This window comes from Pedobacter sp. NEAU-ZC8, from assembly GCF_059278965.1.
This window is the reverse complement of the sequence record NZ_JCAJXC010000002.1, coordinates 173015-230685: the sequence shown is the minus strand read 5'-3', so window position 1 is coordinate 230685 and position 57671 is coordinate 173015. Positions and strand designations below refer to the sequence as shown.

At 44.0% G+C, this 57671-nt stretch carries 44 protein-coding genes (2 of these 44 running past the window's edge); 16 read left to right on the top strand and 28 right to left on the bottom strand.

Translation table 11 applies throughout. The annotated features are described in order from the left end of the window. Positions 1 to 392: the 5' end (the start) of a methionine--tRNA ligase gene (gene metG, locus AC5WJX_RS02720; protein ID WP_494483253.1), read on the bottom strand. 1717 nt of this gene lie to the left of the window's left edge; only the first 392 of its 2109 coding nucleotides appear in the window; it begins with the start codon at positions 390 to 392; its stop codon lies beyond the left edge, outside the window. 40 nt (positions 393 to 432) lie between these two features. Between metG and AC5WJX_RS02715 the strand changes: the two genes are divergently transcribed. Further along, entirely contained in the window at positions 433 to 1332 is a 900-nt protein-coding gene (locus AC5WJX_RS02715) for a S66 peptidase family protein (protein WP_494483252.1), read from the top strand. Between the two features lie 68 nt (positions 1333 to 1400). Here the strand turns inward: AC5WJX_RS02715 and AC5WJX_RS02710 are convergent, their stop codons facing one another. The 10 genes from AC5WJX_RS02710 to AC5WJX_RS02665 all read right to left on the bottom strand — a co-directional run bounded on the left by AC5WJX_RS02710 (position 1401) and on the right by AC5WJX_RS02665 (position 22550). Then, positions 1401 to 2762 (bottom strand): RagB/SusD family nutrient uptake outer membrane protein, encoded by a 1362-nt coding sequence (locus tag AC5WJX_RS02710; RefSeq protein WP_494483251.1) that lies wholly within the window; start codon positions 2760 to 2762, stop codon positions 1401 to 1403. A 10-nt stretch (positions 2763 to 2772) separates the two neighbouring features. Further along, the gene (locus AC5WJX_RS02705) at positions 2773 to 5787 is read right to left on the bottom strand and encodes a SusC/RagA family TonB-linked outer membrane protein (RefSeq protein WP_494483250.1); all 3015 of its coding nucleotides are present in this window, start codon (positions 5785 to 5787) and stop codon (positions 2773 to 2775) included. Positions 5788 to 6000: 213 nt separating this feature from the next. Continuing rightward, entirely contained in the window at positions 6001 to 6690 is a 690-nt protein-coding gene (locus tag AC5WJX_RS02700) for a hypothetical protein (protein WP_494483249.1), read from the bottom strand. A gap of 90 nt (positions 6691 to 6780) precedes the next feature. Beyond that, on the bottom strand, positions 6781 to 7728 hold the full coding sequence (locus AC5WJX_RS02695; RefSeq protein ID WP_494483248.1) for a BT_3987 domain-containing protein: 948 nt from the start codon (positions 7726 to 7728) through the stop codon (positions 6781 to 6783). Positions 7729 to 7744: 16 nt separating this feature from the next. Continuing rightward, a complete protein-coding gene (locus AC5WJX_RS02690; protein WP_494483247.1) occupies positions 7745 to 9325 on the bottom strand; it encodes a SusD/RagB family nutrient-binding outer membrane lipoprotein in 1581 nt (526 codons plus the stop codon). 11 nt (positions 9326 to 9336) lie between these two features. Further along, positions 9337 to 12459 (bottom strand): SusC/RagA family TonB-linked outer membrane protein, encoded by a 3123-nt coding sequence (locus AC5WJX_RS02685; RefSeq protein ID WP_494483246.1) that lies wholly within the window; start codon positions 12457 to 12459, stop codon positions 9337 to 9339. Between the two features lie 445 nt (positions 12460 to 12904). After that, complete coding sequence (locus tag AC5WJX_RS02680) at positions 12905 to 14329, bottom strand: SusD/RagB family nutrient-binding outer membrane lipoprotein (RefSeq protein ID WP_494483245.1); 1425 nt, start codon at positions 14327 to 14329, stop codon at positions 12905 to 12907. A gap of 23 nt (positions 14330 to 14352) precedes the next feature. After that, complete coding sequence (locus tag AC5WJX_RS02675; RefSeq protein WP_494483244.1) at positions 14353 to 17595, bottom strand: SusC/RagA family TonB-linked outer membrane protein; 3243 nt, start codon at positions 17593 to 17595, stop codon at positions 14353 to 14355. Between the two features lie 225 nt (positions 17596 to 17820). Next, positions 17821 to 19296: a SusD/RagB family nutrient-binding outer membrane lipoprotein gene (locus tag AC5WJX_RS02670; RefSeq protein WP_494483243.1), complete on the bottom strand. Its 1476-nt coding sequence runs from the start codon at positions 19294 to 19296 to the stop codon at positions 17821 to 17823. 11 nt (positions 19297 to 19307) lie between these two features. Next, positions 19308 to 22550 carry a SusC/RagA family TonB-linked outer membrane protein gene (locus AC5WJX_RS02665; protein WP_494483242.1) on the bottom strand — a complete coding sequence of 1081 codons (3243 nt, stop codon included), beginning with the start codon at positions 22548 to 22550 and terminating at the stop codon, positions 19308 to 19310. A gap of 306 nt (positions 22551 to 22856) precedes the next feature. Between AC5WJX_RS02665 and AC5WJX_RS02660 the strand changes: the two genes are divergently transcribed. Beyond that, positions 22857 to 24158 carry a UDP-N-acetylmuramoyl-tripeptide--D-alanyl-D-alanine ligase gene (locus AC5WJX_RS02660; protein WP_494483241.1) on the top strand — a complete coding sequence of 434 codons (1302 nt, stop codon included), beginning with the start codon at positions 22857 to 22859 and terminating at the stop codon, positions 24156 to 24158. Position 24159: 1 nt separating this feature from the next. On the opposite strand, the gene AC5WJX_RS02655 is transcribed toward AC5WJX_RS02660, so the two are convergent. The 10 genes from AC5WJX_RS02655 to AC5WJX_RS02610 form a co-directional block, all read right to left on the bottom strand. Next, a complete protein-coding gene (locus AC5WJX_RS02655; protein WP_494483240.1) occupies positions 24160 to 25056 on the bottom strand; it encodes an Rpn family recombination-promoting nuclease/putative transposase in 897 nt (298 codons plus the stop codon). Between the two features lie 57 nt (positions 25057 to 25113). Then, a complete protein-coding gene (locus AC5WJX_RS02650; RefSeq protein ID WP_494483239.1) occupies positions 25114 to 25578 on the bottom strand; it encodes a gliding motility lipoprotein GldH in 465 nt (154 codons plus the stop codon). Continuing rightward, positions 25571 to 27049 (bottom strand): PSP1 domain-containing protein, encoded by a 1479-nt coding sequence (locus AC5WJX_RS02645; RefSeq protein ID WP_494483238.1) that lies wholly within the window; start codon positions 27047 to 27049, stop codon positions 25571 to 25573. Before AC5WJX_RS02645 ends, AC5WJX_RS02650 begins: the two co-directional genes overlap by 8 nt. A gap of 2 nt (positions 27050 to 27051) precedes the next feature. Continuing rightward, entirely contained in the window at positions 27052 to 28200 is a 1149-nt protein-coding gene (locus tag AC5WJX_RS02640; protein ID WP_494483237.1) for a DNA polymerase III subunit, read from the bottom strand. Between the two features lie 218 nt (positions 28201 to 28418). Further along, a complete protein-coding gene (locus AC5WJX_RS02635) occupies positions 28419 to 30830 on the bottom strand; it encodes a TonB-dependent siderophore receptor (RefSeq protein ID WP_494483318.1) in 2412 nt (803 codons plus the stop codon). Positions 30831 to 30905: 75 nt separating this feature from the next. Beyond that, positions 30906 to 31967: a succinylglutamate desuccinylase/aspartoacylase family protein gene (locus AC5WJX_RS02630; RefSeq protein WP_494483236.1), complete on the bottom strand. Its 1062-nt coding sequence runs from the start codon at positions 31965 to 31967 to the stop codon at positions 30906 to 30908. A 1-nt stretch (position 31968) separates the two neighbouring features. Further along, a complete protein-coding gene (locus AC5WJX_RS02625; protein WP_494483235.1) occupies positions 31969 to 33351 on the bottom strand; it encodes an ABC transporter permease in 1383 nt (460 codons plus the stop codon). After that, entirely contained in the window at positions 33348 to 34772 is a 1425-nt protein-coding gene (locus AC5WJX_RS02620) for an ABC transporter permease (RefSeq protein ID WP_494483234.1), read from the bottom strand. Before AC5WJX_RS02620 ends, AC5WJX_RS02625 begins: the two co-directional genes overlap by 4 nt. Before the next feature lie 3 nt (positions 34773 to 34775). Then, positions 34776 to 35486, bottom strand: coding sequence for an ABC transporter ATP-binding protein (locus tag AC5WJX_RS02615; RefSeq protein ID WP_494483233.1), 711 nt, complete (start codon positions 35484 to 35486; stop codon positions 34776 to 34778). A gap of 107 nt (positions 35487 to 35593) precedes the next feature. Further along, complete coding sequence (locus AC5WJX_RS02610; RefSeq protein WP_494483232.1) at positions 35594 to 35944, bottom strand: hypothetical protein; 351 nt, start codon at positions 35942 to 35944, stop codon at positions 35594 to 35596. 188 nt (positions 35945 to 36132) lie between these two features. On the opposite strand from AC5WJX_RS02610, the gene ruvX reads away from it, so the two are divergent. Genes ruvX through AC5WJX_RS02580 form a run of 6 tightly spaced genes read left to right on the top strand, consistent with a single transcriptional unit; the run spans position 36133 to position 40554 of the window. After that, on the top strand, positions 36133 to 36546 hold the full coding sequence (ruvX, locus tag AC5WJX_RS02605) for a Holliday junction resolvase RuvX (RefSeq protein WP_494483231.1): 414 nt from the start codon (positions 36133 to 36135) through the stop codon (positions 36544 to 36546). 19 nt (positions 36547 to 36565) lie between these two features. Further along, complete coding sequence (locus AC5WJX_RS02600) at positions 36566 to 37195, top strand: O-methyltransferase (RefSeq protein WP_440428658.1); 630 nt, start codon at positions 36566 to 36568, stop codon at positions 37193 to 37195. A gap of 2 nt (positions 37196 to 37197) precedes the next feature. Next, positions 37198 to 37773, top strand: coding sequence for a glucosaminidase domain-containing protein (locus tag AC5WJX_RS02595; protein WP_494483230.1), 576 nt, complete (start codon positions 37198 to 37200; stop codon positions 37771 to 37773). After that, positions 37763 to 38689, top strand: a complete 927-nt coding sequence (locus AC5WJX_RS02590) for a glucosaminidase domain-containing protein (RefSeq protein WP_494483229.1) — start codon at positions 37763 to 37765, stop codon at positions 38687 to 38689. The genes AC5WJX_RS02595 and AC5WJX_RS02590 overlap by 11 nt, the downstream gene beginning before the upstream one ends. A gap of 46 nt (positions 38690 to 38735) precedes the next feature. After that, positions 38736 to 39488: a hypothetical protein gene (locus AC5WJX_RS02585; protein WP_440428662.1), complete on the top strand. Its 753-nt coding sequence runs from the start codon at positions 38736 to 38738 to the stop codon at positions 39486 to 39488. 52 nt (positions 39489 to 39540) lie between these two features. Next, complete coding sequence (locus tag AC5WJX_RS02580) at positions 39541 to 40554, top strand: DUF3078 domain-containing protein (RefSeq protein ID WP_494483228.1); 1014 nt, start codon at positions 39541 to 39543, stop codon at positions 40552 to 40554. Here AC5WJX_RS02580 and AC5WJX_RS02575 read toward each other — a convergent pair whose 3' ends face one another. Next, entirely contained in the window at positions 40555 to 42993 is a 2439-nt protein-coding gene (locus AC5WJX_RS02575; RefSeq protein WP_494483227.1) for a DUF5916 domain-containing protein, read from the bottom strand. A gap of 271 nt (positions 42994 to 43264) precedes the next feature. Between AC5WJX_RS02575 and ffh the strand changes: the two genes are divergently transcribed. Next, positions 43265 to 44605 (top strand): signal recognition particle protein, encoded by a 1341-nt coding sequence (gene ffh / locus AC5WJX_RS02570; protein WP_494483226.1) that lies wholly within the window; start codon positions 43265 to 43267, stop codon positions 44603 to 44605. Between the two features lie 67 nt (positions 44606 to 44672). After that, the gene (locus AC5WJX_RS02565; protein ID WP_494483225.1) at positions 44673 to 46211 is read left to right on the top strand and encodes a YifB family Mg chelatase-like AAA ATPase; all 1539 of its coding nucleotides are present in this window, start codon (positions 44673 to 44675) and stop codon (positions 46209 to 46211) included. 15 nt (positions 46212 to 46226) lie between these two features. Here AC5WJX_RS02565 and AC5WJX_RS02560 read toward each other — a convergent pair whose 3' ends face one another. Both AC5WJX_RS02560 and AC5WJX_RS02555 read right to left on the bottom strand, forming a co-directional pair. Continuing rightward, entirely contained in the window at positions 46227 to 46502 is a 276-nt protein-coding gene (locus tag AC5WJX_RS02560; protein WP_494483224.1) for a hypothetical protein, read from the bottom strand. 17 nt (positions 46503 to 46519) lie between these two features. Further along, positions 46520 to 47119: a TlpA family protein disulfide reductase gene (locus tag AC5WJX_RS02555; protein ID WP_494483223.1), complete on the bottom strand. Its 600-nt coding sequence runs from the start codon at positions 47117 to 47119 to the stop codon at positions 46520 to 46522. 149 nt (positions 47120 to 47268) lie between these two features. On the opposite strand from AC5WJX_RS02555, the gene AC5WJX_RS02550 reads away from it, so the two are divergent. Next, entirely contained in the window at positions 47269 to 48192 is a 924-nt protein-coding gene (locus AC5WJX_RS02550) for an MBL fold metallo-hydrolase (protein ID WP_494483222.1), read from the top strand. 130 nt (positions 48193 to 48322) lie between these two features. On the opposite strand, the gene htpG is transcribed toward AC5WJX_RS02550, so the two are convergent. Then, positions 48323 to 50212, bottom strand: coding sequence for a molecular chaperone HtpG (gene htpG, locus AC5WJX_RS02545; protein ID WP_494483221.1), 1890 nt, complete (start codon positions 50210 to 50212; stop codon positions 48323 to 48325). A gap of 128 nt (positions 50213 to 50340) precedes the next feature. Between htpG and AC5WJX_RS02540 the strand changes: the two genes are divergently transcribed. Then, entirely contained in the window at positions 50341 to 51570 is a 1230-nt protein-coding gene (locus AC5WJX_RS02540) for a M16 family metallopeptidase (protein ID WP_494483220.1), read from the top strand. Between the two features lie 88 nt (positions 51571 to 51658). Then, positions 51659 to 52219: a peptide deformylase gene (def, locus tag AC5WJX_RS02535; protein ID WP_494483219.1), complete on the top strand. Its 561-nt coding sequence runs from the start codon at positions 51659 to 51661 to the stop codon at positions 52217 to 52219. A gap of 34 nt (positions 52220 to 52253) precedes the next feature. Here def and AC5WJX_RS02530 read toward each other — a convergent pair whose 3' ends face one another. Genes AC5WJX_RS02530 through AC5WJX_RS02520 form a run of 3 tightly spaced genes read right to left on the bottom strand, consistent with a single transcriptional unit; the run spans position 52254 to position 54303 of the window. Beyond that, the gene (locus tag AC5WJX_RS02530; RefSeq protein WP_494483218.1) at positions 52254 to 52892 is read right to left on the bottom strand and encodes a peptidase associated/transthyretin-like domain-containing protein; all 639 of its coding nucleotides are present in this window, start codon (positions 52890 to 52892) and stop codon (positions 52254 to 52256) included. Between the two features lie 53 nt (positions 52893 to 52945). Next, entirely contained in the window at positions 52946 to 53191 is a 246-nt protein-coding gene (locus AC5WJX_RS02525) for a NifU family protein (protein WP_440428684.1), read from the bottom strand. Positions 53192 to 53226: 35 nt separating this feature from the next. Further along, positions 53227 to 54303 (bottom strand): Mrp/NBP35 family ATP-binding protein, encoded by a 1077-nt coding sequence (locus AC5WJX_RS02520; protein ID WP_494483217.1) that lies wholly within the window; start codon positions 54301 to 54303, stop codon positions 53227 to 53229. Between the two features lie 117 nt (positions 54304 to 54420). On the opposite strand from AC5WJX_RS02520, the gene AC5WJX_RS02515 reads away from it, so the two are divergent. The 3 genes in view from AC5WJX_RS02515 to AC5WJX_RS02505 are tightly spaced (at most 38 nt apart) and all read left to right on the top strand, a layout consistent with a single transcriptional unit that may run on beyond the window. Continuing rightward, positions 54421 to 56580 (top strand): transglycosylase domain-containing protein, encoded by a 2160-nt coding sequence (locus AC5WJX_RS02515; protein ID WP_494483216.1) that lies wholly within the window; start codon positions 54421 to 54423, stop codon positions 56578 to 56580. Positions 56581 to 56591: 11 nt separating this feature from the next. Further along, on the top strand, positions 56592 to 57155 hold the full coding sequence (gene hpt, locus AC5WJX_RS02510) for a hypoxanthine phosphoribosyltransferase (RefSeq protein WP_494483215.1): 564 nt from the start codon (positions 56592 to 56594) through the stop codon (positions 57153 to 57155). A 38-nt stretch (positions 57156 to 57193) separates the two neighbouring features. Further along, on the top strand, positions 57194 to 57671 hold the 5' portion of the coding sequence (locus AC5WJX_RS02505; RefSeq protein ID WP_440428689.1) for a phosphatidylserine decarboxylase family protein. It continues 182 nt past the right edge of the window; only the first 478 of its 660 coding nucleotides appear in the window; its start codon is at positions 57194 to 57196; the stop codon falls past the right edge of the window.

The following is a 57671-nucleotide window of genomic DNA, read 5'->3' as shown; positions in this document are numbered from 1 at the left end:
TAGTACTGTTCAGTAATTTCTTCCGTAAACACGCCCTTGTTGTACAGACTTTCAAAGAAACCTGAAGCCGTTTGGTGGTGTGTTAGTGAAGAAGTTCTATGGTAGATATCGAAGGAGATTCCAAACTCCTGAAAGGAATCGCCAATGATTTTATGGTATTTATCGACAACCTGCTGCGGCGTTATGCCTTCCTTTTTTGCTTTTAAAGTAATAGGAACGCCGTTCTCATCCGATCCGCAAACGAATTTCACATCACGCTTATTAGAGCGGAGGAAACGTACATAAGTATCCGCCGGCAGGTAAACACCCGCAAGGTGACCAATATGTACAGGACCGTTCGTATAAGGCAAAGCAGCCGTTACTGTATATCTCTTAATTTTACTGTTATCCAAAACTATTTTTATTAATTTGTCAAAGATAAGTGTTTTACCAATGATTAAACAGCCGCCCTATTTAAAAAAAGGTGACAAGATTGCTATAGTAAGTCCTGCGAAAAAACTACCTGGAAAGATAGACGAAGGAATCAGAATTCTCGAAAGCTGGGGCTTGCAGGTGCTGCTCGGTTCTAGTGTTTACGCTGCCGAGAACCAGTTTGCCGGTAGCGATGAACTTCGTGCAGGAGATCTGCAGCAGTTCCTGGATGATCAGGAAGTAAAAGCAATTATCGCCGCACGGGGCGGATACGGCACGATCCGGATCATTGACGAGCTCGATTTCACGAATTTTAAGGAGCACCCGAAATGGATCATTGGTTTCAGCGACGTCACCGTGTTGCTCTCGCACTTACTGGCAAAGCATAATACCATGAGCATCCATGCGCAAATGCCATATACCTTTCCCGATGCCACTCCAGAATCCCTGGAATCTTTAAGGAAATCGCTGTTAGGCGAACCGATAACCTACGAATACAACAGCAAACACCCAAATATCCCGGGCCAAGCAGAAGGTATACTGATTGGAGGTAACCTGATGCTTTTAGTAATGCTCAGTGGCTCGGAATCTGAAATGGATTATACCGATAAGATCCTCTTTCTTGAGGATGTGGGTGAGCAGGAGTATTCCATTGATCGCATGATGCGGATGCTTAAGCGCAGCGGAAAACTTGCTCAACTGAAAGGGCTGATCGTAGGTGCTTTCAACGAGATCGAAGAAGAACAGGTGCCATTCGGGCAAACGCCTGAAGCACTTATTTACGACCTGGTGAAGGAATATAATTACCCGGTATGCTTTAACTTCCCTACAGGGCACATTGAAGATAATAAAGCGCTAATTGTGGGCAAGCAAGTACAACTAATCGTCTTCAAAAATCAAGTAAAACTAAGAATGCAGTAGCTATTAACTACTGCATTCTTTGTACAAACTTTGACAGCTTTAAAAACCGCCTTGCTTAAATTTATGAATTAATAACCCGGGTTATTTGGCTTCAATAACTCGTTTACATCCATCGCTGACTGAGGAATAGGGTAAATTTCATCATTAACAGATCTACCTTTAGCCTCCAGATAAACTGTTGCCATAGATTTTGATGGGTTAGTAGGTGAAGGTGTTCTTCTCAAATCCATCCATCTAGTACCCTCAAATGCAAGTTCTACTCTTCTTTCTTTGATTATATCCTGCACATTTAAGCTTGTTAAAGCAGACAGACCTCTTTTAGTTCTAACACTATTGATTGCGGCTAAAGCAACTGCATCTGTTGGGTTGTTAGAAAGGGCTAGTTGAGCTTCTGCCGAAATCAGGTACATCTCAGATATCCTTAAAATGTAGTATGGATGAGCGCCTGAGCCTTCTGGATCCTTATACTTCTGACTGTACCAGCCGGCGTTAGCCAAAGGAGCCTGCACCTGGGTAATTGATGCAGCTTTGCGTTGGTCTCCTGGCTCGTAGGCTGCAACTAAAGAAGCATCGACAGGGAGTTCAGCTCTACCACCTCCGGGCATTGAAGGATGTTGAAGGAAATAATATAAGGAATTTGACCCCTCGGTAGCAGTAAACACCAATTTAAAGATGTGTTCTGTAGATACATAAGGAGGCGCAAAGATCGAATTGTAATCATTTGCTAGAGCGAACCGGCTTGAAGCGATAACTTCATCCGCATTTTTCTTCGCATTGGCATAATCCTTTCTAATCAGATAAACTCTCGCAAGTAAGCCTTTGGAAGCTTCAATTGAAGCAAATTTGCTGTCGGTTATCACACCACCAGCCTGAATGCTCAGATTTAAGTCTTCGATAATCTTGGCATAAACCTCATCAACGGAATTCCTAGGAACTTTAACAACATCGCGATTGTTCACAATCGGAACTGCTCCGAACATAGTAACTAGCTTATAGTAAGCATATGCCCTAAGGAAATGTGTTTGCGTCAATAATGACTTTTTAACTGGCTCCGTTAATGTGGTGGAGTTATTAATAATTTCCAACAAGTCGTTCGCACGTTGAATTACAACATATGGCGCATTGAAATAGCGCTGAGTTAGAACGTTGTTAGGCAATATAGCATTGTTGTCAATCTCTCCATTTTGAAAGAAAGTCGCACGATATGCAAGGTTATCTGCGGATAAATCTTCAACAGCGAAACTAAGGTAAAAGTAACTTGTATTTCCTTCTTGTAAACCATCATAAACACCGTTCATCAGCTTTTGTACGTCTGCTGAACCTACCGTTTCTGGAGACAAGGAAGATGTTGGTTCAATATCCAACTGCTTCTGGCACGACGTCATTAAAGAAGCTAAGACAATCGCGGATAAAATTATTTTGTTTTTCATTTTTTTCTTTTTACAAGCTAATATTTACACCGAACATTAGCGTTTTAAACTGTGGAATAGCACCTTGGTCAACCCCCGTATTTGCCACGGTAAATTCAGAAGACACCTCTGGATCAAATCCACTGTACTTGGTGAAAGTAAGTAGGTTCTGACCTGAAACATATACCCTTGCACTAGAAAGTTTGGCCTTTTCAATCAAACCTTTTGGCAAGGAATAACCTAATGAAATGTTTTTCAATCTGATGTAACTTGCATCCTCCAGGTACCTGGATGAGCGTTGAGTATTGTATGTACCTCTTGCACCACCTACAGCTCGTGGATATTTGGAATCGGTATTTGATGGCGTCCATCTGTCATCAAAAACTTCTTGTGCTACGTTTGTCGCGATTGCAGTTGCTGAAGCAGCTGCACCTAAGCTTCCATAGCCTCCGGTTCCTTCAGCAGATAAATTATAAAGGTAGTTTCCAGACGAATACTGAAACAACACATTTAGATCAAAACCTTTGTAAGAAACAGTGTTATTTAATCCACCATAGAATTTTGGAAGTGGACTTGCAAGGTATTGTCTATCATCACTGTTAATTAAGCCATCTTTGTTTAAATCCTCATAGGTCATGTCACCTGTTGCTGGGTCTACACCTAATGATTTGATCACGAAGAACGCACCAAGCGGATGCCCTACCGCTGAACGGGTCACGAATGATCCATCGATAGGCTGATCATTGTATAGCTGTGTGATTTTGTTTTTGTAAGTAGAAATGTTGAATGATGTACTCCATTTTACTGCGCCAACTAGATTATCGCTGTTGATATTGAAATCCCAGCCTTTTCCATTCATAGAACCAACGTTTTCAAGAATGGTAGAAAACCCTGTAGTGGTCGGGATTGGTCTGTTGATCAATAGGTCTGTAGTTTTCTTATTGTAGTAATCCGCGCTGAAAGTAAGTCTGTTTTTAAATAAAGAAAGATCTAAACCAATATCAAACTGTGCTGTAGTTTCCCATTTAAGATCTGGGCTACCAATGGCATTCAAAGCAAATCCCGGCTGATCATCATAGTTGTAACCTGTACCGATTAGACGGCGTGAAGCAAAGTTACCGATACCTTCCTGATTACCAGTTAAGCCATAACTGGACCGGATTTTCAAGTTTGAAACAACATTATTGTTTTTAAGAAATTCCTCTTCACTGACTACCCATCCACCTGAAACAGATGGAAAGTAACCGTATCTTCCTTTAGTAGGGAATTTTGAAGAACCATCCCTTCTGAGTGACGCACCTAATAAATATTTGTTTTCCCAAGCTAAGTTCAAACGACCTAAGTAAGATTCAACTCGGTAATTTGTAAATGCAGATGTTCCACCTACAATCTTAGCAGCAGAAGTTAAGTAAGGTGTCTGGTTTGAAGGAAAGTTTTGACCATCGACACGGTTGTTATCGCGATTGTTCCATTGGAATTCATAAACTAATGTCGCGTCTACCGTAAACTTGTTATCTATAAAGTTTTTCAAGTAAGATAAGGTCTGTGTAGTCAGGTAATTTTGGGTTTGAACATATCCGCTACTTGCAGCTCCGTTTGATCCCATTCCTGATAAAGAAGTTGAGGGATCAAATGTTCTTTGATCAAGATAAGAATAGTCAATACCAACAGAAGATCTGAACTTCAATTCAGGTAAGATTCTCACCTCTGCATAGGTTGCATTGAAGATGTTTCCAAGGCCAATATAGTTCTTTGATTCAAACATGTGCACCGGATTGTTGAAATCGTTTGATGCAAACGTACCGTCTGCGTTGAAGATCGGCTGATCTGGACGAGCAATTAAAGCTCTAGGAAATGGGGAAAATATACTGTTGTCTACAGGAGTTTCTGCACGGTCCGATTTCGAAATTGCAATGTTACTTCCAATTTTTAAGAAGTCCGTAACCTGATGATCTACACTTAAACGAATTGCGTATCTTTTGAAAGATCCATTCAAGAGCTTAGAATCCTGATTAAAGTAATTCAGAGAGGAATAAAACTGCGTTTTAGCATTTCCACCAGAAGCAACAGAAAGTTGAACATTCTGAACCAGTGACTTAGAACGTTGAATCTCATCCAGCCAGTTTGTGTTGGCCTCAGGATTGTCAATCTGAGCTTGAGTGAATTTTAGTGGTAAAGCTGGTGTATTATTAGCAAGTGCCTCGTTGTACATCTGTCTGTAAGAAGATGCATTTAAGAAGTCTTTCGAACCAGCAAAATCTTGATAACCGTTGTACGCATTTAAGCTCACAATTGATTTACCTGATGCAGAACCTTTTTTTGTGGTTATTAAAACAACACCGTTTGAACCACGTGAACCATAAATGGCCGCAGCAGAAGCATCCTTCAATACCTGGACGGAAGCGATGTCTTCACTGTTTAAGTTCGCTAACGGCGAGATGCCTGCGCCTGCAGAACTAGGTGTAGTCGTATTGTTAGATGGCAAAATTACACCATCTATAACATACAATGGATCATTTCCAGCTTGAATCGAAGAACGACCACGGACATTAATTTGAATCGGAGATCCTGGACGTCCACCGCCAGATGTCACCTGAACACCAGCTAGTCTACCTTGCAAAGCCTGAGAAACGTTCGCAACAGGTTGGTTCTTGATTTCATCTCCAGAGATACTTGCGATAGAGTTTGTAACTCTTCTCGAACTTTGCGTACCATAACCAACAATTACAACATCACCTAATTGCTGTGCATCAGTTTCAAGTGAAACGTTGATTGTGCCACTATCACTAACCGGTCTTTCCACCGAAGCATATCCCACGGAAGAAAATGTTAATGTCTGGTTTGCAGTTGCAGGAATTACAATCGTGTATCTTCCATTTGCACCTGTGATCGTACCAATCTTGGTACCATTTACCTTCACAGATATACCGGGAAGTGGTTGCCCATCGTCTTTCCCCGTAACTGCTCCAGTCACAGTTCTATCCTGTCCCACAGCCAATGCTGTGATAAAAAACAGAATGAACATACTTAGTAGTAGTCTTTTCATAATAAGAATTTAATATTAATTGAACATCCAAGGTAAAAGTAAATCCTTAGACCCCAAAAAATACTATCTATTTAGAAAGACTATCAGTTATTTATATCATAAAAACACATTAATATTGCAAAATACGGCATCTAATTGCAAAAAATACTCTTCGGTGGCCCAGAGTAATTTCGCTGATGGCACGTCAAATACGCTCCTGAAATGGAATCATCATTAATTTGTCCATCGGAATCGCTGTCTTCCAACATCATTACTGGAAAGATCAACGGACATATTCACCTTGAACAGAGCTTCAACTGGTTTACCCGACATTGTTGCGGGTAACCATTCAATATTAAAAAGCTTAACATCTGGTTTTAATCGCTTCGTCATGGTCACCCCTTCAGCATCATAGTTCCCGGTGTAAGTTGCTTTGCCATTTTTATCAATGTTCGCAATTAGTTCAACAGGTACAACACCTTCGGCATTTTTGTTTTCCACTAATATTAACCTTCGGAATTCGGAACCAAGTAGCGAAACATATTGATCAATTGAACATACGGGAACAGGAATGGAGCCATCGGCGCTTTCCTCTTTAATACCCGGAAATTCCACCATCGCTCGAGCGACTCTCGCTGTGTCAAGTACAACTAATTTCTTCTGATCATAGTTGTATCTCATGTATACACTTCCATCGGGATTGAAACAGTACCAGTTTCCAGACCGTCTATCGTCTTTATAGCTCCCTCTTAATAAAACTTTGTCGTCTCTTGTTATAGCAAAAGGACCATCTAATTTTTTGTCGTCAGACACGTTATAAATCACTTTTGAATTGTCTGATAGAATGCCAGAAATTTCTTTGTTAAACAGAAGGCCCAAGAAGCTTAAACCAACTACTAATACTGATTTTGATATGGCGTACATATTGAGAATGTTTTTATTGTAATATAAAAAAAATCGTAATAAAAAAAAAGGCCATCTAAACTAGATGGCCTTTTTTTAAAGGTTGATAAATTATGGCCGTGGGCCTACATAAACCATCTTCTCTTTAAAGAAAGTACGATCCCCACCTTGCACCATGACGTAACTCACTTCAAGTGTTTTAGTAGCCGGATCGTATTTATTGATCCCGGTCACATCAATTCTTCCAGATCTACCGTTCGAAGAAGGTTGACCATAAAAATTGACAACACTTACTACGTTATTTTGATCATCAAAGTTAAACACAGGGGCGAAGTTTCCGTAATATGATCCTCCATCTGGAGTATTAAACAGGTGGCCATAGTTTCCTAAATTTTCATCATCATAGAAAGCAACAGATTTCGCGTTCTGTGTTACCAAATGAATTTCTATCGGGTACGCTCCAGTAAAATCGGATCTCTGAGTGTCATTGAAAGTACCTGTCAACGTGTAAATTCCGTCATAGATATTTTTCGGGTTAACACTTAGCAAAATAGTACCGAAATTGCCACTCACTATGCCTGATGACGTAGATGTGATCTTCAAAGGTAAAACATAGGACTTATCAAAATCAAACCTTTCTGTTGCGAATAACGCATTGAAGGTGGCCTTTTTTTCACCTTTTTTAATGACAACGCTTTTTGTAGAAAGTGTGAAAATATCTGAAGGCATTAAATCAAACGCTTTCTCTTGATCCTCATTATATGCCGTCACCTCGGCTTGTGTCCCAGCGTCGAAATTAACAACAATATCCTCCGGTGCTCCACTCTCCGGTCCAGAATAACTGATTGTTATTGGAATTGGAACTGCGGAGCCAGATTCCAAAGCAAATGTATAAAGTGGGTGCACGCTGCCAACTACCCCGATTTGTGCTGGATTGGCGAACTCAATTACATTATGACCTTTTTCAGGGTCAAGAACCAAGCTGTCATCTTTCAAACAAGAAGTAAGAAAACTTACTGCTAACATGAAAGAAAGGGTCCTATATATATATTTCTTCATAATCTTTTTTTTAATATTAGTTTATTTCCCAGAAAATTTTTGCAGAAAAGATGTTAACGTTCTGTGGAACATTGCCTTGATTCAAAGTGTACTCCACTTGCGGATAAGGAAGTCTTGTGATTAACTTATCTGGACTTGTAGAGGTAGACAGAAGTGACGCGAATGTAAGTGTTGGATTAGTTGAACCATTCACAATTCGTGGGTAGTTGGTACGTCTGAATTCTGCAAATGCCTCATCACAGTTAATCACGTTCATAGCAATATATTTCTGCGTAATGATGGCTTCGATCCGTTGCTCTGGAGTGGTAGCAAGATCAAAATTCACCAAGAAACTATTATCATTATCATTCAGGTAAGTTGTAAATGCTTGGTCAACATCCCCTACTACCGCACCAGTTTGATCTTCAAATAAATAAGAAATGGAACTTCTGATACCTGCTTCAAATGCCGCTTTTGCATCACCAGCTAAATATCCTCTAGTAAATGCTTCAGCAAGCAAAAACTCCGCCTCTGCTAGGAGCATGATTACCTGGCCTTGAGCCGGTCCCTTAACTGCTCCTAAACCTGGGGTATTGAAATCTTTGCCAGTGTACCAGGCAGTTGAGCCAGCGGGTGGAATAACATCACTTTTAAGATTCTCCTGACCTAATTGGTTTGTTGCAGTATTCGGATAATCTCTGAATACCACAGATCCTCGTGCCGAGTCAATAAGCTTTGTGCCATCATAGAAAGAATAAATCCAATCAGTAGGTAATGCCGAAGTCACTCTGCGGTTGTTATTTTCATCAGCAGCCAGTAGGTTGTACGTAGGGTTCAAACGTCCACCTTGTTTCGTATAACCTGGATTTACCAACGCATCATCATGAATAATGCCGAGCGCGTTGTCGAAGGCTGCAAATTCGGTCGTAGCAAATCCGCTCAATTCAGGAACGGGTGCCATTTTAATCAGAAGACGTAATTTTAATGTATTTGCAAAGCGTTTCCACTCTTCCATATCACCTCCAAACATTGGATCTGCTTCACCTGAAATCGATGCAACACCTTCAGCAGTTTCAGCCGCTTCAATTTGCTCAATTGAAAGATTTAGCTGTGCAACCAAGTCCTTGTAAATATCGGCCGCTTTATCATACTTCGGCGTAAGGAATTCAGCACCTTTTAATGCTTCAAAGTAAGGTACATCATTATATTGATCAACCAGCTTTGAAAACACAAAAGACTTCATAATCCGCGCTATCGAATTGGAATTTACCAGGCTGGCATCTCCTGTAGTATTATCAATTACATACTGGTAATCTTCAGCCACGTCGTAAGCAGATGTCCAAAGCGCTGTAAAATTTGCTGATGAGTAATTTATGGTAACTGTTGCGCCGTAAGCACCGAATCCATACACGTTTGCAAAAAAGCCACCAGGATAGGTTAGTCCATTGTTGTATGTGCTCACCATAGCTCCTGTTCCGACTAATGATTGAGGAAGCACCAGTTCCGGAGTAGAAGAAGTGGGGCTATTTGGATTGTCATTAATATCTAAGGTCTTCTTACAGGCGGTAGCTCCAATTGCAAGCGAACCAATCATTATATATGTTAATATTTTTTTCATGTTCTTTTTAATTATAAGGTAACAGAAATCGTCGCTCCATACAGTCTAGATGGAGGAGTCTGGTTTAAGCTAGACAAACCTACAGCGTTGTTATCTGATCCACCTTCGCTATACTCAGGGTCGGTATAGATGTTGCTCTTAGGTGTCCATAGGAACAAGTTTCTTCCTTGAAGACTAACGCGAACACCTTTCACATATTTACCGTTTCCTAATACAGATTTTGGAATATCATAACCCAAAGATAATTCTCTAAGTTTCCAGAAAGCAGCAGAGTAAACAAAGTTTGTTCCTGCATCAGTATAAGTAGGTCCTTCTGTCCAGAAAGCAGTACCACCGCTTCTGGTTGTAATGTTAGTGTTCTCCACGTAAGTATTCGTAGCAGGATCTAAATAAGAGGAATTTGGAACCACAAAACGCTCACGGTTGAAAGAGGCTGTAGCAGCACCCGCACCAGAGAAAGCAAAACTTCCGGCATTGTTGTACATCATGTAGCCGCCGCGGTATTCAAATAAGGCTGCAAGACGTAAACCTTTGAAAGTTACAGCAGCATCCACCCCAAATTTATGTTTTGGTTCTGTATTGCCTATTTCAATAAGTTCAGTTCCCGCAGTTGGCATACCTGTAATCCGGTCTACGATAACTCTACCTTGATCATCTCTGATATAATCTCTGGCTTTTAATAATGGAAATGATTTACCCTCTTCTGCAAAAATACCTGCTTGTTGATAAGAAAATAAGTTTAGTTGTTTTAAATCCTGGCTGATTGATTCAACCGTGTTGTTGTTGTAAGTGTAGTTTGCACCAAAACTAACCTCAAGATTCCCAGTTCTAACTGGAACAAATCCAATACGAGTCTCGATACCTTCGTTGGTTACTTCTCCAGTGTTGGTTAGGTAAGATGTAAAACCAGTCGTCGGTGAGATGTTTACTGGTACCGTTTGGTCAGTAGTACTTGATTTGTAGTAAGTCGCAGATAATGTTAAACGTGATTTAAACATATCTAAATCAAAACCGCCCTCCATTAATTTTGTCATCTCCGGTTTAATGTTTGGCGAAACAATTCTGTTTCCTAAAGTATATCCAGGATTTCCATTAAACGGATAGCCAAAGGCTTGTCCAAAAGTTGGAAGTAAGCTGTATGCACCAAAGTTTGAGCTTGTACCTAGGTTAACCTGTCCAACTTTAGAGATACCCGCACGAAGCTTTAAACTCTCCACAATGTTTGACTCTTTTAAAAATGGAATCGCATCTGACGCGATGAAAGCAATGTCGGCGGCAGGATAGAAGAACGAGCGGTTTTCAGGCGCCAAGATTGATCTCCAGTCATTTCTTGCAGTAGCATGGAAATACAGGTAATTTCTGAAACCTACCCTTGCATCAGCATAAACACCGATCTGAGTTGCGTGGAAATTATTTTCAGTAGCACTTGGAACGTTAAGGTTATTACTTAAATTGAATAAGTCAGGCTGTACTAAGCCAGAAATACTAGCATTCAAACCTTTGTACTTATTGTCCCTTAAACTTGCACCTAAAATTACGTTAAGGTTGAAGTCCTTAGAAACCTGTTTAATATACTGGGTCTGAAATTCAGGATTCAACTGAGTGTTATATTCCATACCATCCGCCACATTTCCAAGAATATTGTTGAAGTTAGGTGTGATGCCTAAACGATATTCAGAATATGAGAATTTGTTTTGGAAGGCTTTTGTTGAGTTATTCCTGGTTGAAATACCTACCCGGAATAATAAAGATAGTTCTTTGATTGGAAACCATTTCAACTGAGCCGAGCCTGTCAAATAGTCATTACGGGTTGATCTACGACTATTCGCTAAAGCAAAATATGGATTTTGATAATACTCGTTATAATAACCATTTGGATTGGCAAAGGGATCAGTTTCCCAATCTGCATAGTCTAGCAAAGGAATTTGTCCTGGAGTCTGCAAAACATTATCAAAAACCGACGAGATAGCGTTAGATTGGTCATATCTGTTTTGAACGTAGTTTGCAGTAATATTGAAGGTTAAGTTTTCTAGTAAACTTCTTTCGCCATTATACCTGAAGCCAAATCTGTTGTATTTATCACCAGGAATTGTAGCCTCTTGAGTTAAATACTGACCTGATAGGTAAGTCGTGCTTTTCTCATCGCCTGAAGAAATACTGAAATCTGATTGGTTAGTGAAGCCAAGATCCCAAAATTTATCTTTATCGTCCCTGTAAGAATAAGGAACAGTCTGAATAGATCCATCTTCTAAAGGCTTGCCAATTGGTCGTAGGCTGCCATCGAACTCTGGACCATATTGCTGGTTTTCATATTGCGTATATGACGGTACGTCATCGTTACCTGTTCCAGAACCGAATCGCTTCTGAAGTTTAGGCAAAAAGCTTACCTGTTCAATGTTGAAAGTGTTTGAAAAAGTAACACTAGTTGTTCCACGTTTACCTTTTTTGGTAGTTACAATGATCGCACCGTTAGAAGCATCAGAGCCGTATAGCGCAGCCGCACCACCACCGTTTAGTACTTCAATGTTTTCGATATCCTCAGGGTTTAAGTTTCCCAGGATTGAAGTCGGTACAATAACGTTATCTAAAACAACCAATGCCTGGTTGTTTCCTAATAACGACCGGTTTCCTCTTAATACCAAACGAACGTTCGGGTTAACACCAGAACTTACACCATTTATCTGTAAGCCTGGAACCTTACCTGTTAAAGCACTCGCTACGTTGAATGCTTTACCTTGAGTCAATTCTTCCGCTTTAATTGATGTAGCCTGGTTACCTTGCTGACGTCGCTGAATCGCAATACCACCAGCAGAGATAACAACTTCATCTAAACCGGTTGCATTAGATGATAACACAACATTCAGGGTTCCTGAGGCACTTGAAACTTCTCTAGTTTCATAACCAACAAAGGAGAACACTAATGTTTGGGTACCTGCAGGAACTCTGAGGGAGTATTTACCGTCAGCATTTGTCTGCGTACCAACGTTCGACGTTGCTTTTAGCCGGATAGAAACCCCCGGTAAAGGCAAACCGTCATCTTGACCGGTAACTGTACCGGTGATGGTTCTTTCTTGAGCAATTGCAGAGGCTGCAACACACAAGAAAATGAACAAACTTAGTATAAGTTTTTTCATAAATTAATAAAATTTGGGTTAGTTAATGAGTTAATATTTTCTGAAGATACCAAAAGGTGGATAAATGCAAACAAAAAATTTAGGTTTTTTTAACATTTTCGAAACAATTAACATTTTGCGTTGTTAGAACCGCTTTAAAACAGGTTTTCTTCAGAGTTTCAATTCCTTAGGTCGCTTCGAGGATTTGCAGAATCTTATTCTGGTAATGGGCACCGATTAAAAAACAATATAATTCAACACCTGTCTAAATAGATCTTTCTTGATCAAAATTGATCTCCCCTGGCGCCTGTTTATCTTCTTTTTAACAATACAAACTTCAATTCCTTCTAAGTTCTTTTATTATATACGAAAAATCAATCATTAAAGATTGCACCTTAACAAAAAAAACGCAGTAGCTTTTTAGCTACTGCGTTTCAAAGCAGATTACATCTGCCAGATTCAATGTTTAGAATTTATCCCAGAACAATTTCTTTTCCACGTCGTCACCACCAAGGGCAGCTGCCGCAGCGTCAACATTAGCTCTGTTCAAAGTATATTCACTGGTCACATAAGTAATACGCAAAGGAATACCACTTCTTGCTTCATTAGCTGGTTGCAAGGTTGGGTAATCCAGGCGTCTCCACTCCGTCCACGCATCATAGCCTCTGTTATAAAGTGCGATGTACTTTTGCTCGCCAATCTTTTGTTTGAAACCTCCTGCAGCTGTCGCATAGGCAACATCCGGTCTTTCCAGATAAGTAGCCGCGCTCGCAGCTGTACCACCCCATGAGGTGATTGAAGCAGTGATTGCATTGTTATAGTGCGTTGCAGCTGAGCCCGCAATACCCCATCTTTCAGCCGCCTCAGCAAGGATGAACTCAACCTCTGCGTAATCCAAGAGAACAGCAGGAAAATCTGTTTCGGTAATCCGGTCTGCTGGTTTAGATAGATCTGCAAAGCTGTTATTTACACCTTGCGCACCACCAAGATAAGCGCCGCCCACGGTTGTAAAATAGAACGGCCTTCTTGGATCATTTTTAGCATTCATCTTGTCGATGATCGTCTTGCCTGCAACATAATCCTGTCTGCTGGTTAAGATAGGGTTGGTGTTATTTGAAATTGGGTTGTTATTAGGTGTTGAGCCCTGATATTCAAAAATGGCATTATCTGCATTGCTGGTAAACCCTTTATCGAAAGAAGCCTGAATTGCTACACGGGCAGTTGCATCGTCTGCATCAGCTACCGTGATCGCTAGCTTCATTTTCAAGCTATGACCAAATTTTACCCAGGCGGTTGCATCACCACCGTAGATTAAATCCGCACTACCAAAGGTTGCGTTCGCTGGCGTTAACTGCGCAAGCGCTGCATCCAAACGTGTAAACAGGTCTGCATAAATTTCAGCAGCACTATCATACTTTGGCTTATTGATATTGATATCTAAAGCCTCTGAGTAAGGAATGTCACCCCAGGTATTTACCAAAACTGACCAGGTGTAAACCGACATGATTTCAATCTGTGCAATTCTGTTTGCCTTAACTTCTGGTGTCAAAAGAGCATCCGCCTCGGTTAGCTTTTTTGCTTCATTCAAGTCCTGAAGTACTTCACGATAGAAGGGTGTCCAGTAGTTTAAAGGAATGTTTCTCGACGTGATGTCATATCGAGGCTCATCCTGATAAGTGGTTGCAGCCCATTGCTGCGTCCAAAAACGGAAGTTGTTGATGTTAACACTTGGAGTTGCCTGGTTATCAGAAAATGCTTTTAGGGCATTTGAAAACAGGGAACTTGCCGAAACCGCCTGCGGGTTCTTTTGATCTATATTATATTCTTCCAGATTCTTTGCACAGGATGCTAAAAGCAGGACCGGCAACAGGAACATTATTAGTTTTTTCATAATTGTAAATTTGATAAGTAGGATTAAAATCTGAATTTGAAGTTAAATCCAATTGTTCTAACAGCAGGATATGCACCACTTTGATATCCTGAAATGTTACCAGAGCTTAAACCTGCTTCAGGATCTGAATAAGGAACATTTCCATGAATTAACCAAAGGTTACGTCCAACAAGTGAAACATCGATACCCTTAATAGCCTTATCTCCAAGGAACTTTTGTGGAACAGTATAAGTTAACGAAGCTTCACGTAATTTGATAAAACCAGCATCGTAGACAAATGCCTCCTGTGGATTATTGGAATAACCGTATGGCGTTACCGAGTTATCATACGCTTCAACCCTCACGGTGTTTGGCGTTCCGTCAGCTTGCACGCCTGGAAGGATCACACCACCACCGTTTGCAATAGGTACACGTTTTGGATTGCCAAGATCATTCAGGCCTGCACTTTCAGGATATAAACCTGTAGCCTGTCCATAGTATTGGTCAAGCGAGAATACACTTCCACCTTTTTTGATGTCAACCAAGAAGCTCAAACCGAAGTTTTTGTATCTGAAGTTATTCTGAATACCACCTGTCCAGTCTGGGTTGATGTCACCGATAACTTGGTTCGCAGGTCCGAATACATAGTATCCATCTTCACCCACAACCTTCTCGCCATTATTATAAACAAAGCCTCTACCTCTTAGCGTACCGAAAGGCTGTCCTTTCGTTGCATTCAAAGTAACACCACCTTGGAATGATCCTAATTGCAAGTTATCAGCGTCTTCATAAAGGTCAATTACCTTATTTCTGTTTCTAGAGAAATTCAGGTTTAATGTCCAGGAGAAATCTGTTGTTCTTACCGGTAGTACGAATGCCGAAACCTCAAAACCCTGGTTTCTTACTGTACCGGCGTTCACCCATTTGTTTCCATATCCGGTCGCAGTTGAAATGTTAACTGCCATGATCTGGTTTACAGAGTTCGAACGATAGTAACTTAAATCAAATCCAAAGCGACCCTGGAAGAAGTTCGCTTCCAAACCAGCCTCAATACTTTTCGTACGCTCAGGTAATAAATCCGGATTGTTTTTGCTGATCGGCATTGAAGTCAATGGATTGCCATTAAACAAAGGATTGATGTTATAGATATCATAAAGACTTAATGCCGCTGCATCGCTACCTACTTCAGCGTAGTTCAATCTTGCTTTACCATAGCTTAACCAGGTCGATTCTTTCATCAAGTTCGAGAATACAAAACTACCTGCAACTGATGGATACCAATAGGTATTATTATTAACCGGCAAAGTTGTTGATTGGTCACGACGAATAGTACCGTCTACAAAGAAGGTTTCTTTATAACCAAAAGTAGCACTTGCAAAATAACCATCTACAGCTACTCTGGAGAACTGCTCAACTGGCGCATTGATCGGACTTGCAGAATTTGCCAGGGAATATAGTCCTGGAATTACCAAGCCGCCATTGGTTACAGCCGAGATAGAGGAAAGGTCTTGTCTTCTTAAGTTGCTTCCTAATAAACCACGGAAAGTTAAATCTTCAGAAATGTTCTTGTTGAAGTTAACGATCAAATCGTAGTTGGTTTCAGAGAATGATCTGTTGTATCTAAAATATTCAGATACATCTGCACCACCAACTGCAACGCGCTCTTCCTGCATCTCATTTGAACCATCATAAGTAACTCGGCCCATCACGTCTAACCATTCCAATGGTTTCCAGGTTACAGCAACATTACCGAAATATCTATCTCTCGAATCATTCTCTACGTTGTTGTAACGTGTCCAATATGGGTTGTTAGAATAAATTGGACGGTTAGCGTTGATGTTTGCCCAGTTCCAGGTTTGGTTTTTACCTTCTCTTTCAAAGGCAGCTTTTTGTTCTTTGATGTCAACGTTGGTCTGCCACCATTGTCTGAACTGTTGATTCGGGTTATCACCACTATAACCAGTTCCATATCGGCCAAGGCCGGTGATTCCGGTATAGTTGGCTGAGGCACTTACCGTCAGGTTTTTGGTGATGTCGTGGTCACCTGAAACATTAAAGATATTTTTAGTGATCTTACTGTTTGGCAAAACACCAGTTTCATCATTTCTTAAGTAACCGAATTTAAAGGTTGTCGCATCGCTACCACCTGCAACGTTCACACTGTGTGAGGAGTTTACACCAGTTTTGTAAAAATCTGCAGGCCCGTTCTTAGCAGCAACCCAAGGCGTTGCCTGTCCGTAAGTTGGAGAAGCAGGATCAAAAGCATCCCATTGGTAAACTAAAGTATTAGGATTAAATGCCGCACCATAGGAAGCATCTTCAGTAAAAGGCGTAACTAAACTTCTTCCATTGCCAAATACATCATTGTACCAGAAATTTCTGTCTGGTGAGGCATAACCTTCAGGCTCGCCATCAGCATTCAGCGAGTATTCATTCACATAACCCGCTCCGTATTCATTCTGATACTTCGCAAAAGTCTTTTTGTCAATGTTACCAAACTGAACACCCGTATTTACGGTAATACCTAAAGAGTTCTTTTTACCTTTTTTGGTTGTGATCATGATCACACCATTTGCAGCTCTTGAACCATAAAGTGCAGTCGCAGCAGCACCTTTAAGTACGTTCACAGACTCGATATCATCTGGGTTAACGTCAGCCGCCGCACTTCCGTAGTCAAATCCACCTGTACCTTGCTGCTGTCCGCTGCTGTTTGTAATCGCATTACTGATTGGAATACCATCAATAACAAACAAAGCCTGGTTATTACCTGTTAAAGATTTGTAACCACGCATAACCACGTTGGTCGATCCACCCATCGTATTAGATTGTGTAATGTTCAAACCGGCAACTTTACCAGATAAGCCATTCACGAAGTTCGCATCCCTGGTACGGGTAAGATCTTCTGCTTTAACTTCCTGAGCTGCATAAGGCAATTCGTTTTTGTTACGACGAATACCTAAAGCGGTTACAACAACTTCAGATAATGCCTGAGCATCGTTATCCAAAGCTACGTTAATCACATTTCCAGATCCAATGGTTACGGTTTGCGTAACAAATCCAATGGACGAGAATTGAAGTACATTGGCAGTTCCTGAGGTTTTGATCAAGAATTTACCGTCAGAACCGGTACTTGTTCCAACTGATGTACCCTGCAGACGAACAGAGACACCCGGTATAGGTTGTCCGTCTTCTTTGCCTGTTACTGTACCAGTAATCGTCCGTTCCTGAGCCATCGCAGACACTGCGAGGAACATCATTAAGAACAAACTTTGTAGTAGTTTTTTCATAAAGTAGGTTTTTAGTTAGTCAATAATTGCCTAATATATAGGTTTTTACGCCGGGCGACAAGCGTTTTTTAACATATTTTAACAATGACAAGTTTCAAGGACATCTTTCGAAAAGAGAAACTCACCGAAAATATGCTACACACCTCGATATTAGCAATAGATTAACTAACTAAAACCATATTGTTATAAAATTATGTTTTGTGCCAAAATTTATCCTTAAATCTGCTATTTATCCCACCAAACTGGCTCATATATTGGAATAGTTCCAGGATAGTTCAAATTTGTCGTAATCTCCGTATTTGGATACAACATTCTTAAAGGCATCCTGCCCGCACCAATGATTGAAGCGGCAGATGTAACCAGAAATTCCGGATATCCGGTCCTTCGCCATTCCGTCCAAGCTTCAAATCCCTGAAATCCACACATCGCATAATACTTCTGTGTAATGATCGCCCGGATATTACCTGCAGGGGTTCCAGGAAGCTTTGCATCCGGCGAAGCAGCGATATAAGCTGCAGCAGCATCTGGAATACCCACGGCATCAAAACTGGCCTCAATACCAGTGTTAAACAGGCTCGTTAGATTTGCTGCCGATCCGCCCCAACCCCGGGCAACGGCTTCTGCCTGCAGGAAGTAACTCTCCGCAGCGGAGATCAATTTAACCGGACTTACTGCCGATGCAGGATCTACCGCATTTCCACCCACCAGGGCTGAAGGCGAGGAAACATCCTTGCCGCTATTCGCCCGATAACTGCCTTGCGGTATATATGCTACTGTATCCACCGCTGATGAAGGATCTGGAAAGACATCATAATAGCGCTGCAACCTTGGATCATTATTCCGCATAAACTGCCGAACCGCAGTTCCACTTGCCACCAGGTTCTGGGTTCTGCCTAAACCAACCATCTCATTGTAGAGCGGGTTCTCATTACCCCCTGTGGTGGAATATTCGATACTTGCATCTTGGTTCAGAAACGGCGCCCCGGAGTTAAATAATGCCGCAACACCGGCCTGTGCCTTTGGAGCATCCACCTGCGACAACCTCATGTAGGCCCTAAGCTTTAGCGTGTTCGCAAATGCCGTCCAAAGCACCACGTCTCCCTGAAAAAGCAGGTCCTGCTCACCAGGATCGGTTGCATTCGGTGTACCCAGGTCTGCAAGTCCAAGATCAATGTAACGGAAGATACTATCATAAACCACCGCCTGTGCATCGTACTTCGGACTTCCATACTGGCTTGCGTTCAAGGCCTCCGAAAGCGGTATGTCTCCATAGGCATCGGTAGTTAGTTGAACCGTATAGGCTTTAAGTATATAGGCCATGCCTCTGATTCGTTCATTATTTGGCGTGCTACTGTTAATGATGGTCTGTGCGTTCTGCAAAGCATTACGGTAGGTAATCAACCATGGCCGGTCGTATGCTGTATTGGTAACATTATACTGCTCTAATGATCGATACTGAGAGGAAGAAGGACTTTGGGTCCAGTATTGCGCCCAAACGTTGCCATTGATCTGGTAATTATTACCGACCAGTTGTCCTACAGCAGCTTGCACGGTTGGCAACAACAATACCGGCGTAGCAGTACTCGGATTATTTGGATTCTCGTTTACATCCAGGAATTTTTTACATCCACTGAAAGTCAGGAGCCCGATAATGAACAGGGCTAAAATTTCTTTAGGTATATATAGATATCTAGTTTTCATAGGAAGCTGAATTAAAATGAGACTCTTACGTTAAGTCCAAAATTGCGCACCGAAGGCAAAGCGGTATAATCGAAGCCCTGTGCATTTCCCGCACCTGCCGAGTTTACTTCAGGATCTGCGAATTGGTTTTGCTTTGGTGTCCAGATAAACAGGTTATTGCCGAACACGCCAACAGTCAACTCCCCGAAAGGACTCTTCTGCAGCTGTGCTTTGCTAAAGGTATAGGCTAACCCTAGTGAACGGAGTTTCACAAACGAGGCATCCACCATGTGTTGACCTGCAACCAGGTCAGAATAATAATCCTGCTTGTTATACCCAATATCGGTATTAACCACACTATTGCCATTCTCATCAAGATAAACCGAGTTTGGATAGATTACACCGATACGATCACCCCCCGTTTCTGCGGAAGTTCCGGTAAAGCCCATGATGTCTCGTGTCCTGGAGTAAAATACACCACCTTGTTTGGTATCAAAAAGGAAGTTCATCGAAAAGTTTTTGTAACGCACATTTCCGCCCAAGGACGCTTGATATTTAGGATTGTAACTGCCCAGATACTCCGCTGCTGAACTCGGCAATGGGATACCGGTTTCTGGATCTACAATCGTCCTGCCCTGATCATCGGTAGCATTGGTTACCGCGTAAAACATACCGTAGGGCATGCCTTTAGCAGCAACGATCGACATACCCGAGTAACCGCCCACGGTTACCTGTTCAATGCCGGGCAACAAGTCAACGACCTTACTCTTATTTCTGGTATAAGTAGCAAATAACTCTACGGACAGACCTGTACTTGTGCGCAGCGGTGTTCCTCTTAAACTGAGCTCGATACCTTTATTCTGTATCTCACCGGCATTAACCACACTAAAGCTGTATCCGGTAGAGTTCGGGATCGGGATACTCAGGATCTGGTTCTTGGAATTGTTAGCATAATAACTCACGTCTACTGACAAGCGGTTCTTTAAGAACCCCAATTCTGCACCGACTTCAAAGGATGTTGTTTTTTCAGGTTTAAGGTTTGGATTTCCGATCGTGGTGCTGGACATCAATCCGGCCACGTTTCCAAAGGGAAAAGTTGTGCTGCCGAAGCCACCAAGGATTTCCGCCCTTGAAAACGTAGTCATGAGTTGATATGGCTCCGGATCGTTACCTACCTGCGCATAGCTGGACCTGATCTTTCCGTAATCTAAGAAGTTGGCGATTGAACTTTCTTTTAAAAGTTCAGAGAATAGGAAGGATCCGCTTACACTTGGATAAAAGAACGAGTTGTTGGCATCTGGCAAGGTAGAAGACCAATCATTACGTGCGGTGGCCTCAAAAAATAACATGTTTTTGTAAGCCAAGTTTAAATCTGCATAAAGGCCTATTAAACGTCTGGTAGTAAGATTATCTACCTGAACATTGACCGGGCCATTACTATTTGCCAGGTTGTAGTAGCCAGGAACCACCAACCCGCCGCTGGCATTTGTGGAAGTCAGGTTACGGTTGGTGTTGCGGATACGAATGTTATTACCCACCATCAATGAGCCTTCCAGATCATCACTAAACTTGTGACTTCCGGTGATCATCAAATCATGAATAACTTCGTTAACATTCATTAGGTCAATTTCATAGGCACCATTACTGTTTTGTAAGTTACCGGCATTGTAATTCCCCGCTTCATCTGCCGGGAAAAAGTTGTACTTAGGGGTGATGGATCGCCTCCGGTCACTGTAAGTGTCTACCCCTAGACGTTCTTTAATGTCCAGCCAGCCGTTCGGCTTATAGCCGATATTGAAATTACCGGTTAAACGGTTTACATCATTGAAGTTGTCGTAGTTCTCCAGGATCCAGTACGGGTTCATGTTGTAAGCACCATAGAACCCATATAGGTCATCATGCTTAATGCCATCAGCGGTTGTAATGCCATAACCATAATACTTATTGTTCAGATCCTTCATGTCACTCAATGGGATGTCCCTTGGTGTCTGCAACACGTTGTTATATACCGAGCCACCACCTTGTCCGCCACCAACCTGATTGCTGTTGATCTTGAAATAGTTGAAGGAAATACCCGCATAGAACTTATTGTTAAACTCTGTGTTACCATTAAAACGTACACTGTAGCGGTTATAAACGTCTTTGTTGCCAGGAAATATGCCATCTGAGTTCACCGCATTCAAGCCCAGATAAAAGCTTGTTTTTTCACTGCCACCAGAGAAGCTTAAGTTATTATCTGTAGAGAAACCTGTGTTGAAGAAATCCTTGATGTTGTTTTCTACGGCTGAATATGGTTTCATCTGCCTTACCCCATCAATCATCTGACCCCACTCCTGCATCTCACCGGTAAATGGCGCACCCCAGCTCCAGTTCTCTTTAGGATCATTGATATAGGTCGCAGTTTTACCATCAGGTAAGATCTCGTCGTAATAGCCTTGTCCGTATTGATTCTGGAAATCCGGCATCTTCAAGATCGAGGATGCAGAATTTGAGGTACTGAAAGTAATTTCGGTCTTTTGGGCACCTTTGGTACCGCTTTTCGTGGTGATGATCAACGCACCGTTTGATGCTCTTGATCCATAAAGTGCAGCCGCAGCAGGACCTTTCAAAACGGTCACAGAGGCGATATCATCCGGGTTGATGTCATTACCGCGGTTACCGAAGTCTACACTGGCTAAGCTCGAAGGACCTCCAATCACACTGGAGTTGTCGATTGGGATACCATCAATTACAATGAGTGCCTGGTTGTTTCCAGAGATGGAAGATCCACCCCTTAGTACTACACGGGAAGAGGCTCCAGGCGTATTCGAAGTCGTAGTGATGTTCACACCGGCTACACGACCATTGATGGAGTTAATAACACTGGGCTGTTGTCCCTGGTTCAATTCTTCCGTGTTGATCACCGGCGCAGAGTAGCCCAGGGATCTTCGTTCCCGCCTGATGGCATTCGCAGTAACGACCACTTCGCCAAGCGACTGTGCACTGCTGGTAAGTTGCACATTTACTACATTGGAGGCACCTAAGGTTACTGGCTGTGTATTGTATCCGATGGAACTAAAATCCAGGCCGGTGGCTCCAGCAGGAACTGTAATAGAGTATTTACCATCACCTGCGGTTTGTGTTCCGCCTTGTGCGCCTCTGATTCTGATGCTCACCCCTGGAATCGGTGATCCATCCTCGCTATCCGTCACCGTTCCAGTGATTGTTCTTCCTTGCGCGGCAGCACCGACCGCAAATGCAAAGATCAGGAACAAACTAAGTATTAATTTTTTCATAGGGATGTATTTAGGTTGTATGATCAATTGGAAATTCGTCAAAAAACAATCCACAACAGCCCAACCAACACACGTGTAAATACCTGTTTTTCAATATGTTGATGTAATTAAAAAACAGATAACAACAAGAAACTCCTCTTTTGCGAGATCAAAAAGTTGAGCCTAATAGTTAGAAATTTTAAGTATAGTTCTATGGTGTTTTCTGGCGTTTGAGTTGGTGTTTGGTTTTATCGACAGAATTAGGTTAATAATCCAAACCTTTGAATAGATTATTATATATAATTTTACTGCGCAAGTCCTAAGTTTATGAGCAATATCGATTCTATATATACCCGTTTTCTTCAAAACCCTCTTATCTGCACAGATACTAGGGCAATAGAACCTGGATGCCTCTTTTTTGCTTTAAAAGGAGATAAGTTCGATGCAAATACCTTTGCTGCAAGCGCACTGGAGGCTGGTGCCGCTTATGCCATCATTGACAATCCAGAATATGCCACTAGCGACCGCTGCATTCTGGTAGACGACGTCCTTACCACCTTACAGGAACTGGCACGGTATCACCGCAGCCAACTTACCATTCCTGTTATCGGATTAACCGGCAGCAATGGCAAAACCACAACAAAAGAGCTGATCAACGCGGTACTTAGTACTAAATTCAAAACACTTGCAACCAAAGGCAACCTGAACAACCACATCGGGGTACCATTAACCGTACTCGCTATCGGCACTGATGTAGAAATTGCCATTGTCGAGATGGGTGCGAACCATAAAAAAGAAATTGAATTTCTATGCAGCATCGCTCAGCCTACGCATGGCTTGATCACAAACATTGGCCATGCACATCTTGAGGGTTTTGGCGGCTTTGAAGGGGTAAAAATTGGTAAATCAGAGCTCTACAAGTGGCTTGCCGCCGCTCAAGGCTATACCTTTATATATAAGGATAACGCAATACTCCTGGAACTGGTTCAGCAAACAGGACTTAATGAAGTCGTTTTCTACGGTACGGACCCTATGAACCGCGTTTCAGGTAATCTGGAGCAATCCGATCCGTACTTGCAGATTTCCTGGAGCACGGCGGGAAAGCAATATCACACCAAAACAAACCTCACAGGTACCTATAACTTCGAGAATATTCTTGGTGCAATCTGCATCGGCGATTTCTTCGGTGTCTCTGCAGTTGAAATTAATCAGGGACTGATGACCTATCAACCCAACAACAACCGCTCACAGCTTACCAAAACAGCAAGCAACCAGGTGATATGCGACTTCTATAATGCCAATCCAAGCAGTATGGAGGCGGCTTTAAGAAACCTGAAAGCACTAACAGCTGACAAAAAGGTTGCTATAATTGCAGATATGTTTGAGATGGGTGAAGCTTCTGCTGAACAACATCGGAAAGTTGCAGAACTTGCCGAAAGCCTGAACCTCGATGAGCTGATCTTGATCGGAAAAGATTTCTACGCGAATAAAGAAGGTTTAAAAGGCACTTTTTTTGAAAATACTATGGCTGCAAAAAATCATTTGGAGCAGCATCCGGTTAAAGACAGCCTGGTGTTACTTAAAGGTTCCAGGGGAATGGCTTTAGAGCAACTATTACCTTTATTATAGGCTAAAGCTGCTCAATTTCTTCAGTAGACAGGTCGGTGAATTTAGCAATTTGGTCGATCGGGAAACCTTCTTTCTTCATCTTCAAGGCGATGTCCAAAGCTTTTTTGTGCTCACCCTCTGCAAGTCCCTCTGCCATTCCCAGTTCTTTCGCCGTAGACACAGCGTACTCCATCACACTCTCATTATCCCACTTGTATTTCAGACTTTGATCATACATCGTTTTTTCCTCCTTCGTCAGATTTGAATATTCAGCGATCTCGAACAGTTTTTCAAAAATGGGCTTCCGAAAGTAAACCGGAATCTTATGCATTTTACTCATATTCTTGAGTACATAAAACCACTTCTCCAGATCCGTTTCTAAACTGTCTTCTGTTTTATCAAATTTACTTAATTCAATATAAGTATATCCAAGTTTGTTATAAAATACTTTACCGGTATCCCTGTTACACAGGCAAATATCATGCAAGTACTGCAAGCTCGGTACATCCTCTAAGCGGAAGTTCTCCAGCAGCGCAATTAAGTAAACCTCTGAGATGTTATAGCCCCAGGCCGCACGGTCTCCTTTTGGTGCCTGCTCACTAATGAGCCTTGAGGTATAGAATAACGCCCGCTCCTTGAAGCGCGTCTGCCTTGCTCTTTGTACTTCAATCAATATCTGTTCGCCGTTTTCGCCGGTACAAAGCAGATCAAAGATTGCTGAACCCTCATGTTTTAGATCACCTGGATGCTCATTTTTATTAAAAACAAGATCAACAATGTGCTTTCGTCCTCTAAATACTGCATTGAGAAAAGCGAGTAACAAGTCCTTATTAGGTTCCGTACCAAAGATCTTCTTAAATGCAAAATCAACTAAGGGGTCGATGTACTTGCCTACTTTGGGCACAAGAGGTTTGCTCATACTTAAAGATAAGCATTCATCAAACCGAAAACAACTGAAAGGAAATTGTTTTAACTTTTAGTATGAAACTGTAATGCCAGCATCACTGACTTCCTTAAGCGGATTGTCGCGCATATTCTGCTCAATCTCCAACTCGTACTTTCCATTCGCAGGGAAATGGTAATTGGTTAACATGTTCAGCTTGTAAGTAAACAAGTTTCCTGAACCCGAACCCAGCCACTGCCCATCCTTTTCTGCAAGCTTATATTCAAACCTGCGGGTCATTTTCTGCTGTCCCGGCGCCTTGATATGCAGCAACACAAAGATGTTGGAGTAGCGGTAATCTGCGGTATGGCGGAGCTTGAAATACACCGTATAGGGCTTAGTATGATCTGTGATCTCTATGCTTGCTTTGACCTTATTCACGTAACTCCAGTTGCGTTTAGGCATGGACACGTTAAGATCTGCCAGGTTATTTGTATCGCAACCAATGGCTGCGATACAAATAATGGCTATCAATAGAAAATACTTAATCTTATTCATCTTTAGGCTTATCCTGGGCCGGCTTCCTTCTTCGGTTATTCCTGTTTCTGTTGTTCCGGTTGCCTGCAGGTTTTGCTCCAGGCTGCCCTTCAGCAGCTGCAGCGCCCGGTAAGATCACCAGACCAGGCTCTGCCAAAGGCATATCAACCGTGTTCTTTTTCGGATCTGGACGTCTTTGTTCCGGCCGTTTACCCTCAGGTCTTTTCCCGTCCTGCGGTCTGCCTTCACGACGCTTATTTTCAGCTTTAGGAGCATCAGTACGTGCTTGATCAGGCTTTTTCTGCGCATCATTTGCATGACGCTGCTGAACCGCACGTGGAGGACGTTCCTGTTTCTTATTATTGTTATTACGCTGATTCTTATTCCTTGACCGGTCATCCAGGCGGGTTAAACTATCCTGCCCAACAACATTCTCGTAATCCAGCACCTTTTCAACTGGTTTTGAACTCGCCAGTTCAAAGGCTTCCTCTTTAAGGTTAACCGGTTTCTGACCCTTTTTATTCATGGCCATGATCTCTTTCACGCGATCTACCTTCAATGGTATCCAGTCTTCCGCATTTGGATAGCTGAACCACATGATCTTCTTGAAAATATCGGTCTTTTGGTGACGGGCAACGCCAATCTCCGTTTGCAGACTGTCTATACGATCCGGAATATCCTTCAGGGCATCCAAATAGGTATCAAGCTCATAGTTCAGGCAACACTTCAGCTTACCACATTGCCCGGCCAGCTTTAAAGTATTTAAAGACAGGTTTTGATACCTTGCCGCAGCGGTAGATACGGTTTTGAAATTCGTTAGCCAGGTAGAGCAGCAAAGCTCACGGCCACAAGAGCCGATACCGCCTAATCTTCCAGCTTCCTGACGCATACCGATCTGACGCATTTCGATGCGGATCCTGAACGTCTCCGCCATCTTTTTAATCAGTTCACGGAAATCTACCCGTCCTTCTGCAGTATAGAAGAAAGTCGCTTTGGTCTTGTCGCCCTGATAATCTACGTCACTGATCTTCATCGATAAACGCAGATCCAGCGCAAGTGTGCGGGCCTTGTGCATGGTTTCCCATTCTAAGCCTTTGGCAATTTTCCATTTTTCAACGTCTGCTTCTGTAGCCTTACGGTACACTTTTCGCGTTACCTGATCCATGTTGGTCTTACGGCGTTTCATCTGCATTCGTACCAGCTCACCGGTCAAAGACACGTGACCGATATCGTAACCGCCAGTAGGGCCTTCAACAGCCACCAGCTCACCAATTTCCAGATATATGTTCTCGCTGTTTAGAAAAAATTCTTTCCTTGCACCTTTAAATTTGACTTCGATTACTTGAAACGGTATATAATTGGAGGGCATGTCCAGGTTGGACAGCCAATCGTAAACTTCTAATTTCTGACAACCTCCAGTAAGGCAGGAGCCATTACTTTTGCAGCCAGAGGGGGCGCAACCGCCACCTGTAGAACAACTTCCACATCCCATAGTTAATTATATATATATTGAGTCCCTTTCGGGAACGATTTAAATTTTATTGTTTTTACCAACTGCAAAGATACATCTAAAAAGAGTATTTTCGGGTTGGCATTCCGCTCGATGTGGTAGTGCGCCAGCTCCAACTCCGAAATAATGGCATCTGCCATGTTCAGATCGAGCACGTGGGTACTTAGCTTTCGAGCCGTATCCAGGGTACGTGGCGGCAATTTTACCAAGGCGTCCGCACCACTCAGCAGCAGGCTGCATTCCCTCAAAAAACTGATGCCATAGCGTAGAAAATTCTTTTGATTCTCCCGCCCCCAGGACGCAGCTTTATCTACAAAACCCATCATTCCAGGTACATCACCTTTGAAACCCATACGTAACCAATCTGCAAACAGCTCAGCATTGTTGTTGGCCGCATTTTCGACCAGCAAACGCGCTTCAATGAGGTTTCCGTCTGCCAAAAAGCTGTATTCTGCAGCCTGCTCGGCTGGCAGTTGATGCTTTTCCATCAGGTATTCCTGGATATCTTCATCTGAAAGTTTAGGCACCTTGGTGATCTGTGTTCTGGATAAAAGCGTAGAAAGGATCTGGTCCTGATGGTTGGCCACCAGAATAAACAAGGTATTTTCAGGTGGTTCCTCAATGATCTTCAACAGTGCATTTGCACCCCGGTCCAGATACTCCGGAAGCCACATAATCAGTACCTTAGTGTCACCTTCAAAAGCTTTATAACTTAATTTTTTGATGATATCGTGACACTCTGCAATGTTGATGTTCGCTTGCTTATTCTCCGCATTTAACCGGGCCCGCCAGCTATTCATATCCACGTAAGGGTCCTGAAGCAACATTGTCCGCCATTCTTCAAGTACATCTACCGCCACCCGCACATCTTTAGATGCGAAAAACGGGTAGGAGAAATGCAGATCGGGATGAATGTAGCGTTCATATTTCCTGCAGGAAGAACAAGTACCGCAACTATCTGTCGCTGTTTTGCTTAAGCAGTTAATGTATTGCGCATAGGCAATTGCCAATCCCAGCGCACCACTGCCATCACAGCTTAGAAAAAGCTGCGCATGACTGATCCGGTTCTCCTTTACGGTTTGAATCAAATGTTGCTTAACGGCTTGCTGACCTATGATATCTTTAAACTGCATTTTCTGCAAAATAGTGAATTTTTCAGGAACCTGTAGCATGCAGTTCGACCGGATTGGATCAGGTCGCGATCTTTTGTAAATTAAGCCTATAATAGAAAGAGATCTCCAAGGCGCTTGAAGCGCGGTTGAAACGTGTTTGCTACGTCTCCACACGTAGCAAACACGAAGCAACTACCTTGCAACGACGAAGCAAGTACGTTGCAAGGATTGATTTGGCATTAAAAAAGCTTCGTTATGCTGATCATCATATTTCTTGGCGTTCCCGGGAAGATCCTGGTATAATTATACCCGGCAATCCAATGCTTCTTATCCAGAATATTATTCATGTTCATGCCAAACCGAAGTTTATTCATCGTGTAATATGCTGCCAGGTCAACGGTGGTGTACGAAGGCAACTGCAGGGTAAATAGCTCTGTATTCCGTGCTGCGCTGTAGTTCATTCCGCCTCCAAAGCCCAGTCTGGACAGCTTGCCCTGGATAATGCTGTACTTCAGCCAAACGTTCGCTAAATGCTTGGGTGCATTTGCTTTCTGAAGGCCGACTTCTGCAGGTATTCCTCTGGTAATTACTGCTTCATTGTAGGCATAGTTTGCGTTTATAGACAGATTGCTCAAAATATTTCCAATAGCCTCAAGTTCAAAACCCCGCGACTGTTCAGCGCCACGTTGTCGTAGTAAATCAGGGTTTACCGGATCATTAGCGGTTACGAGCACATTGTTCTGACGTATCTGGTAAAAGGAAAGGTTTAGCGCGAGTTTATCGTTGAAGAAGCCGCCTTTAGCACCAGCTTCGATCATATTGCTTGTAGAAGGATCAAATGGACCGCCATTGTTTGGGTTCGTGAAAGTAGAGGGACTTTGAGGCTGATATCCGGCCGTGTAGGTGCCATATAGGTTTATGGTTGAGGTAAGACTGTAAATCAGTCCAACCCTAGGAATCAGGGCTTGTTGGGTTACCTTTGACTCGCTCTGCAGATTGTGATTTGTAAAATCCGTATAAAACTCCTGTCTGAGGCCAAGCAGTACCTGCCACTTTTTAAAAGCAATCTGATCCTGCAGGTAGAAGGCATTGATCGTGTACTTGCTTGGTGCAAAGACCGTAGGACTAAATAGGTACTTGTCGGTGTTGCGGATCGGATACTGTACATTGTTCAAATCGAAGTGCGCTACGTTTGGCACCGGATCGCCAGCTTCATCAAGCAGGTAAGCCTGACTGTTTGCTGGATCAAAACTGGAGATTACACCATCATTGTTGGCATTCCGGTAACCTCTGGCAACATTCTGACTGCTGCCTTCAGGCCTGATTTGCTGAATATGGTCGTAGCCAAGCAAAAGGGTATGCTTGAAAATTCCATGGGAAACCTTCTGCCTGAAAAATCCATTGATATTATCAGACGAGATCTTCTGGAGTCTGTCAAACACCTGCATGGCCACCTTCGAAGGCACTTCCTGACCCTGCCCATCCACAGCAAAAACATTCGAGGTTCGATGTTCCAACAGCTTTTCATCCCAACCAAACTTCATATAGGAAAGGTTTAAAGACAGGTTTTCAGAGAAGTCGTGAGTTAGACCAGCATTCAACTGGAGATTTCGAACTTTATAGAAGTCATTGGGTGCAGCAATGGCCAGCGAGATCGGCGTAGCAAAGATGTCGCCAGCTGCACTGGCACCAAAAACCGGTTGTCCGCGGTCAATTTTACTGTTATTCTGACTGAATACCAGATCCACATTGATGGAGGTCTTTTCAGAGGGTATAAAGCTGAAAGAGGGGGCCAACATGACGTTTTCACTGAACTGCAGGCTACGAAAACTCTCCGCATTGCTGTACGCGGCATTCACCCGGAAAAGAATGGTACTGTCATTCACAAGTGGCCCGGTAACATCTGCTGCCGCGCGGATGGTGTTGAAGCTGCCTCCCGAAAAAGTCAAGCTGCTGCGCTTCTCAGCAAGCGGTTTTTTGGTTACAAAGTTTATGGTTCCACCAGGCACTGCGTTACCGAATAATGCAGATGCTGGCCCTTTTATTACTTCCACCCGCTCCAGATTGGCTGTAACCGGCTGGTCAAAATAACCAAATGCAGCACGTAGTCCGTTGATTAACCTGGGTTGATTCTCCCCGCTGCGGAAGCCACGGATCACAAGGTCATTGTAGTTTGAATACCGATTTACACCACTCATCATTTTGGTAACCTCCCAGGCTTTTTCCATTTGCCTGTCGGCAATAAGCTCCTTTGTCACAATACTTACCGCCTGTGGAACATCTTTCAGGTAGGTCGCTGTTTTTGTAGCTCCAAAGGTGTAGTCGCTTTTGTAAGAACTACCTTTTCGCCCGAGAATTTCAACCTGTTGCAGCCCAAGTTCGTCGGCACTGAGCATAAAGCCCAGTTCACTGACTTTCCCAGCTTCAATGGTAATCGTTTGTTGCAGGCGCTTGTAGCCAATCCCGGAAAGCCAGATAACATACTTACCTGGCTTCAATTGAGGGATGTTAAAATGCCCTGCGGCATTGCTGCTGATGCCCTCGTTGCTGTTTTCAAGCCTAATGTTGATGTCAGGCAAGGCTTTACCTTGAACATCTGTTACCCGGCCATTCAAGGAACCATTAAACGATTGCGCACGAGCCGTTATCATGCTCAAGAGCAACAACACGGATAAAAGAGCCTGTTGAACAAGCCGGCTAAATTGAAAATAGTGCATGCTTGTTCGCTAAAATTTTATTTTTGGTAGATGTCCGATGCTGAACAAGTTTTCGCCTGCTGAAATTGGCGGTGTCGCATTCATGTACAGAATAATTCCGTCAACAGGTGAGATGATGTCCTGCAGATGATTTCCAAACAGATCTGTTATCTGTCCAATCTTGCTACCCTTTGCAATCCTTTCTCCCGCTTTATGAGCACTCCGAAAGAACCCGGTAAACTTGCTGTCTATACTTGTTCGCTTTTCGATATACTGGGCTTTCACCGGACTGGCAGGTGCTCCATTTACAATCTTCAGTGACTTGGACACATTATCGAGCGCTTTTAGTATTAAAGCTATGAACTGTGGCTCAGCCATACCATAACGGCCACATTCGATGTCTACTGCCGGAATATTGCGCTTAATGGCTTCCCTGGAGCAGTAAATGGAGGCTTCTTTCAAGGATCGTTCATTGCCAAACTTCACGATGGTTTCAAATCCCAGCGCCAGCGCCAGTTGCCGCCCTTTCTCAGATAATTCAGGTGTATCAAAATAGTTGTAATAGCCGGAATAGGGCATCAGATCGTTCTGCGCATCACCTGCATGTACGTCGATCATATAGTCGGCCTTTGCAATAATCTGATTGGAAATAATCCAGGCCAGGCGCTCCGTAATGGTACCATCTTGCTTCCCCGGAAACACCCGGTTCAGGTTCTTTCCATCCTGTGGATTGATTGCGATACTTCTCTTCAGGAAAGATGGCAGGTTTGCATGATGAACAATAATGATCGTTCCAGCCATTTGTGCAGGTTGTAGCTTTCGTGCAAAAGCTTGCGCAGCAAGAATCGGTGGGTACTCATATCCATGGACACCGGCGGTGATCAACAGCACAGGGCCCGGCTTTGCACCATGAAGTACCGTCATGGGTATGGTGGTGCTGTCCTGCCCCGTACTAACGGGAATAGAAAAGGATGACTTTTGTCCAGCCGCTATTTCTTTCCCAACGATAAAAAAGGGCTTCACCTGTGCAGACAAGCGATGTGTGATCATCAAGATCATCATCGGAAGCAGGTATAAAAATCTATTCAGCATATCATTTAAGTTCTTGAGTATTTAATTTGAAGATGATCAGCGTTGACACTAAGGCTACTGCATTTGCTATGAATAAAACCAGCAGCCCAGCATTGGCTTTTGCGTAATCTGGTACAGCTTGGAAGGTATACTGAGGTTCTTTTGAGAAATCAGCGTGTTGGAAGGCACGGTCTTGATACAAGTATGGGTAATAAAAACCCTTCAGTTCTTCATGGTATGCTTTTGTGCCGGCAATAAAATCCAGGTGTTGCTGCAGGTCAGTCCCGGCGATGGCGTTAAGCATTTCCTGCAGTTTTGCGGGCGGACTAACCGCGCTCAGTGTAGAGGTAAGGGCCTGACGATCCAGCATCTTTTGCCGATATGCCTGATATAAATTCTCTACGGAGCGGTCTCCAAGCTCCTGAAAAGCGTAGTACCACTTCCATCTGAAGTCACCTTCTACGGAGCCTGTGTTTTTATATTGGGGGTAATATTGGAAAAACCGTTGCATGGTTTCTGTTTTCGGCTTATCCCATCCACCATGAACGGCTTCCCGCTGTATCATAGTAAGTTCCAGTCCTTCCTGTACTGGCTTAGAGATATCTGTAGCCGCATTAATGAGCACTGGAGCAATAACGGCGAGCAGCAGCCACACACCTAAAAGGCTGATCGCATTGAAGGCTGAGCTACGTTGCATTGCTGCGATGGCACAAGACACGCCAAGCCAGAAAAGTGCATACAACAGCACACCTGAAATCCAATAGAAGGCCCGAAGGTCGACCTGAGCACCTGTCGACCATAAAGCACTGAAAGAGAGGATTAAAACCATTGTGGCAATGATCATAAACCGAAACAGGAGTTTGGCAATGAATAAGGTAGATAACCTGAGCGGCTGTGCCAAAAGAAGACGCAAGGTACCTTGTTCCTTTTCCGCAGATAACAGGTTGAAGCTGATCGCAATAATAAACAGCGGCAGGAGGAATACCATCACAAAAGACAGGTCGAAGCTTCCTGTTGCAAGTTTTAATGGATTGGTATTTTCAGAATTATATAATTGGTTTTGCACGGCCAACAACCGGATCTTGAGGTACGCAGGACTCACGTCGCGCTGACCGATTGCCAGAGCTGCCCAGTTATCGGGAACATTTTTAGCAAAGGCTGAGTGGTAATAGCCGATATCGCCAGCGTCAGCGCTGTCGGGGAACTTTTCAGCCATTTCAGCGATGTTGTTTTGATAGATCTGCTCCAGTCCGGTGAGTTTGTTTCGCTGTTTTTCAATTTCATGATGTCCGGAGAAGATTCCATAGAAGCCACATAACAGCATCAGGATGCAGAAAGCCACGAGGCTTCTTTCGGTGCGGAAATTCAGCCATTCAAAATGAAGTAGGATGCGTAATTGCTTCATATTAAGTTTTTCTTTTTATTCATGGTAATGATGATTAATGCGTAGACAAACGCTGTCCAAAAGATAAGCGCGGCAATAGAAACGGCGACATTGCTTAGTGCCTTTATGAATGCCGGCCCCCGGTAGTAAAAAGGTGGATAGCTGGCATAGACCTGATTGTCGAGCCTCGTTGCTTTATCTTTATAGGACACTTTGGTTGCCTGAAGATTATTCAGGTGTTGGGTAAGCTGATATCGATATTTTTCCGCAGCGTTTAAGAAGTCTACATAGTGGAAGAAATCTGTGCCGGCCATGGACATCGATATGTTCCGGATGGCGAGATATGGATTGATAAAACCACCCCAAACGGAAAGCCTGTTCTGATCTTCATAAATTGTTACCAGCTCATCAAAATGCTCCTGATAAATTTTACTACTACTTTCCTCTCCTAAGGCCATGACGAGCCCATCGACGTTCACAGGTAGTTGGCTCAAAGAGTCGACCTTGTATTTTTTCAGCAGTTCCTGTTTAAATTGTGCCAGGCGCTCGTCCATGGGGTCGTGTCCATCAATCCCGTTTTTGGATTCTTCGTGAACACTAGCATCCATTGCTGCTTTTGAAGGTTCTTCGTAAAGCGAGCTGCCGAGATTGCTAAGTGCTTTTGGCATCAACACGATACTAAAAATCCAAATGCCGAGTAAGGTAACCAGTGCGGTTCTGGAATGTTGATTAAATGCAGAAATCAAAATAGAACCAGCGATAAAAATGAAGAAATAAAGGAGGTAGCTGAACATGAAACCAAGCGTTCGAAGCACCAGTCCTCCATCTATGGTAAAGTCGTTCACACTGAGTACAAATAGAAAGACAAAAAAGAATGCCGGCAACACAATCATGCTGATGACCTGAATATACCCCAGCAGCTTTGCTTTTGCGATTGCTTTCATGCTGATACCCTGACTGAGCAATACTTTCAGTGTACCCTCCTCATGTTCTAAGGTAAAAGTGTTGAAGCATAGAAATATGATCAGCAAAGGGATGAGCCATTGCATAACAAAAGCTATGGTCATCTCGCCAAATCGGATCATGGCACCTGATTGCTGCACCTGGCTGAAGTTGGCGCTGTTTTGCTGATGGGCCTCCAGGTATACCATGGTTCCGGTATAGGAGTCGAGGCCAAAATCCAGAAAACTGAGTACTGACTTTGGCCGGAAAGCATATGAGCCATAATGTGCGACACGGTGTGGGTGCCTGTCAGGCTGATTCTTAAAGTTCTCTGTCGCCGTAGATTGCGCAAGCGCTCGTTCTGCAGCAAGCACCTTATAATTGATCATCCCGGTTACTGCCGCGGTAAGCAGCAGCAGCAGGATGATGCTGCCCAGAATAATGAAACGCTTGTCCCGGATAGCACTAATTCGTTCTTTTTGAGTGATGTTTCTGATCATTTTCTATCCTTTCATATAATCGAGGTACAACTGCTCCAATTCACCAGCATTTAACTTCTCAGCACTGAGCTGATCGATGAGCGAGCCAGCCTTCATGATGCCGATACGTTGACTTACTTCACGGGCGCGGAAGATGTCGTGTGTAGCCATAAAGATGGTGGTCCCTGCCTTACTCAGGCGAAGCAGGAGTTCTGAAAATTCGTTGCTTGCCTTGGGATCTAATCCTGATGTTGGCTCATCCAGGAGCAGCACCTTAGCGTTTTTCGCAACGGCAGCAGCAATACCAACTTTCTGCCGCATGCCTTTAGAATAGCTACCCACACGTTTATTGATGGCATCGGGTTGCAGTCCTGCATCGATAAGAAACTGGTCCAGCGCTGGCAAGCCATATTCATAGCCTGCAAGGGCGCTTAGTAAAGACAAATTTTCACGTCCGGTAAGATTCTGGTACAGCATTACTTGTTCGGGTATGTAGGCCAGATGTTCTTTAATTCCTACAGGATCCTCAGCTGCATTGACGCCATTGATCCGGGCGCTACCTGCTGAGGGTTTGATAAAGCCAAGAAACAGATTGATGGTGGTAGATTTTCCGGCGCCATTAGGCCCCAGCAGGCTGAATATCTCGCCTTTTGACAATTGGAGGTTAAGTGCGCTCAAGGCTTTTTTCTCTCCATAATTCTTGGAGAGGCCTTCGGCTTCTAAAATAAACTGCATAAAAATATATTAAAAATGGACCTGAGATACGCTTGCGTACAGGAAATGAATATATAGCAGCTGGCAACTACCGGATGTAGAAGAACAGCAGCTCTAAATAGGAAAGCTTAGGAAATTGGTGGGCCCTTGTTTGTCCAGGTGTTAACGGCTGTATCAAACAGTTTGTGCCCAGATGCAGCTATAACTGCTACTGAAGGTCCTGTAATCGCAAAATCGAACGTAGCGATTTCAAGTGGAGAGAAAGCAATCTGCTGACTTGATAGATCTTTACAGAACTTACATTTCTGCACGGAATCAGCGAGGGTTATTTCTGAAGATTGCTTTTTCAAATCTGCATGACTAAGCACATGATGGTCTTCCACATGGTTGTGAATGACCTCAGTGACCTGGATTGTTGAGAATACAAACAATAACAGGTAAGCAACGAATACAGAAAGTATGTTCCTTAGTTTGTGCATGCTGGTCTGCAAAGTTGGGCTATTATGTAAGATTTGCAAGCATCTTTTGTGTAAAGTTTAGGTTTGCACTCCTTTGTAAAGCCTTCTTTACATGTTTTACAAGGTCCAATGCCCTAAAATACGCCCAAAAATTAATTCCTTACCTTTGCCTTTCAAACACAGCTGCTTATTGCTTATATAAAAATCCTATGCCCAGAATACTAGCCTTTGATTATGGCACCAAAAGAATTGGCATTGCCGTTACTGATCCGCTTCAAATCATCGCTACCGGGCTGGACACTATTCATCCAAAAGACATTATCGCTTACCTCAGTAAATACCTGTTAACGGAGCAGGTAGAGGCTTTTGTGCTTGGCGATCCCAAGCAGATGGACAACACACCATCAGACAGTGCGCAGCATGTAGTGGGTTTTTCCAGAATCCTGAAAAAGCAATTCCCGCATATACCGCAGTTCTGGGTAGACGAGCGTTTTACCTCTAAAATGGCACAGCAAGCCATTATGCAAAGTGGCTTTAAAAAGAGCGACAGGCAGAATAAAGAACGGGTGGATACCATCTCGGCGACCTTGATATTACAATATTTCATGGAAAGTCGCCGTTAATTCAAATACCAGCAAACACATGATCAACGAAGACCTGCAAAATTTACTACTACAATACTGCGAGCCGGAAAGCGAATTGCTGCAACGGATAAACCGCGAAACCAACCTGAAGGTGCTGATGCCACGGATGCTTTCGGGCCACTATCAGGGTCGTGTATTGAGTATGCTGAGCAAGCTGGTAAACCCCAGACGTATCCTTGAGGTAGGCACTTTTACGGGCTATGCTACGCTTTGTCTGGCAGAAGGACTGCAGCCGGAGGGTAAGTTGTTTACGCTGGATATCAATGTAGAATTGGAAGATATGGTTCGCCGGAACTTCGCGGATTCGGCATATGAGAAGCAGATTGTGTACCTTCTTGGTGATGCGATGCAAAACATTCCGCAACTGGACGAAGTTTTTGATCTGGTATTTATCGATGCGGATAAAAAGAATAACGGCGCCTATTATGATCTGGTGATTGATAAAGTGCGTCCGGGTGGACTTATCATTGTTGACAATGTGTTATGGAGCGGCAAAGTTCTTAGCAATCAACAAGATAAAGATACCAGAAATATTATTACATTTAATGATAAGATTGCTAAAGACCCGCAGGTAGAGAAGTTGATATTACCTGTACGCGATGGTTTATTTGTCATCAGAAAAAAATAACTATGGTTAAAAAATTCCTGTTCGTACTGCTAAGTGTAGGATTGTTACACTTTGGGGCTTCTGCACAGACGACTCGCAATTACATTGAAGAAAACCTTCCATTGGCGCAGCAACTGATGCGCGAGAACAACATTCCAGCCAGCATTATCCTGGGCATTGCCATACATGAATCCGCAGCTGGGACCAGCAAAATTGCCCGCTACCTGAACAACCATTTCGGCGTTAAAGGCCAAAATAACAGCAAAAAGATTCGCTCCTCCTATAAAGGCTACTCCAGCGTTGAAGATTCCTACCATCATTTCATAGACTTTTTGCAAAGTCGTACAGCATTCAGTAATTTGTTCGCCAAATACGGCGGCAGCGACTATGCAAGTTGGGCAAAAGGGATACAAAAGGGCGGCTACGCACATAGCAAGGTTTGGTCTGCGCAAGTGATTGCTTTGATTAAAAAGTATGAACTGTTTAAGTACGACAATGACCCTGAGGCCAGCATGCGCATGCTGGGTCCCGTTGCACCATTAACCAAGAAACTAAAACCCGCGCCGGTAAGAAAAGTGAAATTGATCAATGAAAAATAGAATTCTACTATTATTGCTGGCCGTAGCATTCTTTTCGGCTTGTAAAACTGCCAAATACAGCCGCAACAACCGCCAGATTGAACGTAATGCTACAAAGGGCAAGGGGGAAATTCCTTCGTATACTACATTAAGCTATATCGATAAGTTCAAAGACGTAGCCATTGAAGAGATGAATGCCTATGGTATTCCTGCAAGTATCACGCTTGCACAAGGGATACTTGAATCTGGAAGCGGCAACAGTACCCTGGCTAAATTCGCAAATAACCATTTCGGCGTTAAAGTAACTTCAGACTGGAAAGGTAAAGGATACTACAAGGATGATGATAAAAGGAATGACTGTTTCCGTGTGTATAATGATGCCCGAGAGTCTTATAAAGATCATTCTGAATTCTTAAAGCGCAAGCGCTACAGTGCTTTGTTTGAGCTGGATAAAAACGATTACAAGAACTGGGCATACGGCCTGAAACAGGCTGGTTATGCCACCAATCCGAAATATCCGGACTTGCTCATTAACCTGATTGAGAAATACAGGCTGTATGAGTACGACCAACCGGAGACGGAAGCGCAGAAGTTGAGACGTGAGGATCGCGTGTTTACGGAGATCAATGCGAACATTCCACAGGAAAAGAAGAAGTTTACGCCAGTTAGCGTGCCACCTTCACAAAAGGTGATTACCGAATCGCAGGTGATCGAGAAAGTTGCTCCGGCAGCGGTGGCATCAGCAACACCGACCGTACCCGCAGCCCTGAATACCTCTACAACAGTGATCGATGGCAAATATTACATGGTAACCAAAGGAGATACGTTGTACAACATCTCTAAGCGTTTTAACCTGACGGTAGAAGAGCTTCAATCGATGAATACCTTGCTTGATGAGGGCATTAAAATCGGGCAAAAGCTGCAGGTCGTTAAATAATGTTAAACTGCCGCAGGCATCTGGCGGATCATGTAATTTTGCATTAATGAAGTTTTACTGTTCCCTGCTCCTGCTGCTGTTGTGCTCCGGATTATACGCCCAGAAGAAACCTGTACAGGGCTTTGTGATTGATAAAGACAGTAAACAGCGGCTTGCCAAAGTTTACATCTATAACTCGAGAACAGACCAGGGGCTATACAACAATACCAAAGGAGAGTTTTCTACGCAAGCGATGCTTGGCGACACCTTGTTCGCTGCGTTGCAGGGCTATGCCGTGGATACATTGATCTACAATGGGCAGAATTCGGTCTTCTTCCAGTTGCACCCGCTGTTTATCCGTCTTAAGGAGGTTGCCATTGTAGGCAGTAAACCAATAACACCCGAAGAGCAGTATAAAAAAACACAGCAGGAATACAAATATGCAACCTCCCGTGGAAGTTCCAAAGACCTACTGAACCTGGGTTCCAGAGGTGTAGGCTTAGGCATCGATGCCATCTACAACCTGTTAAGCAAAAAAGGCAAAAATGCCAGACACCTGCAGGAAATTCTGGAGAGGGATTATAAGGAACAGCTCATCGACTTCAAGTTTAAACCCGAGTATGTACAGCAGGTCCTGGGGATTAAGGAACCTGAACTCACGGATTTCATGCAGCAGTACCGACCGAGCTACACCTTTGTGCTAAGCGCATCGGAGTATGCTTTTATCGTTTACCTTCGGAACAGTTATGCCGCTTACAAACGGAATCCCAAGGCCTTGAGGTTACAAACTTTACCCAATGTGAAGATAGACCAGCTTTAAAAAATTGGCTTTAAACTTTTTTAAAGCGACATTTTTGGTTTTCTTTGTAGTAATGAAGGGCTTGTATATTGGTTTAATCTTCTTACTTACGTTGGCCTACGGGTTAAAGGCACAGGAAATCGATACCGTTCCAATTAACACCAATGATTTAAATCTTCGTCTGAAACGCAGTCCGCTGCCGTCCAGGGTGGGTAACATTGAATACAGACCCGTTCAACTTACGCCAGTTATCATTGACGCCAAAGTAAATTACTGGAATACACGTACCTCCGTGGGTATTAACCTGAACCAGGCGGCTTTCAGTAACAACTGGACCGGTGGAGGTGTAAATTCTTTGGCCCTCACCGGATTAATCAACCACAGAGCAGAATACAGTCGGGAGGGTTATAGCTACGTTTCGGAAGTAATTCTGAACTACGGGAAGGTGCGCAACAAGAACCAGTCGGAAAAGAAAACCGTTGACCGTATTTTCTGGGATAATAAGGCCGCCATTCAGTTATCTAAAAACTGGTACTTCTTCGGATCGCTAAGTTTTGAATCCCAGTTTGATGAAGGTTATCGTTTTTTCGACGATGGGAGCGGCAATGAACAACGAAACCTCCTTTCCAGATTCATGTCACCAGGCTATTTAACCGAGTCTATCGGTTTTGAGTATAAGCCAAGCAAGTACTTTTCTACGAGGATCGGTACCGGTACGGCAAGGCAGACCTTTGTACTGGACACCAGCCTGGTAAGAATAAACGCAGCAGCCGGGAATTCAGGCTTTAACAATTACGGTGTGCCTGCTGGTGCTACCTTCAAAAATGAACTGGCATTTCAAGTAGTATCAAACTTTGATAAGGAAGTTGCCAAAAACCTAAACCTCAAAGCGAGATACATGGTGTTCATTCCATACGATCAGCTGGATTATACCAACCACCGTCTGGATGTGGAGCTACGTGCCAAAGTGAACAAATTCATGAACGTAACCGTTACCGGCGTGGGCTTGTACGACAAGAATACGACAGACAAGATCCAGGCAAGTCAGACCCTTGCCCTGGGTATGGTATTCGTATTCCCGAGATAATTACTTCTTTTTGTGCTTTCTGAGGTCGAGATAATCTACATAGTAGAGCATCTTGATGGATAGACTGTTATTCTGTGGCCCGGAGAGGATATAATCCAGATTTCTGAAATACCGCTTGGTCAGGAAGCTGTCGTTGGTTTCTGACAGCTTTTTATAGGTGATACTAAGCTCACTTCCAGGTGCGAATTGCCAGGTATAGATCAGGTCTATGTTAAAGACATTGTAGTTCCGGTCGGTGTTTTGCAGTTCGGGTCCGTTGTAGTCTGCTAATCTACCATCGGACTGAAGGTTGTAGAAAGTCTTATTTCTTCTATCCGACCAGTAGTGTCTCGCCCTAAGATTGATGCCCATTTTATTGGTAAAGTTGTATTTGGCGTCTATGGCATTCTCTATGGTGTTGCGATCGTATCTGGAGAAAACACTCTGATCGCCGTTGAATGTTACCCAACTTACGAAATCATAACTTGGCGAGTAACTGAAGTCGGTTCCAAAGCTCAGACGGTCGCTGAGCCTGAAGTTCTGGTAGAAATATAAGTCGTACATCTTTGCATCGAACATCGTCCGTGTACTGTAGCCAAGATAGCCGCCGGCATTGTAGGCTTTGGCGCGGTTCGAGTTGAGGTACATCTGTATGGTGAAAGCGCCCGGGCTCTTATACAATCCCCCGTTTCTGGACTCATAGAAGTCATTCCCTTTGGCAGTCCAATTGGCATAAATCTCCGCTGACCACAGGTTTTTGAACTGCACGTAAGGACCTGTTTCCAGCACCAGATTTTGGTATGCTGCAGGTTTATACCGCCTGGAGTAGTTCAGGGACATGAAGGTAGCGATCTTGTAGTACCACTTGCCTGGCTTGTAGATGTTGTAATGGATGGTTCCGTTTTGATCGAGGAAGTTATTGTTGGTGAAGAAACCCATATCGGAAGGATCGAATAGCCGGTCGGCAAAACGCTGACGGTAGCTCCAGGTGAAGTTTCCGCTTTGCTTACCCGTCTCCAGGTCATAGTAGTAGCCGCTGCGCTGATCTTTATCGGTGTTCGCTGTGATGTAGCTCATCTTGCCGGCTCCGTTGAAGTAATATTCGTTCTTTTTGTCGTTTAAATTGAAGAGTATTGCGGTGACGTTGGCATCATAAGCAGTACCCTGACGAAGCACATTGGTGTTGATCAGACTTATGGCACTGTTGTTTTTGAGGTTCTGATCCAGCACGAACACGTTATAGTTGGTTAAGGGCTGGCTCTCGATTTCCCTTTTGTTGCCTTGTTCATCTTCAACCACTGCATTCATGGCATTGGTTACGGCATTAAATACACCGATACCGAGGCCCTTGGCCGTACGTCCGGATACCTTGGTGGCATTAATGACCTTACTTTCCAGCGGCGATTTGATGATGGTTTCACCTTGCTGAAGTTGTCCGCTCAGGTCTTTGAAATAGCTGGGTGAAACGCCAATACGACGGCTGTAAAACAGATCGCCTTTGTTGAATAACTCTGTGCCTTCGGTAAAGAAGGACCTGTTTTCATTGAATTTGACCTCGAAAGGTGTGAGGTTCAGAATGCGGTTATCGGATTGTACCTGGCCGAAATCTGGAATCAAGGTCATATCCAGCGTAAAGCTGTTACTAATGCCATATTTTACGTCCATACCGCCGTTGAAAGAGGTGGTGGTATTCTTTACGCCGGGTACGTTGTTTGGATAGTGGTTGATCAATGCCGAGACATAGGGTGAAAAGGAGAGGCGAAGGGGCGCCTTGATGTTCTGCAGGCCCACCATGGTACCACTCTGGTTCAACAGACCATTCACTTTCGGATCGACGAAATTCCAGAAGGTCTGTGAGTTTTCCATCGCGCGTTTGCGGATAAAGTTGATGCCCCAGTTCTGAATATCCTTGCTGGAGAAACGTAATGCGGAATAAGGAATCTTGATCTCGGCTGTCCAGCCCTGTTCATCCAGTTTCACTTCACTTTCCCATACGGCATTCCAGTTTTCATCTTCACCGCCTACCTGGGAGTATTTGGCGTCGAATTGCGAGCCTGCAGCAGTGACAATAAAGCCGTTTCCGTTGATGCGATCGAGGTAGGTGTCCAGGAACACGCCGAAGAAATCGGCATTACCGATCTGATCGCGGGATACCAGTTCGTGCGCGATGCTGTCTGGTTTGGCGAACATGCGGGCGGCCAGGTAGATTGCGTTATCATCATATAAGACCTTCACTTCCGTACGACGTTCTGCAGATTCTACTCGTCCTGGTATAGGGTTATTTTCGATGAAGCCAGTTACCATTGGAGCATCTTTCCAGACCTCATCATCTAGAATGCCGTCTATTTTAGGGCTGGCAGTGGTTCGCCTTGCGGGCAGTTTCTTTTCAGCAGCCGGTATTTGGGCAGAAAGGGTAAAGGAGAGCAAAACAAGGAACAGTCCTGGAACGAGCGATTTCATTTAAATGATTTTCCATAGGACTGCATCGGAATAGGAATGTTGCACGAGCGCTGTATTTTTTTGGCATGAATACAATATCAATGATGAGTTTGCCGTTCCGCATCTAAACTGGGCCAAGCACTATATTGCCACATTCATGGCCAGTAAGTGTTGGAAATCCGATGCTTGCTGCCGATACTGGCAATAAAAGATAAATGGGTGTAAAGCATTTACGCTCAAAAATTAATAACTTTGAGGCTACAAAAAAATTTAACAATAAGCATTAAAAGAGATGTTTGAGAATTTACAGGATAAGTTAGATCGTGCATTTAAAGTTTTAAAAGGTCAGGGAAGTATTTCGGAGATCAACGTGGCAGAGACCATGAAGGAGATCCGCAAGGCCTTACTTGATGCCGATGTAAATTACAAAACAGCCAAGAATTTTACTGACGAGGTTAAAGAGAAAGCCCTGGGTTTGAATGTACTTACAGCGGTTTCTCCAGGTCAGTTGCTTACCAAGGTAATGAACGATGAGCTTACAGCCCTTATGGGTGGTGAGGTTACCGATCTTGATCTAAAGAACAATCCAACCATTATATTAATTGCCGGTCTGAACGGTGCGGGTAAAACCACGTTTTCGGGTAAACTGGCGAACTTCCTGAAGAGCAAAGGTAAAAAGCCGCTATTGGTTGCTGGTGACGTGTACCGTCCTGCAGCGATCGATCAACTTCAGATCCTTGGTGAGCAGATCGGGGTTCCGGTATTTGCTAACCTGGAGTCTAAAGATCCGGTGGGCATTGCTTTAGAAGGTATTGCGGAAGGTAAAAAGAACAACAATAACGTGATCATCATCGATACCGCCGGTCGTTTGGCGATTGATGAGGAGATGATGAACGAGATTGCTGCAGTAAAAGCACAGACTAAGCCGCACGAGATCTTATTCGTAGTGGATGCAATGACTGGTCAGGATGCGGTGAACACGGCTAAAGCGTTTAACGATCGCCTTGATTTTACTGGTGTTGTTTTGACCAAACTTGACGGTGATACCCGCGGTGGTGCAGCACTTTCGATTAAATCGGTCGTGAATAAGCCAATCAAATTCATTGGTACCGGTGAGAAAATGGAGGCACTTGACGTCTTCTATCCAGACCGTATGGCTTCCAGGATTCTGGGTATGGGTGACGTGGTATCCCTTGTGGAACGTGCACAGCAGCAGTTTGACGAGAAAGAAGCTGCGGAACTACAGAAAAAGATCCGTAAGAATAAGTTCGACTTCAACGACTTCTACAACCAGATTCAGCAGATCAAGAAGATGGGTAACATGAAGGATTTGATGGGTATGATCCCCGGCGTTGGAAAGATGATGAAAAACGTAGAGATCGAGGATGATGCTTTCAAGAACATTGAAGCGATTATTCAGTCGATGACCAAATACGAAAGAGAGAATCCGGATGCCATTCAGCAGAGCAGACGTTTACGTATTGCGAAAGGTTCTGGTAACAAGGTTGAAGAGGTTACCAAGCTGATTAAGCAGTTTGAAGACATGCGTAAAGTGATGAAACAGTTCTCAAATCCTGCTGCAGCAGCTAAAATGATGCGCGGCATGCCGAAGATGCCACAAGGCAAGTTCTAAGTATTTTAAAATATATTACAACGGCGCTTCCAGGTTGGAATAAACTGGCATTTACTAAGAAAAGTATATGCTTGTTAAAACCTTTGGAAGCGCCGTTTTTGGTGTAGATGCACTGACCATTACCATTGAAGTAAGTATCGGCGGCGGCAATAAGTACCATATTGTTGGCCTGCCGGATAATGCCATCAAGGAAAGTCTGCGCCGGATCGAAAGCGCCATTCAGACCACCGGCCTGCGGATGCCGCGGCAAAAGATCGTGGTTAATCTTGCACCCGCAGATATCAGGAAGGAAGGTTCGGCCTACGACCTGCCGATCGCCATCGGTATTCTAGCCGCCTCAGGACAACTTGAAGATCGTTTACTTCCAGATTACTTTATCATGGGAGAACTTAGCTTAGATGGCGGCTTACAGCCGATAAAAGGCGCTTTGCCAATCTCCATACAGGCTCGAGCTTCGGGCTTTAAAGGTTTCATTTTACCGAAGGATAATTCACGCGAAGCAGCAATCGTGTCTGAACTGGATGTTTATGGCATGAAAACGCTGGGCGAGGTCATCAATTTCTTCAACGGCAAACAGCAGTTTGAGCCGGTTATCGTAAATACCCGAGATGAGTTTTACCACAATGTGAGTAGCTATGAACAGGATTTCGCGGATGTAAAAGGCCAGCAGAATATTAAACGGGCGCTGGAGATTGCGGCGGCAGGTGGGCATAATTTGATCCTTATTGGCCCTCCCGGTGCGGGGAAGACCATGCTTGCGAAAAGGTTGCCCACCATTTTACCGCCTTTAAACCTGCAGGAAGCTTTGGAAACAACAAAGATCCATTCGGTAGCGGGCAAGTTAAATGCGCTCGATGCTTTAATGACCGAGCGCCCCTACCGCAGTCCGCACCACACCATTTCTGATATGGCACTGGTGGGTGGTGGCGTGAACCCGCAGCCCGGAGAGATCTCGCTGGCGCATAACGGCGTGCTTTTTTTGGATGAGCTGCCGGAATTTAAACGTTCGGTATTGGAAGTGATGCGTCAGCCTTTAGAGGATCGGCAGGTGACGATCTCCAGGGCGCGCCTGAGCGTGGCTTATCCAGCCAGTTTCATGCTCATCGCTTCGATGAATCCATGTCCATGTGGGTTTTATAATCATCCGGAGAAGGAATGTATCTGCGGGCCTGGTATTGTACAGAAGTACTTGAGTAAGATTTCCGGGCCTTTGCTGGACCGGATAGACCTGCATGTGGAGGTTACCCCAGTGAACTTCAATGAGCTGGCTTCCATGCAGGCCGCGGAGAAGAGTGCTGTGATCCGCGAACGGGTGATGAGTGCCAGGACCTTTCAGGACAGGCGCTTTGAGCAGCTTCAAGGGATCCACTATAACGCCCAGATGAGCCCGAACATGGTGCGCAACATCTGCGACATCAATGATGCGGGCAGAAGCCTGATTAAGCGTGCCATGGAGAAGTTAGGCCTATCTGCCAGGGCCTATGATCGGATTTTGAAGGTCTCCAGGACCATAGCAGATCTTGCGGGTAGTGAGAAGATTGAACTGGAACATCTGGCAGAAGCCATTCACTACCGCAGCCTGGACCGGGAGCGCTGGACGGGTTAGAATCCCTGGTTGAGCTTAGTACTCGTCATCGTCGAAGAGGTCTTCGTCATCCTCTTCTTCTTCCTCCTCCTCCTTGTATTCGGAGATTTCTTTTCCAATCAGGTTTACCTCTTCATTCGGCTCAAACTGTGGTAAAGCTGTTTCGTCATCCAGCTTAAGCCACTGATTTTCCTCATCTTTCTGGATCTGCATGTATTCTTTTCCGCCTTTGTAAATCACGTAAGTATCATTTCCTTCAGGGAAAACGGCGTAGTGCGTATTTGCGACAGTGATATCAAATGGTTGTTGCATAATGCTGTTGTCGTTAATTATTGTTTGCTGTTCTTTAGTTGCAGCATAAATTCTATAAACTTCTTGTGCCCGTAATTAGCTGCACCTTCTTCATTGAAACTGATGCGGCCCTTTTTGTCGAATACGATGGTCGTAGGCAGACTCCCTTTGAAAAGCTGTTCCGGAATGTTGCTGGCCACCTCGTAAACAGGCATGCTGTATTTCTTTTTCTGCATAAACTGTTGTGCTTCGGGCAATTTACCATCCGCATCTACCAGCAGGAACACAAAGTCAGGATCTGCTGCAAACTGCGTGTAAAGCTTCTGGATCGAGGGCATCTCGGCCAGGCATGGCGGGCACCAGGTTGCCCAAAAGTTCAGGAACACGACCTTACCTTTCAAATTGCCTAGGTCAACGACCTTGCCATTGATATCCTTGAAGCGAATGCCGCTCAGGTCCACTGCCGGCGCTAACCGCTGTTCAGCTGTTACGGCTGATGTGCCAGGTTTAAAAAGCCCGATCTCCATTAACCCACGCAGCATAAAAGCCTTGGCAGAAGGCACAAAAACCATCAGCAACACGAAGCATAACAGCAGCAGGTTGAAGTAGTGTTTCTTTAAAAAGGCCGTATTGAACATAGCGCAGATTTTCTTCCAAATATACCAATTAATGTAAAGGTCATGCGACGTCCTGCCCTCAAAACCATCGCTGAAGATCAATTGAAATGTAAAATTAAAACCAGTATGGGGTTTTATTGTTTAATAACCATCTAACTAATTGTCTGTCTATGAAAGAGGAAGAATATTTCCAGGTCGCGCCTGGGATTTGGGGAATGCGAATCGTGTTTGTGAACATCTACATGGTCGAAACCGGTGATAAAGAGTGGGTGCTTATCGATGCAGGTTTACAGGGAAGTGGCGGTCGCATCAAGCGGATGGCAGCCTCTTTATTCGGCGAAAATATTCCTCCAAAAGCGATTATACTTACCCACGGGCACTTTGACCATGTAGGCGCCATACATGACCTGCTCTCGACCTGGAAAGTGCAGGTTTACGCGCATTTCTACGAGATGCCCTACCTCACCGGCCATTCCTCTTATCCACCCCCAGATTCAACTGTCGGAGGCGGTATGATGAGCTCCATGGCCTTCCTTTACCCTAAGAAGCCTATAAATCTGGGCACCAGGATCCATGCACTTTCGAAAGAAGGCACGATTCCGAATATGCCCGACTGGATGTATATACACACACCCGGCCATACGCCAGGGCATATTTCACTATACCGCGGCCGTGACAAGGTGCTTATCGCCGGTGATGCGTTTGTGACAACGAAACAGGAGTCTGTTATGTCGATCATTTCCCAACGTAAGGAAATCAGTGGACCACCGAAGTACTTTACACCAAACTGGCTTGCCGCGGCACTTTCTGTGAAAAAGCTCCGGGACCTGCGTCCTGAAGTAGCTGCTACGGGCCATGGAATGCCAATGTACGGCGCAGAATTGATTGCCGGATTAGATAACCTGGTAAACAACTTCAAAGAGGTGGCCATACCAAGTAGCGGCCGTTACGTGAAAGAACCGGCCAAAACAAACAAACAAGGTGTACAGCACCTGCCACCTGCACCATTGAGTAAAACATTACTGGTAGCTGTGGTGGCACTTTCTGCTGTGGTGGCATTCAGCATCGTGAGAAAAGCCAAACGAGGATATTAAAACCTATGAAACATATCCCTAAATGCAAAAGGCCCCATAATGGGGCCTTTGCTATAGTTAAAACGTACTAAAAACTTCATTTGCTTTAAGGTTTAGACGCAGAACCTGCGTTTAAACCTGTCGTTACGACTTAGATCAACTCAACGCTTCTGCTAACGAACTCTGTTAACTCTGCACCGGTCAACATGCCTTGAGCAAGTAAAGCAAGGTCTACGGCCTGTTTGGCAAGCTTAGCCTGTGCGTCTGCATCTTCGGTTTGAAGAATACGGCTTACCAGCTTGTGATTACCGTTGATCGCTACTTTGTAGTTGTCCGGCATACTTCCGTAGAAGCCCATACCGCCACCCATAGCAGCCATATCTTTCATCCTGCGCATAAATTCATCCATGGTTACCGTAACTGGTAACTCCTCCGGGTTTAATGCTACAATCTCCACGTTATAGCCTGGCTTGCTGATTGCCTTTTCGAATACTTCCTTAACGGTTTTCGACTGCTCTTCAGTCAATACAGACTCTAAGTTTTCATCTTTTTCAATTAGCTTGCTTGCAACGCTAGAGTCAACACGTTTTAGAGAAGTTTTCTCCAATTTCTGCTCTAAAGAATTGATGAAGTGATTGTCGATCGGAGAATCCATTACCAGCACATCATAATCGTTCTTGTTGGCTGATTGGATGAAACTATCCTGTTTCGCAGGGTCGTTACTGTATATCAAAACAACCTGACCATTTTTGTCGGTTTGAAGGTCTTTTACCTTCTCTTTGTATTCCTCAACGGTGTAGTTTTCTTTCTTGGTATTGGTTAGCAAGGCGAAGTCTTTTGCTTTATCATAGAACTTTTCTTCGCTCACCATTCCATATTTCACGAATAAACCAATGTCAGACCACTTCTCTTCATAACCTTTACGGTCTTTATTGAATAGCTCTGCCAGCTTATCTGCTACCTTTTTGGTGATGTAGCTGTTGATCTTCTTTACGTTGCTATCTGCCTGCAGGAAGCTTCTGGAAACATTCAAAGGAATATCCGGCGAGTCAATTACCCCATGTAACAACATCAAGAACTCAGGTACGATATCTTTTACCTCATCGGTAATGAACACCTGACGGGAGAATAATTTGATCTTATTGCGTTGCAGATCGAAATCGTTCTTCACCTTAGGGAAATATAATACCCCGGTTAAGTTAAACGGATAATCTACATTCAGGTGGATCCAGAATAATGGATCTTCAGAAAAAGGATAAAGTTGTTTGTAGAAATCCAGGTAATCCTGATCTGACAAATCTGCAGGAGCTTTAGTCCAGATCGGGTTGGTGGTATTGATGATCTTATCTACCTCAACAGATTTAGTCTTCGGTTTACCTTCTTCATCTTCACCATCTGGTTCCTGTACGGTTGTGGTACCAAACTTAATTGGAACAGGCAGGAATTTACCATATTTATCAAGGATCTCTTCAAGTTTATGCTTGCTTAAGAACTCCTCAGACTCCGCATTGATGTGCAGGATAATATCTGTACCGCGTGTGGTTCTGCTGCCTTCAGAGATCTCGTAGGTTGTACTTCCGTCACAAACCCATTTCGCTGCTTCAGCACCGTCCTGGTATGACAAGGTTTGGATCTCCACAAGGTCTGCCACCATAAACGCAGAATAGAAACCTAAACCAAATTTACCGATGATCTCATTGGCATCTTTAGCGTCTTTAAATTTCTCCACGAATTCACTTGCACCGGAAAAAGCCACCTGGTTGATGTATTTTTTGATCTCCTCAGCAGTCATACCCAGACCATTATCACTAATGGTGATGGTTTTTTTCTCCTCGTCAACTGCAACTTCTACAAGTGGGTTGCCCAACTCGCCGTTGTATTGACCAAGTGCTGCCAATCGTTTAATCTTTTGCACTGCATCAACCGCATTCGAAACCAATTCACGCAAAAAGATCTCATTGTCTGAATACAGGAATTTCTTAATGATCGGGAAAATGTTTTCGGTGTGTATGGAAATGTTTCCTTTTTCTTCTATGCTCATAATAAATTAATGGTTTTAATAACCCGAGCATATCAAGCCTTGTTCCAATCTGTGAAATTGTCAATTTGACAGGCATATTGCGAAACAACAAATCACATTGATGGCTTTATCCTTATCTTTGAACCTTAATGGAATACAACGTACACACCCTGCCGAATGGCATCAGATTACTCCATGTACCCAGCGCATCCGCGATTTCGCATGCCTGCATCCTGATCAATAGCGGATCCAGGGATGAAGCGGCACACGAATCCGGCCTGGCGCACTTTATTGAGCATTTAGTATTTAAACGCACCGAAAAAAGAAGCACTAATCAGATCCTGAACCGGCTGGAAAGTGTGGGTGCCGACCTGAACGCTTACACCACCAAAGAATATACCTGCATCCATGCCTCCTTCCTGAACCCTTATCTGGATCGTACGCTGGAACTGTTCAATGATATCATGTTTCATTCCACCTTCCCGGAGGAAGAACTGGAGAAAGAAAAAGGGGTCATCCTGGATGAGATCGCTTCGTATCTGGACCAACCTGAAGAAGCCATTTACGATGATTTCGAAGATCTGGTATTTGCCGGCTACCCGCTTGGAAGAAACATCCTGGGGACTACGGAGTCTGTTTCCAAGCTGTCCCGGACCGACATCCAAGCCTTCATGGCCAGAAACTACCATACCGACAAAATGGTGATTGCTGTACTGGGTAACTATTCGCTCAACAAGCTGATCAAAACTGGTGCGAAGTATTACGAAGGCATTCCTGCAAACCCGTATAAAGCAAACCGCAAAGCGCCAGAAAAGGCTAAGACCGTCGATATCGTGTCAGAGAAACCGATCTCCCAGGCTCACGTGGTTTTAGGCTGTCAGGCTTACGATCTGCATCATCCATATAAAACAGGCTTGCTCCTACTCAATAACATCGTTGGCGGCACCGGCATGAGCTCTATTCTAAACCTGCAGATCAGGGAGAAGTATGGCATTGCCTATACCATTGAAACGGGTTACAGCCCACTCAGCGACACCGGCATTTTCACGCTCTACTTTGGCACAGACAAAGAAAAACTGGACCGGGCAAGAACATTGATCTATAAAGAATTTAAGAAGTTCAGGGAAAACCCAATGACCGAAGTACAGCTGCAGCGAGCGAAGAACAAATACATTGGGCAGATTGCACTTGGTGAGGAAAACCGGATTGGCTTGATCATTTCCATGGCAAAAAGCCTGATGGATTACAACCAGATCGATAGCCTTGAAACCGTATTCGCGAAAATCCAGGCGGTGACCACGCACGATATGGCAGAAATCGCCAATGAAATGTTGGCGGAAAATAATCTTAGCGGCCTAACTTTTTATCCTTTAAGCTAATATTCGTACTTTTGTACGCGCAATAAGCGGCACCAATGGCCTTTTGCCTTAGTGTTACCAATTGCGATCATCTAAAAAAGAAACACCAATGAAATTACCTATTGTTGCTTACGGCGATCCTGTTTTAAGGAAAGTTTGTACAGAAATTGACGAAAACTATCCTGACTTACAGCAGCTGATCTCGAATATGTTCGAAACCATGTATGCTGCAAGTGGTGTTGGGCTGGCTGCACCGCAGGTAAATCTTCCTATACGTTTATTCATCGTGGATACCGGCGAAGATGAAAACGGCAATCCAGGTTACAAGAAAGTATTCATTAACGCTAAAATCGTTGAAGAAACCGGCGAACCATGGGCTTTTAATGAAGGTTGTTTAAGTATTCCGGATATCCGTGAAGACGTTTATCGTAAACCAAACATCCGTATCACCTATTACGACGAGAACTGGGCTTTCCATGAGGAAGAAGTTACCGGCATGCCTGCAAGGGTGATCCAGCACGAGTACGACCATATCGAAGGGAAACTATTTACCGACACACTAGGCCTGTTACGTAAAAGAATGCTGAAATCTAAGTTTGATGCGATTTCTAAAGGCAATGTGCGTACAGACTACAAAATGCGCTTTCCGCAGCAAAAGAAAGGACGTTAACACCGCAGCAACACGCTGCTGCAGTCATAGCGTTTTAATCATCTGAACGCCTGCTACGATCACCATTGTTGATCATTTGCATCAGCTTACCCCATGCAAAAGGATTCAGTAGCGGGTTGGTCTGCGTCATATTCTTATTCAATGCACGATCATGGTTCAGACGCCAGTTGATGCCGGAGATCTCTCCCGCATCCCTGGAAAGCGTCTGGATCATGCCATTGATGCTCTCTCCAGACAAGTTCTTCCGGGCAATCTCATGATCATCATCCGCAATTTTCATGGCCATAAAGTCCTTGGTGAACTCTTCCACGGTCGCCCATGGTGATACCTGAACGGTACGCAGATAAACGATCTCCGCCTTCATTTTCACCATCTGCGTGAACTTGTTCTCCGTAATATCTTCGGGAATGGTAAGCTCAACCTTGGAAAAGCCTACTGCCGAAAACTGAAGAATATCCCCCGGATGCGCAATGAAGGAGAAATAACCTTTATAATTTGCAGAAAAGCTCTGCTTGGTCGAAACATTGGTAATGGTGACATAGGGCACCACAAGGTTGCTGTCTACGTCTGTAATAATCCCCGAATACTGAATCAGTCTTTTTTCAGCTGCTTGCTGCTGCGCAGAAGCACTAAGGGAAAAAACAAGAATAAACAGGGATAAAATATACTTCATACACAAAAGTACTTCGAATAACGATCCTATATCGTTAAAATATGTTAAATGCTTTAGGCAGGTTCTGCCAGGTTAATGGCTTGAACGCCAGTAATCTCAGGTACAGCTTTCATGATGGCCTGCTCAATGCCGGCTTTCATGGTCATGAAGCTCATTTTGCAGGAGCCACAGTTACCAAGCAACTTCAATTTAACAACATTATCTGCCGTAATCTCTTCTATTGCCACATCGCCACCATCTGCAATTAAATAGGGACGAATGGTATCCAATGCCTGCTCCACTTGTTCGGTTAGATTCATTATTACTTGAATTAAAAATTAAACTTACTAAAAATTTAGGAATTTGCAGTCACGCCATTGTTGATTGATACCTGTTGTGCCACACGGCCGGCAATCTCAGCAAAGACTGCGGCAAGTGGACTTTCCGGATTCAATGCAATTGGCGCGCCGTTATCTCCAGCTTCCGTGATGCTCTGCACAATCGGAATCTCGCCTAAAAATGGCACTTCAAAGCCTGAAGCCAGCGCTTTACCACCGTTCCTGCCAAAGATGTAATACTTATTGTCTGGCAGCTCTGCAGGGGTAAAATAAGCCATGTTCTCTATAACGCCCAGAATTGGGATATTGATACCCGGCATGCGGAACATCTGCAATCCTTTACGGGTATCTGCCAGTGCAACCTTCTGCGGCGTCGTTACAATCACAGCACCTGCGATCGGGAAGCTCTGTGTAATGGTGATGTGAATATCGCCGGTGCCCGGAGGCAAATCTACCACCAGGTAATCCAGCTCACCCCAATCCGCATCGTTGAACAACTGCTTGATCGCGTTTGAAGCCATTGGACCACGCCATGGCACAGGCTGGTTTGGATCAGCAAAGAAACCTAAAGACAGCAGCTTGATGCCGTATTTCTCAATCGGTAAGATCAAGGTCTTACCATCTGCCGTTTCACGGGCATTTGGTTTAGCGTCAATCAGGCCGAACATCGTAGGTACCGATGGGCCATAGATATCTGCATCGATCAGGCCAACTTTCGCCCCATCAGCACCCAAAGCAATCGCAAGGTTACTGGCTACGGTAGACTTTCCAACCCCACCTTTGCCAGAAGAAACCAAAATGATGTTTTTGATGTTATTCAATTGTGAGGTATCCATCGGCTTGGTTACTCTCGACGTGATGTTAATTGAAATTTTTGCCGATGCATCCACAAAGTGCTTTATCGCATTCGTACAGGCATTTTTCAGCATGTCCTTCATTGGGCAGGCCGGGGTAGTAAGCTCCAGGGTAAAGCTGATGTTTTTATCTTCGATCTTTAGATCCTTAATCATGTTCAGGGTCACCAGGTCTTTTTTAAGATCGGGATCTTCTACATTTCTTAAGGCTGCTAAAACTTGTTCGTTGCTGATTATCATTACCCAAAATTAACAAAACATGGACACAATAGATTGATATAAGCCGTATTAACTGTAATTTTAACACGAAATAAACATTTGCAATTTGCGTTTGAGCAATAACCACCAAGAAAAAACATGCAATTTCCAAAAATAAACATCCCCAAAAAATACATTAGAATTGGCGCTTGGGTTTTAGGTATATTTCTGGTAATCTGCATGGTCACAGGCGCTATCGCCTATGGTAAACGGGAAGCTTTACTGAAGAAGATGGTTGCCAGAGCAATCAATAAAGCGAAGGTAGACTACAACCTGGATGTGAAGATCGGCAGTGCCGGATTCAGCGGTCTCAGCACCGTACACATGACCGATATCTCCGTGGTCCCTCAGGACCGCGACACCCTGACCACCATTTCCGACATGACCATTGGCGTAAAGCTGATGCCCTTACTGGTGGGCAATGTAAAACTTGCAGAACTGGGGCTGGATTCCGGCACCATAAACATCGTGGTTAAAGACTCCCTGACCAACCTCGACTTCATCCTGAAGCGGAAGAAAAAGGACACGGTAAGCACAGGCAAAATGAACCTGGCCGACCTGGCGCATAACCTGCTCAACCAGATGTTGTATAAGATTCCCGACGATATGCAGATCAAGAACCTGATGCTGCGGGTGAATGACAACGATACCGCGAAACTCAGCTTTCTAACTACAGAGGCAACCATCGTAGACGGGGCACTAAAATCCAATATCCTGGTTAACGGAAACGAGGCCACCTGGCACCTGAACGGCTTGTTGGAACCCGCTGACAAGCAGATGGACGTCACATTCTTTGCCGACAACAAGAAGGTAGAACTTGCCTATCTGAACAACAAACTTAAAGCACAGCTGAGTTTTGACACCGTAAGAACACAGCTTAAAAAGGCAGCCTACAAAGGCGATGCATACAAGATCACTGGCTCCTGGGCCGTTAAAAACCTGCTGGTAAATCATCCTGCCATCGCATCCAATGACATCGTAGTACCCAATGCTTCCCTGGATGCCGACCTGCTGGTAGGCGAAAATTATGTGGCACTAGACAGCACTTCGACCATTTTCTTACAGAAAGCATCAATACACCCCTACCTCAAATACACCCTTTCGCCGCATAAAATCTACGAGTTGAAGATGCACACCGAGCAACAGGATGCACAAACCTTCCTCAATGCCCTACCACAGGGCATGTTCGAGTCTTTGGAAGGTTTACAGGTTTCCGGGCAGGTGAAGTACGACATGAACTTCTACCTGGACACCAAACAGCCAGACAGCGTACAATTCAACTCCACCCTTACACCCAAGGATCTGAAGATCCTGAAATGGGGTACCACAAACCTGCAGCGCATCAACGAACCTTTCGTGTATACGCCTTACGAATATGGAAAGCCAATGCGGAACATCACCATTGGCCCTTCTAACCCGAACTTTACCCCTTTAAACCAGATCTCCAACAACTTCAAGAATGCCGTGTTAACGGCAGAAGACCCCTCGTTCTTCAAACATAAAGGCTTTGTAGAGGAGTCTATAAGGAAGTCTATCGCGGTAAACTTCAAAGAGAACCGCTTTGTGCGTGGTGGCAGTACCATCTCCATGCAGCTGGTGAAAAACGTATTCCTCAGCCGTCAGAAAACCCTTGCACGTAAGGTGGAAGAGATCCTGATCGTATGGCTGATTGAGAATAACCGCCTGATCTCCAAGAACCGGATGCTGGAAGTTTACTTCAACATCATCGAAATGGGTCAGAACATCTACGGTATTGGCGAAGCTTCCAGACACTATTTTGGCAAGTCACCAGCAGACCTGAGTGTCGGCGAAGGTATTTTCCTTGCTAACATTGTTCCAAGACCAAAAATCGCCATGTTTAAATTCTATGGCGATGGTACCCTGAAGCCTTACCTGAGAGGATATTTCAGGTTCCTGGGCAACATTATGGCACGTCGCGGCCTTACCCCTTCAGATACCAGCAGCTATGGCTTCTACAATGTAAGATTGCGGGAAGGCTTAAGACAATACCTGCTTCCAGACACCATTGAGGTGGATACCACGGCCTTTGACAATGAGGATGATGCACTGCCAGTAATTAATACGCAGGATGAATCTAAAAACTTGTTCGACCGACTGTTTGGCCGGGCGAAAAAAGACACTGCTACGGTAAAACCTGCGCAGCAGGATACCACCAAGACCAGAAAGCAGCTTCGGGAAGAGCGCCGCGAAAGACGCCGATTAGAAAGAGAGCTTGAAAAAGCTAAAAAAGACGATTGATCCAATAAAACATGAACAACATACAGATCGCTGATAAGGAATTTGAGATCTTCCTGGAGCATGAAAACATCAATAAACGCACAAGACTGCTGGGCATACAGCTCAATGTAGACTATGAAAACCGCTGCCCGGTATTCATCGGCGTACTCAATGGCAGTATTTTGTTTATCGCAGACCTGCTTAAAGAACTGAACATCTCCTGCGAAGTAGAATTCATCAAACTATCCTCCTACCAGGGCGGATTGGCCAGTACGGGCAATGTGAAAGAGATCTTTGGATTACCAAGTAACCTGCATAACCGCGATGTGATCATTGTTGAAGACATCGTAGATACCGGTCGCACCATTAAACACATCATTGAAAAGCTTCAGGAGCAAGATCCCGCTTCCATCAAAGTATGCTCACTGCTGTTTAAACCATCTGCCCTGCTGGAGCCAATCAAGGAGCTGGAATATGTAGGGTTTGAAATCCCGAATGAGTTCGTGGTTGGATTCGGTTTAGACTATAATGGCCTTGGACGGAATTTAAAAGACATTTACCGCGCCGCAGATACAGTTACTTTACCTCAATCTTAAATATTTTTCTCACTTTTGCAGAATACTTTTAAGATTTTATGACCATACATAAGGAAGGTTACACATCGATTGCTTTAACACTGCTCGTTATTTTTGTGTTAAACGCATTCATTGATTACAGATATGCCGACATCACCTGGTTGCGTTGGCTGATCTACGTTGTGTCGCTGGTTTTATTCATTACCGTTCTCCAGTTCTTCAGAAACCCACGCAGACCATTCCTGGCGCAGGATAAAATGATCATCTGCCCTGCAGACGGCAAGGTGGTGGTTATTGAAGAGACCATCGAAGAAGAATACTTTAAAGACAAAAGACTACAGGTGAGCATTTTCATGTCGCCCGTAAACGTACACATCAACCGTAATCCAATATCCGGCATTGTGCGTTACTTCAAATACCACCCGGGAAAGTATCTTGCCGCCTGGAACCCGAAATCTTCTACAGAAAACGAAAGAACAACCGTTGTGGTGGAGCATGAGTCCGGAACCCCGGTATTGTTCCGTCAGATTGCAGGTG

Excerpts from the sequence above, each read along its gene's own strand:
- AC5WJX_RS02515 (WP_494483216.1), top strand. The coding sequence starts at position 54,421 with ATGCAATTTCCAAAAATAAACATCCCCAAAAAATACATTAGAATTGGC.
- AC5WJX_RS02650 (WP_494483239.1), bottom strand. The coding sequence starts at position 25,578 with ATGAATAAGATTAAGTATTTTCTATTGATAGCCATTATTTGTATCGCA.
- AC5WJX_RS02560 (WP_494483224.1), bottom strand. The coding sequence starts at position 46,502 with ATGCAACAACCATTTGATATCACTGTCGCAAATACGCACTACGCCGTT.
- AC5WJX_RS02645 (WP_494483238.1), bottom strand. The coding sequence starts at position 27,049 with ATGGGATGTGGAAGTTGTTCTACAGGTGGCGGTTGCGCCCCCTCTGGC.
- AC5WJX_RS02590 (WP_494483229.1), top strand. The coding sequence starts at position 37,763 with ATGAAAAATAGAATTCTACTATTATTGCTGGCCGTAGCATTCTTTTCG.
- AC5WJX_RS02595 (WP_494483230.1), top strand. The coding sequence starts at position 37,198 with ATGGTTAAAAAATTCCTGTTCGTACTGCTAAGTGTAGGATTGTTACAC.
- AC5WJX_RS02695 (WP_494483248.1), bottom strand. The coding sequence starts at position 7,728 with ATGAAGAAATATATATATAGGACCCTTTCTTTCATGTTAGCAGTAAGT.
- AC5WJX_RS02685 (WP_494483246.1), bottom strand. The coding sequence starts at position 12,459 with ATGAAAAAACTTATACTAAGTTTGTTCATTTTCTTGTGTGTTGCAGCC.
- AC5WJX_RS02615 (WP_494483233.1), bottom strand. The coding sequence starts at position 35,486 with ATGCAGTTTATTTTAGAAGCCGAAGGCCTCTCCAAGAATTATGGAGAG.
- ffh (WP_494483226.1), top strand. The coding sequence starts at position 43,265 with ATGTTTGAGAATTTACAGGATAAGTTAGATCGTGCATTTAAAGTTTTA.
- AC5WJX_RS02640 (WP_494483237.1), bottom strand. The coding sequence starts at position 28,200 with ATGCAGTTTAAAGATATCATAGGTCAGCAAGCCGTTAAGCAACATTTG.
- AC5WJX_RS02575 (WP_494483227.1), bottom strand. The coding sequence starts at position 42,993 with ATGAAATCGCTCGTTCCAGGACTGTTCCTTGTTTTGCTCTCCTTTACC.
- AC5WJX_RS02540 (WP_494483220.1), top strand. The coding sequence starts at position 50,341 with ATGGAATACAACGTACACACCCTGCCGAATGGCATCAGATTACTCCAT.
- AC5WJX_RS02555 (WP_494483223.1), bottom strand. The coding sequence starts at position 47,119 with ATGTTCAATACGGCCTTTTTAAAGAAACACTACTTCAACCTGCTGCTG.
- hpt (WP_494483215.1), top strand. The coding sequence starts at position 56,592 with ATGAACAACATACAGATCGCTGATAAGGAATTTGAGATCTTCCTGGAG.
- AC5WJX_RS02715 (WP_494483252.1), top strand. The coding sequence starts at position 433 with ATGATTAAACAGCCGCCCTATTTAAAAAAAGGTGACAAGATTGCTATA.
- AC5WJX_RS02585 (WP_440428662.1), top strand. The coding sequence starts at position 38,736 with ATGAAGTTTTACTGTTCCCTGCTCCTGCTGCTGTTGTGCTCCGGATTA.
- AC5WJX_RS02565 (WP_494483225.1), top strand. The coding sequence starts at position 44,673 with ATGCTTGTTAAAACCTTTGGAAGCGCCGTTTTTGGTGTAGATGCACTG.
- AC5WJX_RS02525 (WP_440428684.1), bottom strand. The coding sequence starts at position 53,191 with ATGAATCTAACCGAACAAGTGGAGCAGGCATTGGATACCATTCGTCCC.
- def (WP_494483219.1), top strand. The coding sequence starts at position 51,659 with ATGAAATTACCTATTGTTGCTTACGGCGATCCTGTTTTAAGGAAAGTT.
- AC5WJX_RS02665 (WP_494483242.1), bottom strand. The coding sequence starts at position 22,550 with ATGAAAAAATTAATACTTAGTTTGTTCCTGATCTTTGCATTTGCGGTC.
- AC5WJX_RS02610 (WP_494483232.1), bottom strand. The coding sequence starts at position 35,944 with ATGCACAAACTAAGGAACATACTTTCTGTATTCGTTGCTTACCTGTTA.
- AC5WJX_RS02670 (WP_494483243.1), bottom strand. The coding sequence starts at position 19,296 with ATGAAAACTAGATATCTATATATACCTAAAGAAATTTTAGCCCTGTTC.
- AC5WJX_RS02690 (WP_494483247.1), bottom strand. The coding sequence starts at position 9,325 with ATGAAAAAAATATTAACATATATAATGATTGGTTCGCTTGCAATTGGA.
- AC5WJX_RS02680 (WP_494483245.1), bottom strand. The coding sequence starts at position 14,329 with ATGAAAAAACTAATAATGTTCCTGTTGCCGGTCCTGCTTTTAGCATCC.
- AC5WJX_RS02625 (WP_494483235.1), bottom strand. The coding sequence starts at position 33,351 with ATGAAGCAATTACGCATCCTACTTCATTTTGAATGGCTGAATTTCCGC.
- AC5WJX_RS02675 (WP_494483244.1), bottom strand. The coding sequence starts at position 17,595 with ATGAAAAAACTACTACAAAGTTTGTTCTTAATGATGTTCCTCGCAGTG.
- AC5WJX_RS02530 (WP_494483218.1), bottom strand. The coding sequence starts at position 52,892 with ATGAAGTATATTTTATCCCTGTTTATTCTTGTTTTTTCCCTTAGTGCT.
- AC5WJX_RS02705 (WP_494483250.1), bottom strand. The coding sequence starts at position 5,787 with ATGAAAAGACTACTACTAAGTATGTTCATTCTGTTTTTTATCACAGCA.
- AC5WJX_RS02520 (WP_494483217.1), bottom strand. The coding sequence starts at position 54,303 with ATGATAATCAGCAACGAACAAGTTTTAGCAGCCTTAAGAAATGTAGAA.
- AC5WJX_RS02630 (WP_494483236.1), bottom strand. The coding sequence starts at position 31,967 with ATGCTGAATAGATTTTTATACCTGCTTCCGATGATGATCTTGATGATC.
- AC5WJX_RS02660 (WP_494483241.1), top strand. The coding sequence starts at position 22,857 with ATGAGCAATATCGATTCTATATATACCCGTTTTCTTCAAAACCCTCTT.
- ruvX (WP_494483231.1), top strand. The coding sequence starts at position 36,133 with ATGCCCAGAATACTAGCCTTTGATTATGGCACCAAAAGAATTGGCATT.
- AC5WJX_RS02710 (WP_494483251.1), bottom strand. The coding sequence starts at position 2,762 with ATGAAAAACAAAATAATTTTATCCGCGATTGTCTTAGCTTCTTTAATG.
- AC5WJX_RS02620 (WP_494483234.1), bottom strand. The coding sequence starts at position 34,772 with ATGATCAGAAACATCACTCAAAAAGAACGAATTAGTGCTATCCGGGAC.
- htpG (WP_494483221.1), bottom strand. The coding sequence starts at position 50,212 with ATGAGCATAGAAGAAAAAGGAAACATTTCCATACACACCGAAAACATT.
- AC5WJX_RS02580 (WP_494483228.1), top strand. The coding sequence starts at position 39,541 with ATGAAGGGCTTGTATATTGGTTTAATCTTCTTACTTACGTTGGCCTAC.
- AC5WJX_RS02550 (WP_494483222.1), top strand. The coding sequence starts at position 47,269 with ATGAAAGAGGAAGAATATTTCCAGGTCGCGCCTGGGATTTGGGGAATG.
- AC5WJX_RS02635 (WP_494483318.1), bottom strand. The coding sequence starts at position 30,830 with ATGATAACGGCTCGTGCGCAATCGTTTAATGGTTCCTTGAATGGCCGG.
- AC5WJX_RS02655 (WP_494483240.1), bottom strand. The coding sequence starts at position 25,056 with ATGAGCAAACCTCTTGTGCCCAAAGTAGGCAAGTACATCGACCCCTTA.
- AC5WJX_RS02600 (WP_440428658.1), top strand. The coding sequence starts at position 36,566 with ATGATCAACGAAGACCTGCAAAATTTACTACTACAATACTGCGAGCCG.
- AC5WJX_RS02700 (WP_494483249.1), bottom strand. The coding sequence starts at position 6,690 with ATGTACGCCATATCAAAATCAGTATTAGTAGTTGGTTTAAGCTTCTTG.